At 64.0% G+C, this 56,551-nt stretch carries 57 protein-coding genes, 1 tRNA gene and 1 pseudogene (1 of these 59 cut by a window edge); 28 read left to right on the top strand and 31 right to left on the bottom strand.

Annotation, left to right across the window (positions count from 1 at the left end):
• A protein-coding gene (gene npdG, locus OXG30_11925; GenBank protein MCY4135601.1) for an NADPH-dependent F420 reductase crosses the window boundary here: on the bottom strand, positions 1 to 350 show its 5' portion. 316 nt of this gene lie to the left of the window's left edge; the window shows 350 of its 666 coding nt (coding positions 1–350); it begins with the start codon at positions 348 to 350; the stop codon falls past the left edge of the window.
• 116 nt (positions 351 to 466) lie between these two features.
• On the opposite strand from npdG, the gene fabI reads away from it, so the two are divergent.
• Complete coding sequence (fabI, locus tag OXG30_11920; protein MCY4135600.1) at positions 467 to 1,234, top strand: enoyl-ACP reductase FabI; 768 nt, start codon at positions 467 to 469, stop codon at positions 1,232 to 1,234.
• 12 nt (positions 1,235 to 1,246) lie between these two features.
• Here the strand turns inward: fabI and OXG30_11915 are convergent, their stop codons facing one another.
• Genes OXG30_11915 through OXG30_11905 form a run of 3 tightly spaced genes read right to left on the bottom strand, consistent with a single transcriptional unit; the run spans position 1,247 to position 4,555 of the window.
• Positions 1,247 to 2,155 (bottom strand): TIGR03619 family F420-dependent LLM class oxidoreductase, encoded by a 909-nt coding sequence (locus OXG30_11915; GenBank protein ID MCY4135599.1) that lies wholly within the window; start codon positions 2,153 to 2,155, stop codon positions 1,247 to 1,249.
• Positions 2,156 to 2,162: 7 nt separating this feature from the next.
• Complete coding sequence (locus OXG30_11910; protein MCY4135598.1) at positions 2,163 to 3,230, bottom strand: hemolysin family protein; 1,068 nt, start codon at positions 3,228 to 3,230, stop codon at positions 2,163 to 2,165.
• On the bottom strand, positions 3,227 to 4,555 hold the full coding sequence (locus OXG30_11905) for a hemolysin family protein (protein ID MCY4135597.1): 1,329 nt from the start codon (positions 4,553 to 4,555) through the stop codon (positions 3,227 to 3,229). Before OXG30_11905 ends, OXG30_11910 begins: the two co-directional genes overlap by 4 nt.
• 62 nt (positions 4,556 to 4,617) lie before the next feature.
• On the opposite strand from OXG30_11905, the gene OXG30_11900 reads away from it, so the two are divergent.
• The 5 genes from OXG30_11900 (at position 4,618) to OXG30_11880 (ending at position 10,132) form a co-directional block, all read left to right on the top strand.
• A complete protein-coding gene (locus tag OXG30_11900) occupies positions 4,618 to 5,073 on the top strand; it encodes a MarR family transcriptional regulator (protein ID MCY4135596.1) in 456 nt (151 codons plus the stop codon).
• Positions 5,074 to 5,104: 31 nt separating this feature from the next.
• Positions 5,105 to 7,045 carry an ABC transporter ATP-binding protein gene (locus OXG30_11895; GenBank protein MCY4135595.1) on the top strand — a complete coding sequence of 647 codons (1,941 nt, stop codon included), beginning with the start codon at positions 5,105 to 5,107 and terminating at the stop codon, positions 7,043 to 7,045.
• Complete coding sequence (locus OXG30_11890; protein MCY4135594.1) at positions 7,045 to 8,943, top strand: ABC transporter ATP-binding protein; 1,899 nt, start codon at positions 7,045 to 7,047, stop codon at positions 8,941 to 8,943. The genes OXG30_11895 and OXG30_11890 overlap by 1 nt, the downstream gene beginning before the upstream one ends.
• A 3-nt stretch (positions 8,944 to 8,946) precedes the next feature.
• Positions 8,947 to 9,744 (top strand): ATP-binding cassette domain-containing protein, encoded by a 798-nt coding sequence (locus OXG30_11885; protein MCY4135593.1) that lies wholly within the window; start codon positions 8,947 to 8,949, stop codon positions 9,742 to 9,744.
• A gap of 70 nt (positions 9,745 to 9,814) precedes the next feature.
• Positions 9,815 to 10,132 carry a hypothetical protein gene (locus OXG30_11880; protein MCY4135592.1) on the top strand — a complete coding sequence of 106 codons (318 nt, stop codon included), beginning with the start codon at positions 9,815 to 9,817 and terminating at the stop codon, positions 10,130 to 10,132.
• 9 nt (positions 10,133 to 10,141) lie between these two features.
• Here the strand turns inward: OXG30_11880 and OXG30_11875 are convergent, their stop codons facing one another.
• Positions 10,142 to 10,390 carry a DUF222 domain-containing protein gene (locus OXG30_11875; GenBank protein ID MCY4135591.1) on the bottom strand — a complete coding sequence of 83 codons (249 nt, stop codon included), beginning with the start codon at positions 10,388 to 10,390 and terminating at the stop codon, positions 10,142 to 10,144.
• 133 nt (positions 10,391 to 10,523) lie between these two features.
• Between OXG30_11875 and OXG30_11870 the strand changes: the two genes are divergently transcribed.
• Both OXG30_11870 and OXG30_11865 read left to right on the top strand, forming a co-directional pair.
• A complete protein-coding gene (locus OXG30_11870; GenBank protein MCY4135590.1) occupies positions 10,524 to 10,898 on the top strand; it encodes a hypothetical protein in 375 nt (124 codons plus the stop codon).
• A gap of 54 nt (positions 10,899 to 10,952) precedes the next feature.
• Positions 10,953 to 12,401, top strand: a complete 1,449-nt coding sequence (locus OXG30_11865) for a site-specific DNA-methyltransferase (protein ID MCY4135589.1) — start codon at positions 10,953 to 10,955, stop codon at positions 12,399 to 12,401.
• Between the two features lie 14 nt (positions 12,402 to 12,415).
• Here the strand turns inward: OXG30_11865 and OXG30_11860 are convergent, their stop codons facing one another.
• The 3 genes from OXG30_11860 to OXG30_11850 form a co-directional block, all read right to left on the bottom strand.
• On the bottom strand, positions 12,416 to 13,447 hold the full coding sequence (locus tag OXG30_11860) for an ABC transporter permease (GenBank protein MCY4135588.1): 1,032 nt from the start codon (positions 13,445 to 13,447) through the stop codon (positions 12,416 to 12,418).
• Positions 13,434 to 14,210 (bottom strand): ABC transporter ATP-binding protein, encoded by a 777-nt coding sequence (locus tag OXG30_11855; protein MCY4135587.1) that lies wholly within the window; start codon positions 14,208 to 14,210, stop codon positions 13,434 to 13,436. The genes OXG30_11860 and OXG30_11855 overlap by 14 nt, the downstream gene beginning before the upstream one ends.
• 81 nt (positions 14,211 to 14,291) lie before the next feature.
• Positions 14,292 to 16,457: an ABC transporter substrate-binding protein gene (locus OXG30_11850; protein MCY4135586.1), complete on the bottom strand. Its 2,166-nt coding sequence runs from the start codon at positions 16,455 to 16,457 to the stop codon at positions 14,292 to 14,294.
• 108 nt (positions 16,458 to 16,565) lie between these two features.
• Here OXG30_11850 and OXG30_11845 point away from each other — a divergent pair, with 108 nt between their 5' ends.
• Positions 16,566 to 18,050, top strand: a complete 1,485-nt coding sequence (locus OXG30_11845; GenBank protein MCY4135585.1) for a sulfatase-like hydrolase/transferase — start codon at positions 16,566 to 16,568, stop codon at positions 18,048 to 18,050.
• On the opposite strand, the gene OXG30_11840 is transcribed toward OXG30_11845, so the two are convergent.
• From OXG30_11840 to OXG30_11830, 3 genes are all read right to left on the bottom strand, one after another.
• Complete coding sequence (locus tag OXG30_11840) at positions 18,051 to 20,375, bottom strand: arylsulfatase (GenBank protein MCY4135584.1); 2,325 nt, start codon at positions 20,373 to 20,375, stop codon at positions 18,051 to 18,053.
• Between the two features lie 31 nt (positions 20,376 to 20,406).
• Positions 20,407 to 22,725 (bottom strand): arylsulfatase, encoded by a 2,319-nt coding sequence (locus tag OXG30_11835; GenBank protein ID MCY4135583.1) that lies wholly within the window; start codon positions 22,723 to 22,725, stop codon positions 20,407 to 20,409.
• Positions 22,726 to 22,799: 74 nt separating this feature from the next.
• Positions 22,800 to 24,185, bottom strand: coding sequence for an amidohydrolase family protein (locus OXG30_11830; GenBank protein ID MCY4135582.1), 1,386 nt, complete (start codon positions 24,183 to 24,185; stop codon positions 22,800 to 22,802).
• Positions 24,186 to 24,241: 56 nt separating this feature from the next.
• Here OXG30_11830 and OXG30_11825 point away from each other — a divergent pair, with 56 nt between their 5' ends.
• On the top strand, positions 24,242 to 25,252 hold the full coding sequence (locus OXG30_11825) for an NADP-dependent oxidoreductase (protein MCY4135581.1): 1,011 nt from the start codon (positions 24,242 to 24,244) through the stop codon (positions 25,250 to 25,252).
• A gap of 10 nt (positions 25,253 to 25,262) precedes the next feature.
• Positions 25,263 to 25,727 (top strand): nuclear transport factor 2 family protein, encoded by a 465-nt coding sequence (locus tag OXG30_11820; protein ID MCY4135580.1) that lies wholly within the window; start codon positions 25,263 to 25,265, stop codon positions 25,725 to 25,727.
• Between the two features lie 93 nt (positions 25,728 to 25,820).
• On the opposite strand, the gene OXG30_11815 is transcribed toward OXG30_11820, so the two are convergent.
• Genes OXG30_11815 through OXG30_11790 form a run of 6 tightly spaced genes read right to left on the bottom strand, consistent with a single transcriptional unit; the run spans position 25,821 to position 29,797 of the window.
• Positions 25,821 to 26,471 carry a thiamine diphosphokinase gene (locus OXG30_11815; protein ID MCY4135579.1) on the bottom strand — a complete coding sequence of 217 codons (651 nt, stop codon included), beginning with the start codon at positions 26,469 to 26,471 and terminating at the stop codon, positions 25,821 to 25,823.
• A complete protein-coding gene (locus tag OXG30_11810) occupies positions 26,471 to 27,517 on the bottom strand; it encodes a hypothetical protein (GenBank protein MCY4135578.1) in 1,047 nt (348 codons plus the stop codon). Before OXG30_11810 ends, OXG30_11815 begins: the two co-directional genes overlap by 1 nt.
• A complete protein-coding gene (locus tag OXG30_11805) occupies positions 27,518 to 27,724 on the bottom strand; it encodes a hypothetical protein (protein MCY4135577.1) in 207 nt (68 codons plus the stop codon).
• Between the two features lie 39 nt (positions 27,725 to 27,763).
• Positions 27,764 to 28,051 (bottom strand): hypothetical protein, encoded by a 288-nt coding sequence (locus OXG30_11800; protein MCY4135576.1) that lies wholly within the window; start codon positions 28,049 to 28,051, stop codon positions 27,764 to 27,766.
• 47 nt (positions 28,052 to 28,098) lie between these two features.
• Positions 28,099 to 28,908, bottom strand: coding sequence for an enoyl-CoA hydratase-related protein (locus OXG30_11795; GenBank protein ID MCY4135575.1), 810 nt, complete (start codon positions 28,906 to 28,908; stop codon positions 28,099 to 28,101).
• 22 nt (positions 28,909 to 28,930) lie between these two features.
• The gene (locus tag OXG30_11790; GenBank protein MCY4135574.1) at positions 28,931 to 29,797 is read right to left on the bottom strand and encodes a DM13 domain-containing protein; all 867 of its coding nucleotides are present in this window, start codon (positions 29,795 to 29,797) and stop codon (positions 28,931 to 28,933) included.
• A 93-nt stretch (positions 29,798 to 29,890) separates the two neighbouring features.
• Between OXG30_11790 and OXG30_11785 the strand changes: the two genes are divergently transcribed.
• Positions 29,891 to 30,694, top strand: coding sequence for an enoyl-CoA hydratase/isomerase family protein (locus OXG30_11785; GenBank protein ID MCY4135573.1), 804 nt, complete (start codon positions 29,891 to 29,893; stop codon positions 30,692 to 30,694).
• 17 nt (positions 30,695 to 30,711) lie between these two features.
• On the opposite strand, the gene OXG30_11780 is transcribed toward OXG30_11785, so the two are convergent.
• On the bottom strand, positions 30,712 to 31,935 hold the full coding sequence (locus tag OXG30_11780) for an ATP-binding protein (protein ID MCY4135572.1): 1,224 nt from the start codon (positions 31,933 to 31,935) through the stop codon (positions 30,712 to 30,714).
• A gap of 98 nt (positions 31,936 to 32,033) precedes the next feature.
• Here OXG30_11780 and OXG30_11775 point away from each other — a divergent pair, with 98 nt between their 5' ends.
• A complete protein-coding gene (locus OXG30_11775) occupies positions 32,034 to 32,831 on the top strand; it encodes an SDR family oxidoreductase (protein MCY4135571.1) in 798 nt (265 codons plus the stop codon).
• Positions 32,832 to 32,913: 82 nt separating this feature from the next.
• Here OXG30_11775 and OXG30_11770 read toward each other — a convergent pair whose 3' ends face one another.
• Both OXG30_11770 and OXG30_11765 read right to left on the bottom strand, forming a co-directional pair.
• On the bottom strand, positions 32,914 to 35,325 hold the full coding sequence (locus OXG30_11770) for a hypothetical protein (GenBank protein MCY4135570.1): 2,412 nt from the start codon (positions 35,323 to 35,325) through the stop codon (positions 32,914 to 32,916).
• 37 nt (positions 35,326 to 35,362) lie between these two features.
• Positions 35,363 to 36,607: a hypothetical protein gene (locus OXG30_11765; protein ID MCY4135569.1), complete on the bottom strand. Its 1,245-nt coding sequence runs from the start codon at positions 36,605 to 36,607 to the stop codon at positions 35,363 to 35,365.
• A 286-nt stretch (positions 36,608 to 36,893) separates the two neighbouring features.
• Between OXG30_11765 and OXG30_11760 the strand changes: the two genes are divergently transcribed.
• The 5 genes from OXG30_11760 (at position 36,894) to OXG30_11740 (ending at position 38,432) form a co-directional block, all read left to right on the top strand.
• Positions 36,894 to 37,220 carry a hypothetical protein gene (locus OXG30_11760; GenBank protein MCY4135568.1) on the top strand — a complete coding sequence of 109 codons (327 nt, stop codon included), beginning with the start codon at positions 36,894 to 36,896 and terminating at the stop codon, positions 37,218 to 37,220.
• 126 nt (positions 37,221 to 37,346) lie between these two features.
• Complete coding sequence (locus tag OXG30_11755) at positions 37,347 to 37,475, top strand: hypothetical protein (protein ID MCY4135567.1); 129 nt, start codon at positions 37,347 to 37,349, stop codon at positions 37,473 to 37,475.
• Between the two features lie 9 nt (positions 37,476 to 37,484).
• Entirely contained in the window at positions 37,485 to 37,724 is a 240-nt protein-coding gene (locus OXG30_11750; protein ID MCY4135566.1) for a hypothetical protein, read from the top strand.
• A gap of 210 nt (positions 37,725 to 37,934) precedes the next feature.
• Positions 37,935 to 38,072 carry a hypothetical protein gene (locus OXG30_11745; GenBank protein ID MCY4135565.1) on the top strand — a complete coding sequence of 46 codons (138 nt, stop codon included), beginning with the start codon at positions 37,935 to 37,937 and terminating at the stop codon, positions 38,070 to 38,072.
• Between the two features lie 183 nt (positions 38,073 to 38,255).
• Positions 38,256 to 38,432, top strand: coding sequence for a hypothetical protein (locus OXG30_11740; protein ID MCY4135564.1), 177 nt, complete (start codon positions 38,256 to 38,258; stop codon positions 38,430 to 38,432).
• A gap of 1,039 nt (positions 38,433 to 39,471) precedes the next feature.
• On the opposite strand, the gene OXG30_11735 is transcribed toward OXG30_11740, so the two are convergent.
• Positions 39,472 to 41,175, bottom strand: coding sequence for a glutamine--tRNA ligase/YqeY domain fusion protein (locus OXG30_11735; GenBank protein ID MCY4135563.1), 1,704 nt, complete (start codon positions 41,173 to 41,175; stop codon positions 39,472 to 39,474).
• 71 nt (positions 41,176 to 41,246) lie between these two features.
• Between OXG30_11735 and OXG30_11730 the strand changes: the two genes are divergently transcribed.
• Both OXG30_11730 and OXG30_11725 read left to right on the top strand, forming a co-directional pair.
• Entirely contained in the window at positions 41,247 to 42,389 is a 1,143-nt protein-coding gene (locus OXG30_11730; GenBank protein ID MCY4135562.1) for an amidohydrolase family protein, read from the top strand.
• Between the two features lie 26 nt (positions 42,390 to 42,415).
• Positions 42,416 to 43,852: an FAD-dependent oxidoreductase gene (locus tag OXG30_11725; protein MCY4135561.1), complete on the top strand. Its 1,437-nt coding sequence runs from the start codon at positions 42,416 to 42,418 to the stop codon at positions 43,850 to 43,852.
• A gap of 17 nt (positions 43,853 to 43,869) precedes the next feature.
• On the opposite strand, the gene OXG30_11720 is transcribed toward OXG30_11725, so the two are convergent.
• Entirely contained in the window at positions 43,870 to 44,274 is a 405-nt protein-coding gene (locus tag OXG30_11720) for a TIGR03668 family PPOX class F420-dependent oxidoreductase (GenBank protein MCY4135560.1), read from the bottom strand.
• Between the two features lie 93 nt (positions 44,275 to 44,367).
• On the opposite strand from OXG30_11720, the gene OXG30_11715 reads away from it, so the two are divergent.
• Genes OXG30_11715 through OXG30_11705 form a run of 3 tightly spaced genes read left to right on the top strand, consistent with a single transcriptional unit; the run spans position 44,368 to position 46,109 of the window.
• Positions 44,368 to 45,255, top strand: coding sequence for an EamA family transporter (locus tag OXG30_11715; GenBank protein ID MCY4135559.1), 888 nt, complete (start codon positions 44,368 to 44,370; stop codon positions 45,253 to 45,255).
• 58 nt (positions 45,256 to 45,313) lie between these two features.
• The gene (locus tag OXG30_11710; protein ID MCY4135558.1) at positions 45,314 to 45,733 is read left to right on the top strand and encodes a transglycosylase SLT domain-containing protein; all 420 of its coding nucleotides are present in this window, start codon (positions 45,314 to 45,316) and stop codon (positions 45,731 to 45,733) included.
• Between the two features lie 28 nt (positions 45,734 to 45,761).
• Positions 45,762 to 46,109: a hypothetical protein gene (locus OXG30_11705; protein MCY4135557.1), complete on the top strand. Its 348-nt coding sequence runs from the start codon at positions 45,762 to 45,764 to the stop codon at positions 46,107 to 46,109.
• Here the strand turns inward: OXG30_11705 and OXG30_11700 are convergent.
• From OXG30_11700 to OXG30_11685, 4 genes are all read right to left on the bottom strand, one after another.
• On the bottom strand, positions 46,102 to 47,277 hold the full coding sequence (locus OXG30_11700; protein MCY4135556.1) for a cytochrome P450: 1,176 nt from the start codon (positions 47,275 to 47,277) through the stop codon (positions 46,102 to 46,104). The two genes, OXG30_11705 and OXG30_11700, sit on opposite strands and share 8 nt — an antisense overlap.
• A 75-nt stretch (positions 47,278 to 47,352) precedes the next feature.
• On the bottom strand, positions 47,353 to 47,769 hold the full coding sequence (locus OXG30_11695; protein MCY4135555.1) for a PIN domain-containing protein: 417 nt from the start codon (positions 47,767 to 47,769) through the stop codon (positions 47,353 to 47,355).
• Positions 47,769 to 48,062, bottom strand: coding sequence for a type II toxin-antitoxin system prevent-host-death family antitoxin (locus tag OXG30_11690; GenBank protein MCY4135554.1), 294 nt, complete (start codon positions 48,060 to 48,062; stop codon positions 47,769 to 47,771). The genes OXG30_11695 and OXG30_11690 overlap by 1 nt, the downstream gene beginning before the upstream one ends.
• A 59-nt stretch (positions 48,063 to 48,121) precedes the next feature.
• Positions 48,122 to 49,930, bottom strand: coding sequence for an NAD(P)/FAD-dependent oxidoreductase (locus OXG30_11685; GenBank protein ID MCY4135553.1), 1,809 nt, complete (start codon positions 49,928 to 49,930; stop codon positions 48,122 to 48,124).
• Between the two features lie 20 nt (positions 49,931 to 49,950).
• Here OXG30_11685 and OXG30_11680 point away from each other — a divergent pair, with 20 nt between their 5' ends.
• The 3 genes and pseudogenes from OXG30_11680 (at position 49,951) to OXG30_11670 (ending at position 50,852) form a co-directional block, all read left to right on the top strand.
• Entirely contained in the window at positions 49,951 to 50,409 is a 459-nt protein-coding gene (locus OXG30_11680) for a hypothetical protein (GenBank protein ID MCY4135552.1), read from the top strand.
• A 112-nt stretch (positions 50,410 to 50,521) separates the two neighbouring features.
• Positions 50,522 to 50,671, top strand: a complete 150-nt coding sequence (locus OXG30_11675; protein ID MCY4135551.1) for a type II toxin-antitoxin system HicA family toxin — start codon at positions 50,522 to 50,524, stop codon at positions 50,669 to 50,671.
• Positions 50,661 to 50,852, top strand: a pseudogene (locus OXG30_11670) (type II toxin-antitoxin system HicB family antitoxin). The gene OXG30_11675 and the pseudogene OXG30_11670 overlap by 11 nt, the downstream one beginning before the upstream one ends.
• 130 nt (positions 50,853 to 50,982) lie before the next feature.
• Here the strand turns inward: OXG30_11670 and OXG30_11665 are convergent.
• From OXG30_11665 to OXG30_11645, 5 genes are all read right to left on the bottom strand, one after another.
• Positions 50,983 to 51,056 (bottom strand) — tRNA-Val (locus tag OXG30_11665).
• Positions 51,057 to 51,065: 9 nt separating this feature from the next.
• Positions 51,066 to 51,674, bottom strand: coding sequence for an amidase family protein (locus tag OXG30_11660; GenBank protein MCY4135550.1), 609 nt, complete (start codon positions 51,672 to 51,674; stop codon positions 51,066 to 51,068).
• A 21-nt stretch (positions 51,675 to 51,695) separates the two neighbouring features.
• On the bottom strand, positions 51,696 to 52,454 hold the full coding sequence (locus OXG30_11655; GenBank protein ID MCY4135549.1) for an amidase: 759 nt from the start codon (positions 52,452 to 52,454) through the stop codon (positions 51,696 to 51,698).
• Between the two features lie 39 nt (positions 52,455 to 52,493).
• Positions 52,494 to 53,798 (bottom strand): UDP-N-acetylmuramoyl-tripeptide--D-alanyl-D-alanine ligase, encoded by a 1,305-nt coding sequence (locus tag OXG30_11650; GenBank protein MCY4135548.1) that lies wholly within the window; start codon positions 53,796 to 53,798, stop codon positions 52,494 to 52,496.
• A gap of 290 nt (positions 53,799 to 54,088) precedes the next feature.
• Positions 54,089 to 54,361, bottom strand: a complete 273-nt coding sequence (locus OXG30_11645) for a hypothetical protein (protein ID MCY4135547.1) — start codon at positions 54,359 to 54,361, stop codon at positions 54,089 to 54,091.
• 70 nt (positions 54,362 to 54,431) lie between these two features.
• Between OXG30_11645 and OXG30_11640 the strand changes: the two genes are divergently transcribed.
• On the top strand, positions 54,432 to 55,472 hold the full coding sequence (locus tag OXG30_11640; protein ID MCY4135546.1) for a D-alanine--D-alanine ligase: 1,041 nt from the start codon (positions 54,432 to 54,434) through the stop codon (positions 55,470 to 55,472).
• Between the two features lie 341 nt (positions 55,473 to 55,813).
• A partial coding sequence (locus OXG30_11635; protein ID MCY4135545.1) for a hypothetical protein occupies positions 55,814 to 56,551 on the top strand: 738 nt, incomplete at its 3' end.

The following is a 56,551-nucleotide window of genomic DNA, read 5'->3' as shown; positions in this document are numbered from 1 at the left end:
GATCCTCGAGACGGCACCAGAGGCTGGAACTCCCGGCCCATCTTGGCCAGGGCGTTGGCCATGCTGATGACCACCTTGCCAGCCAATTCGTCGGCCACCGTGGCCGCGGTGGCCGCGGCGGCGTCCCACGGGGTGGCCACCACCACCACGTCGCAGGCCGCAGCGCCGGGATTGGCCGCGCCCGACAGAGGGAGTTCGTGGTCGGGCCATTCGGCTAGCAGGCCCTGGCAGATCTCGGCAGCCCTTTCGGCGGAGCGCGATCCCACCACAATGTCGAATCCCACCGATGCCAACCGTACGGCCAGGGCGCGCCCTGCCGGTCCAGTGCCTCCCAGAATCCCGATCCGCATCAACCTAACGGTATAGGAGGTACACTCCCGATCCCACATAGGGACGCTGTGAGAGGGTCTCCCGTGCCCCCATAGGACCGTGAAAGCCGGCGCGGGGCGAGTAGCCTCCAACGATCATGGGACTCCTCGATGGGAAACGGATTCTGGTCACCGGAGTGTTGACCGATGCTTCGATCGCCTTTGGAATCGCCTCGCTGGCCGCGGCCGAAGGCGCCGATCTGGTGCTGACCGGCGCAGGACGGGGCCTCAGCCTCACCGAGCGGACCGCTCGCAAGCTTCCAGGCTCCCCGCCGGTGCTGGCCTTCGACGTGACTGATCCCGACCATCCGGGTGCGCTGCGGGACGAACTGGCCAGCCAGTGGGGGTCGGTGGACGGCGCCGTACACGCCATCGGGTTCGCCCCCGAGGTGTGCCTGGGCGACGACTTCATGGCCGCCGGGTGGGACGACGTGAAGGTGGCCCTGGAGATCTCGTCCTATTCGCTCAAGACCCTGGCCGAGGTGGTGGTGCCCTTCATGGATGGTGGCGGCTCGATTGTGGGACTCGACTTCGATGCCACTGTGGCCTGGCCGTTCTACAACTGGATGGGGGTGGCCAAGGCGGCATTCGAGTCCACCGCCCGCTATCTGGCCCGGTCGCTGGGCGACCAGGGGATCCGGGTGAACTTGGTGGCGGCCGGCCCGGTGCGCACCATGGCCGCCCGCTCCATTCCCGGTTTCGAGGTGTTCGAGGACTCCTGGGCCGCTCGGGCCCCGCTGGGCTGGGACGTCAAAGACAGCTCGGCGGTGGCCAAAGCCGCGGTGGCACTGCTATCTGATTTGTTCCCGATGACCACCGGCGAGATGGTTCATGTGGACGGCGGCTACCACGCCATGGGCGCCTGAGCCCCGATTGGCCTAGCCGTCAGCCAGGGGAATAACGAAGTCGTCGGCGAAGCGGTTGATGGCATCCCGATAGGCCGATGCGTTCTCCAAAAGGCCTTCCCGGTTGTCGGTGCTGACTTCCTCGAGTTCTGCCCAGGGAAGGGCGTACAAACCGGTGATGCCCAACTCCTCTTCTGCTCGACGATAGAGGTCTAGCGAAGGCGGCTCGTAGAAGCCGGAGATGATCTCGAAGTGGTCGTCGGCCCGACCTTCTTCGGCCAACAGCGTCCGCAATCGGGCCACGATGCCGGCCAGCGTGTCCCAGTCGTAGGCATTGCCAACCCATCCGTCGGCGTGGCGGGCCGCTCGACGCAGCGCCGGTCCAGAGTGTCCCCCGGTGAATATAGGGATGGGCTGGTCGGGGGCCGGTCCCATCATCATGGGGGGGATGTCGTAGTACTCGCCGCGGAACTCCACCCAGCCGGGTTTCCACAACTCCCGCAGGGCCTCGATCATCTCGTTGGTGCGGGGGCCGCGGTTGTCGAAGTCCTGGCCCATCTGCTCGAACTCTTCGCGCATCCAGCCTGCGGCCATGCCCAACGCCACCCGGTTGCCGGAGATAACCGCGGCAGTCGAGACCTGCTTGGCCACGGCCAGTATGGGGCGGTTGGGAGCGATGTAGATGTTGTTGGAGAAATGCAGGCGCTCGGTGGCCCCGATCATGGCTCCGATGGTCACCCAGGTGTCGGGCCAAGACGTCTCCGGATCCCAGATGGGCCGACCGTCCTCGTAAGGCGAGTAGGGGTAAGGGCTCTCGAGGTCTTGGGGATAGAAGATGTGATCGGAGAGCACCATCCCGTGGTACCCGGCTTCATCCACCATTTGGGCAATGGGCACCAGCTCGGTGCTCTTCATGAACGCGGTAACGCACCAGAATTTCATGCCGACATTATGGCCCGGCTGAACCGGCAGAACTCATGGGGTCGGTCTCGTCGAACAGATCGCCCACCAGCACTTCCAGCACATCCTCGAGGGTGACCAATCCGACGGTGCGGCGCCCGCCTTGTCGGACGACGGCCAGATGGCGCCGGCTGCCCTGCATCAGCACCAGCGCACCTTCCAGCGAGGTCTCCTCTTCAATGGTCGGAACAATCCGTATCAACTCTTCGCCCAGAGGCTGTTCTGCCCCGGCGCCGGTGGTATCGAAGAGGTCCTTGGCGTGGACGAACCCGATCACCTGATCAGGCGAGCCGCTTTGGACCAACACCCGGGAGTGGCCGCTGGCGGTCATCACTTCGACCACCTCGGACACCGTGGCCTCCCGCTCCACCGCCACGATTTGGCCGCGGGGCACCATGACCGATCGAACCGGACGGCCGGCCAGCTCCAGCGCGCTGGACAACAGCGACCGGTCGAACTCATCCAAGAACCCCTCGGCCGCCGAGTGCTCCACCACTGCGGCAAACTCCTGGGCAGTATGGGTGGTAGACAGCTCGTCGATGGGCTCGACCCCGCAAAGGCGGACCAATCCCGCACTGAGGTGGTTCAGCAGGCCGATGAGGGGGCCGAAGACGATGGTATAGAGGCGATTGAAGGGGGCCAGCCACATCGCGGTGCGCTCTGCCCCGGCCAAAGCGATGTTCTTGGGGACCATCTCCCCCAGCACCATGTGCAGGTACACCACCAGGGCCAGCGACACCGCAAACGAGATGGTGTGCAGCACCCCGGAGGGCAGATGGACGAACGACTCCACCGCCCGCTCGATGAGGCGAGCCACCGCCGGCTCGGCCACGAACCCCAAGCCCAGCGACGCCATGGTGATGCCGAGCTGGGCACCGGCTAGCTGTCGGTTGATGTCGCCCATGGCGGCCAGCGCCATGCGGGCCCGGCGGTTGCCGGCTTCGGCCAGCGGCTCCAAGCGGGATCTGCGGGCCGCGATGAGGGCGAACTCCACCGCCACGAATCCGGCATTGGCCACCAGCAGCACCACCGCGACGGCGATGTACAGCGCGGTCACTGGCCCACCCCACTCTGACGGGCTGGGTGTCCAGAGGCCACCTGACGCAACCGGACGGCGTCAATCCGGTGCCGGTCGACCGATTCGATCTGAAACTCCCAGCCCTGGAATCGGAACACTTCGCCCGGCGCGGGGATTCGCTGAAGATGATCCAAGATGAAGCCGGCCAGGGTCTCGTAATCGCCATCGGGCACCCTGAGCCCGGTCATGTCCTCCAGTTCGTCGGGGTGGATTCCCGCCTGTATCACCAGCTCCCCAGCCTCTCGGGCCACCACAGGGGGCTCCGTTTCGTCGTGCTCGTCGGCGATCTCGCCCACGATCTCCTCCACCAGGTCTTCCTGGGTGACGATGCCCGCCGTGCCGCCGTGCTCGTCCATGACCACGGCCAAGGGGCTGCGCTGGGATCTCATGTCCAGCAGCAATGAGCGCAAGTCCCGGGTCTCAGGCACAATGAGCGGGGTCCGCATGATGTTGGAAACAGGGGTATCGACCCATCTCTCAAAGGGCACCTCGTACACGTTCTTGACCAGGGCCACGCCCACCACATCGTCGATGTCGGCACCGATGACCGGAAAGCGGGAGTACCCGGTCTGGTTTGAGAGCGCCACCAGTTCGGCCACCGACTGTTGACGCTCGATGGCACTGACCGACACCCGGGGAACCAGCACGTCGGCGGCGTCTCGCTCAGCAAAGCGGATCGCCCTGGTCAACAGGCGGGCTCTTGCCGGCCGCATCGAACCCTCTCGCCCCGAAGATCGGATCAACCAGGCCAGTTCGTCGCGGGAGCGGGCCTCGCTGAGTTCTTGGGCAGGCTCGATGCCCAATCGGGTCACAATCCAATTGGCCGAACCGTCCAAGAAGCGGATGAACGGCCCCGCCACGGTGGCGAAGCCCTTCATCGGAGCGGCTAGGCGCATAGATGTGGGCAGCGGCCGGGATATGGCCAAGGTCTTGGGAACCAGCTCCCCCAACACCATCTGAACCACCACGGCGATGATCAGGGCGGCGGCGATGGACAGGCCTTCGGCGGCACCGGAGGCTACGCGGTCGGCGGCAGGCTTCAACGCCGCCGCGATAGAGGGGCGGGCGATGAAACCCAACGCCAAAGACGTGACCGTGATGCCGAACTGCGCTCCGGAAAGCTGGAAGGACAGGGATTTGAGCAGCGACAGCGCGGTTCGGGCCGCTCTTCTGCCTTCGGCCGCCAACCGCTCGATGCGAATTCGATCTACCGCCACCAGGGCGAACTCGACGGCCACAAACAGCGCGTTGGCCGCGATCAACAGCGCGGCCGCCGCCAATCCCAGCGCCGTGGTCCAGCTCATCGGCGACCGTTATTCCTGGTCATGGCTTGGCAGTGGCCATATTCTTTAGAGAGACTAAACGTGTGAGTCTCAAACAATCGCCTTCCACTGTGGCGCTGGAAGCGGCTCGGGCGGCGACGCGCTTGGCTCGCCAAGTGGCGGTGGCGCTGGGAGACTTGGACTTGTCACCCTCCCAGTATCGCTTGCTGCTGTTCCTTTCGGAAGGAAACGCGGCCGCTTCGGCTGTGGCCGGGCGGTTGGCAGTGAGCAGGCCCAGTGTGACCGCGCTGGCCGACGGGTTGGAGAAACGGGGCCTGCTCCAGCGGAAGTCCGACCCGGACGACCGCCGCAAAGTTGCCCATGAGCTGACCGACGCCGGACGGGAGGCGCTGGCCGCAGCCGACGCCGCGGTGGCCGAGCGCATCACCGGAATCGCCGCCCACCTCGATGAGCACCAGTCCGATGAGGCCGTCGATGGGCTGGCCCTTTGGAATGAGGCGCTCAACCGGCACCGCGCCGCACTGGAGACACGGCAGTGACCGCCGTCGACGTCGGACCAGAGGCGAAACGATGACCGCGGTCGACGTCGGACCCGTCGGCACGCCTGATTTCGAGCCGGTCGCGATAGCGGCCCATTACGACCCGCCCCCGGCCGGCATCGATCCCGACCAGACCAAGGGTTGGATGAAGCGGCTCTGGCCGATGGTCCGAGCCTACCGCCGGACAATGCTGATCGGCGTAGTCACCGGCGTGGTGGCGCTGGCCATCCAGGCCGCAGTTCCGGCTTTGGGCCGATCGGCGGTGGACGCGGCCATCGAAGGCAACCGTGGAGCGTTGTGGCTGGTCTTCGGGCTCACCGCCGCCTTCGGCATCGGGCGGATGGTGTTCGGCGGGGTCTACCGCTACCAGTTGTTCAAGCTGGGCTGGAACGTGGAGACCGACCTGCGGGCCATCATGTACGAGCACCTGACCCGGCTGTCGTTCTCCTACTACGACCGCACCCAGTCGGGGGAGGTCATCTCCCGGGCCAACAGCGACATCCGCTCGCTGCAACTGCTGCTCGCATTCGGACCGCTCATCAGCATGAACGTGCTGATGTTCGTGATGGCCCTGGGGTTCATGGTGTACGTCCATCCCTGGCTGGCGCTGGTGGCGCTGGCCCCGCTGCCCGGTGTGTACTGGTTCGGCCTGAAGTTCCGCAATCAGGTGTTCCCGCTGTCGTGGGTGACCCAGGCCCGCATGGCCGATTTGGCCACCATCGTGGACGAGAACGTGAACGGCACCCGGGTGGTGAAATCGTTCGCGGCCGAAGAGCGCCAGATCGCCCTGCTGGGCCGGTCGGCCCAGCGCATCTATTGGACCAACGTGGAAATCGCCAACAGCCGGTCCCGCTGGAATCCCCTCATCGAGTCGCTGCCCCGACTGGGCACCGCCATGGTGGTGCTCTATGGCGGCTGGCTGGCTATCGAGGGAGTGGTGTCGATCGGAACACTGCTGGCCTTCAGCGCTTATGTGATCATGCTCCAGGTTCCCTTCCGCATGGCGGGGTTCTTGCTCATGCAGGGCCAGCGGGCCAGCGCCGCGGCCCAGCGGATCTATGAGATCCTCGACGAACCGCCCGAGATCGTCGACTCCCCCACTGCGGTGGACATCGTCGACCCCCGAGGTGAGGTGGACTTCGAAGATGTCAGCTTCGGCTACAACCCCGAGACCCCGGTGCTCGACGATTTCACCCTGCACATCGAACCCGGCGAGCGGGTGGCCATCGTGGGCAGCACGGGTTCCGGCAAGTCGACCGTGGCCCGGCTCTTGGACCGGTTCTACGACGTGGACGGCGGCTCGGTTCGCATCGACGGGCTCGACGTGAGGGAGGTGACTCTGCGAAGCCTGCGCCACACGGTTGGGCTGGTACTGGACGAGCCGTTCCTGTTCTCAGCCTCGGTCCACGACAACATCGCCTACGCCCGACCCAACGCCTCCCGCTCCGACGTTGTGACGGCTGCGACAGCCGCTCAGGCCCACGGTTTCATCTGCGAATTGGAAAACGGTTACGACTCGGTGGTCGGCGAGAGGGGCTACACCCTGTCGGGCGGCCAGCGCCAGCGCATCGCCATCGCCCGAACGCTGCTGGCCAACCCCAAGGTGCTGGTGCTCGACGACGCCACCAGCGCCATCGACGTGACCGTGGAAGAGGCCATCCACAAGGCCCTGCAAAAGCTGATGGCCAACCGCACCACCATCATCATCGCCCACCGCCTGTCCACGATCAGCCTGGCCGAGCGGGTGGTGGTGCTGGACCAGGGCCGGGTGGCCAACACGGGCACCCACGCCGAGCTGCTGGCCACCGATCCCCACTATGTGGAGATTCTGGCCCGCCATAGCGACGGCGAGCTGGACAGCGCTTCGGGCAACGGGGACGGCGACCGCACCAGAGGCAGCCGGTTCGACGACGAGATGCCCGGATTCCCCAAGAGCGGCGATGAGTCTTGGACCTTCGGGGGCGGCGGCTGATGGGCTGGGGTGGGTACTTCGGCGGGCCCCAGGCCCAGAGCGCGGCCCGCGACGCCGGGCTCCCCCATGCCGGCGTGCCCGGCAATCTTCGGGTTCAGGTCGAGGAGGTGCTGCGGAAGGAGCCCGAATATCCCCCGGTAGATGTCGACTTCAGCCACCGCCAACCGGCCGACCCGCCGCTCACTCTGCGCACGATGCTGTGGCCGTTCCGGCGCCAGCTGGCCGTGGCGCTGCTTTTGGTGGTGATCGAGTCGGCCATGATGCAGTCGGGCCCGTTGCTGGCCCAGATCGGCATCGACCACGGTGTCAGCTCAGGCAATCTACAGGTGCTCTTGGTGGTGGCCGCCGTGTTCTTGAGCACAGTGGTCGCCCATGCATTCAGCTCGTCTTTGCGCATTCGCTACACCGGCAAGTTGGGCGAGCGGCTTATGTACGCCCTGCGCATGCGAGTGTTCTCCCACTACCAGCGGCTGTCGCTGGACTTCTTCACCAGGGAGAAGGCGGGCGTGCTGATGACCCGCATGACCAGCGACATCGAAGCCCTGACCGTGCTGTTCCAAGAAGGCCTGGTGAACTTCGCAGTGCAATCCCTGGTGCTCTTGGTGATCACCGGCGTGCTGTTCTATCTGAACCCGCTGCTGGCGGTGCTGACCCTGGTGATCGTGGTGCCGGGCACGTTCCTGCTCAGCATCTGGTTCCGCAGAGTGTCCAACCTGTACTACGGGCTGGTTCGAGACCGCATTGCCGATGTGCTGGCCGATTTGCAGGAGAGCCTCGCCGGCATCCGGGTGATCACCGCCCACAACCGCCGACGCCACAACGTTGTCCGCCACAACAACGTGGTGGGGCGGCACAAGGATGCCAATTTGGCCGGTGTGCGGGCCGCGTCCATCTACGCCCCCGCCACTGAGGCCATTGTGATCATCGGCCAGGCCCTGTTGGTGGTGATCGGCGGGACCATGGTGATCAACGGGAGCCTCACCCCCGGTGAGCTCACCGCTTTCGTGCTGTATCTGACCTTCTTCTTCGCCCCCATCCAGCAGCTCGTGCAGCTCTACAACGGCTACCAGCAGGGGCAGGCCTCGGCCAAGAAACTGCGCGAGGTGCTGATGAACGAGCCCTCGGTCATGGAGGCTTCTGATGCCGTGGAACTGCCCCTCATCGAGGGAGAGATCACTCTCGACCAGGTGAGCTTCGGCTATGAGGACAACACCCCGGTGCTGCACGACGTGAGCTTGCGGCTGGCACCGGGCGAGAGCCTGGCGGTGGTGGGCCCCACTGGGGCGGGCAAGTCCACGGTGGCCAAGCTCATCGCCCGGTTCTACGACCCCCAGCAGGGAATGGTCTGCATCGACGGCCACGACCTGCGCACGGTGAAACTGGCTTCGCTGCGTCGGCAATTGGGCGTGGTGCCCCAGGAGCCGTTCTTGTTCTACGGCTCGATCCGCGACAACGTGGCCTTCGCCCGGCCTGAGGCATCGATGGCCGAGGTGCTGGAGGCCTGTCGGGCAGTTGGGTTGACCGAGCTCTTGGAGCGGCTGCCCGATGACGTGAACTCCCAAGTCCACGAGCGAGGGGCGTCGTTGTCGGCTGGTGAGCGGCAGCTCTTGGCGCTGGCCCGGGCGTTTCTGGCCCGGCCCCGGGTGCTGGTGTTGGACGAGGCCACCTCCAATCTGGACTTGCGATCGGAGTCGAAGATCGAGGCCGCTCTAGACGTGGTGTTGGAGGGGCGGACCGCCATCATCATCGCCCACCGACTGGCCACCGCCATGCGGGCCGATCGGATCGCGGTGGTGGAAGACGGGAGGATCACCGAGATCGGCACCCACGATGAGCTGGTGGCCCAAGGCGGTCACTATGCCGAGATGTACGCCACCTGGATGGCCCACGCCAACTGAGTGATGGGCAGCCAGGAGCCGACTTCCGCGCTGCGGTTGGCCGGGGTGGGCTTCACCCGCGACAAGCAGCCCATCCTCTGCGATGTGGACTGGGAGGTGGCGTGTGACCAGCGGTGGGTGGTGCTGGGGGCCAACGGCAGCGGCAAGACCTCGCTGCTGAGAATCGCCGCCCTGTACGAGCACCCCACAACCGGGACAGTTGAGGTGCTGGGCGAGCGGCTGGGCCAGGTGGATGTGCGCCAACTGCGGCACCGGGTGGGGTTCGTATCGCCCGCGTTGGCCCAGATGCTGCGGCCCCATTTGAAGGCGGTCGATGTGGTTATGACCGCTCGCCACGGCGCCCTGGAGCCGTGGTGGCACGACTACACCGACGCCGACCGAGAACGGGCCTTGCGGTTGTTGGATCAGGTGGGAGCGGGGGGGCTTGGCGACCGCACCATCGCCACCTTGTCGTCGGGCGAGCGCCAGCGAGTGCAGATCGCCCGCAGCCTGATGACCGACCCCGGCTTGGTGCTGCTGGACGAGCCCGCCTCCACCCTGGATTTGGGCGGCCGGGAGATGCTGGTGACCGACCTCGCCCGTCTGGCCGCCGACTCCTCCGCCCCTCCCCTAGTTATGGTCACCCACCGCACCGAGGAGATCCCCGCCGGGTTCACCCACGGGCTGATGCTGCGCGAGGGTCGAGTGCTGGCCCTGGGCCCGCTCGAGGATGTACTGACCTCCGAATCCCTCTCGGCCTGCTTCGGCCTGTCTCTAGAACTGGAACACCACAACGGCCGCTGGCACGCCCAAACTCGTTGATTCCGCTGGCACACTGCCGTTATATTGGACTCAAGCTTCCCCCATGTGCTGAGTCCTTTGAGGAGAACTCATGGAACAAGCAATACTCGCCATGCTGGGGATCACCATCACCCTGATGCTCTACCTGGACCGCGGCCGCCGTGCCGACGACGCTCAGATTCGGAGGGACATGAACGAGAACAATGCTCAACTCCGAAGAGACATGGAAGCCGGTTTCAAGGAATCCCGCTCCGAACTAAAGGGAGACATGGAAGCCGGTTTCAAGCGGATCGACAAGCGGTTGGACAAGCTCACCGACGTCGTAATGGATCTGTGTCGCAGAGTGGGTCGGCTAGAAGGCCGAATCGACGTCGCCGAGACACCTGACAACCCCGCCCAGCGGACATAGTTGAGTAGATCAAACGCGGCCTTTGGCGCCGTCGTTTTGCGACTCCAAAATCAACTCGACTAGCGCATCGGCCATTCGCTGCTGCGGTGTCCGTCGTTCAGCCGGACTTTCGTTTCGCCACAGTTCGCGCTCCTTGGCCGTCAGCGCCGCGGCGATCCGGGCACCAGTGTCGGGGTCTAATTTCCAGGTGAAGGCATACATCCCGTCGTCGCGGACCTCGCTGTCCGGCTGTGGCCACACCAATTCTGAATTGCTCATGACAAAAGCCTACGAACGCCGATGACACATTCCCCCCTCCCCAATCCTTGAACACCGCAACATCCAGAGACTCTCGCAGGGGGTATAGTGGACTCAAGCTTCCCCCATGTGCTGAGTCCTTTGAGGAGAACTCATGGAACAAGCAATTCTCGCCATGCAGGGGATCACCCTCACACTGATTGGGATCATCGTCACCCTGATGCTCTACCTCGACCGCGGCCGCCGCGCCGACATCGCGCTACTGCGCAACGATAATGCCCAACTTCGAAGAGACATGGAAACCGGTTTCAAGGAATCCCGCTCCGAATTCAAAAAAGACATGGAATCCGGTTTCGGGGAAGCGCGTGCCGAAAATGACAAGCTCCGAGACGACATGAACGGTGGGTTCAAACTCGTCCACAATCGTCTGGACAAGCTCACCGACGTCGTCATGGACCTGTGCCGCAGGGTGGGTCGGCTAGAAGGCCGAATCGAGGCATTGGATCCCAAGGCTGACACTTCTCAGTAACGACGGCCAACTGACCTCCGCCAAATTGTCACTGCCAAGATGTAACTTCGAGAGATGGAATCTGCCCGGCGACGGCAGGGGACGTCTACTTCCAAGTTCGGGGTTAGTCGGCGTGAGGGACATGATTCCTCCGCGTTCTACGACCGGTTCCCGGTGCCTGAGATTAGCGAAGACAACGAGATTTCCCCCCATGCCCGCCTAGACCGCCTTTGGGTGGGCGATGCCCGCGAGATGGACACCATTGGAGAAGTGGCCGACAGCTCGGTGGCGTTGGTCGTCACTTCTCCCCCGTATTTCGCAGGAAAGGAATACGAAGAGGCGGTCGGCCAGGGTCACATACCAGCCGACTACATCGCCTATTTGGAGATGCTTCACGATGTTTTTGAAGTGTGTGTTCAAAAGCTGGAGCCTGGTGGCCGCATTGCGGTGAATGTGGCCAACCTGGGGCGCCGTCCCTACCGCTCGCTCTCCGCTGATGTGATCGCCATACTCCAAGATCGCTTGGGACTGCTGCTGCGTGGCGAGGTGATCTGGTACAAGTCCAAAGGAGCGGGAGGAAGTTGCGCATGGGGCAGTTTCCAACGCCCGGGCAATCCGGTGCTGCGCGACCTCACGGAACGTGTGGTGATTGCTTCCAAAGGGCGCTTTGACCGAGCTCTTCCCGCGGTCGAACGAGCGGATCAGGAACTCCCATCGGAGGGCACCGCGTTTGTCGATGAGTTCATGGAAGCCACCACCGACGTGTGGGAAATACGCCCAGAGTCGGCCACTCGAGTTGGCCACCCCGCCCCTTTCCCGGTTGAGTTGCCCCAGCGGCTCATCGATCTCTACACCTACCGCGGCGATCTGATTCTTGACCCGTTCATGGGTGCTGGTTCCACTGCCGTAGCAGCGGTTCGCACCGGGCGCCATTTCATAGGCTTCGACACCGACGCCGACTACATCGAGTTAGCCGAGCAGCGCATCGCCGACGAGCGGGATCGGCTAGATCAGCACACAGAGAAGCAGCATTGGCGAGTCACCGTCACTCCATCGGCCAACAGTGCCGAACCAGAGTGGAGTGACGACTTCCAAGTTCGGGCCGGTCAACAAGGTCGCAAAGCCCAGGAGATGGCCCAAGTCATTCTTGAGCAGAGTGGATTCCGCAATATCCGTGAGAAGGTCAAGTTCTCCTGCGGAGTGGAAGTCAACTACGGGGCCGTCGACCAGCAAGGGGAGGCTTGGCTGTTCGACGTTTCCGGCGCGTTCAGCATCACCCAACGGCCAGGGCTTCGCCGCACCGACACGCTGTGGAAGGCGCTGGGAAAGGCGGCCGTGCTGCACTCAACTGAGCCGGAAGCCCGATTGGTGCTATTGACCACTGATCGTCCGGCCCCAAACAGCGCAGGACATCGAGCGCTCCAAGCAGTCACCGGGGACGGCAAGCCAGTCTACGACGTGGTCGAAATGCTGGATCCTGCCGACTTGGCCCGTCTTGCTGAATTGGCCCGCGGTCAAGCCTGAGCGGACCGCAACCTCTACAGCGAGATGACCTGGCCGCCTTGCTGGGTGGCTTGCCAGCGGAGGGCCTTGCGCTCGGCGAAGCCGATCACCCCGTTCATGATCAGCGCAATCAGGGCCAGGATGAACACGATGGCGAAGGTGTCGCCGTAGGAGAGCTGGTTGGCCGCGGTGATGAGCCGCTGGCCGAGGCCGCGGCGGGCCGAGAAGATCTCACCGAACACCACCGCCAGCACCGAGATCACTGCCGACAGCCGCAGCGCGCCGAACACCGCCGGGGTGATACCGGGCAGCGTGACTTTGGTGAACAGCTGGCGCTGGGATGCGCCCATGGTGCGGGCCACCAAGTCCAAGTCGGGATCTACCAGCGCCACCGCGGCCTGGGTGGGCACCTGCACGATGAAGAACACGATGATCACCGCCAAGACCACCTTGGAGGTCTCGCCCACGCCGTACACGATCAAGATCAGCGGCAAAAAGGCGATCTTGGGCATGGCGTTGATGATGACAATGAACGGACCCAACGTCTTGGCCGCTTGCCGGAAGCGCCCGAGAACGATGCCGACGAGGAGACCGAGAATTGAGCCGATGGCAAAGCCGAACAACGCTTCTTTCACCGTGACCCAGAGGTCCTGCCAAAACAGCTTCTCGTGGTAGATCTGTGTGAAGTACTCCCAGGTCTCGCCAGGGCTGGCCCGGAAAGTCTCCTGCACATAGGGAAGCGGTTGAATTCCGAAGAATGAGGCATCCCAGTTGAACCACGTCATGCTCCAGCCGAACCAGCCGAACACTTCCACCCTGTCCCAGCCGAAGAACGAAATCGAAGTCAAACCATCCCAGACAACGTCGTAGTGCCATAGAGCCCAGATGGCGAACAGGATCGCGATCCTCAATAGCTGCACTGGGATGTCGAGGCGGCGAAGCCGATACGCCCAGATGGATTCGTGGGGGATCAGTGCATCCACTTCCTCTTGGCTGAGCGCATCGGCCAATCCAACGTGATCGGCCATGTCGGCTTCCCGAGGCTCGTCAACGTCAGACGATCTCACCGCGCAACTCCTCCCAAATCTTGTGCTCGGTCTCCCGGAACACCGGGTCGAAGCGAAGCTCGTCGATCACCCGGGGCCGAGCCAGATCGACGATGGTGTCCGACTTGATGCGGCCGGGACGAGCGGTCATAACCACCACTCGGTCGGCCAACAGCACGGCCTCTTCCAGGTCGTGGGTCACGAAGATGACGGTCTTGTGGGTCTCGTACCAGAGGTCCAGGAACTCGGCCTGCACGGTGAGGCGGGTCTGGGCGTCGAGGGCGCCGAAGGGCTCGTCCATGAGCCACAAGTCGGGGTCTATGGCCAGCGTGCGGGCGATGGCCACTCGCTGGCGCATGCCCTGGCTGAGCTGGGATGGGAACGAGTCGGCGAAGCCCTCCAAGCGCAACTTGACCAGCAGCTCCATGGCCCGCTCACGCCGGTCTCCTCGTGGTACCCCCCGGAACTCCAGTCCGAGCTCGACGTTGCGGCGAGCGGTGCGCCACGGGCTCAACCCCGAGCGAGCCAGCATGTAGCCGATGTCGTCGCTCGGCCCGTCGATTTCTTCGCCGTGGCGCATCACCGATCCCCGGGTGGCGCCGATGATCCCAGCCAGCATGTTCAAGATGGTGGTCTTGCCGCAGCCACTCGGGCCGACCACAGCCACGAACTGGCCGGCGGGAATGGCGAGATCGATGTCTTGGACGGCGAGCACCGGCTCGTCTTTGGGGTGGTCGCCCCCGAAGATGAGGGTGACGCCCTTAAGCTCGACCGCTGGATTCACAACGCCACCATTCAGACACCTTAGTCAGCCCCTCCGGTCGGACGGCCTGATCACAGGCCGCCCAACCAGAAGAGGGGTTTGCTATGGAGAAACCGTGAATTCGTCGAAGTCTTGAGCCTCTTCGAGGATGCCCCGGCCCACGGCGTAATCCACGTTGTTCTGGAGACGGGCAGGCTGGAGAGCACCGTTGAGCGACAAGCTCCCGATGTTGGAATTGAGGACGGTCTCGGCCACTGCGCCTTCCAAGCTGAGGAAGTCTCGCATGTACGCCAAGACCGCTTCACGGTTGGCCGGATTGCGCATGAAGTCCATGGCTTGGCGGGATGCCCTGGCGAAAATGGCCACCGTGTTGGGGTTCTCCTCGGCGAACTGCCGGGAAGTGGTGTTGACCAACGACGGCCAGTCGAGCTCGGTCGGACCTTCCCCGGCTCGCAGGGCGAACGGGGCATATCCGATGTCGTCGACCGCGGCTTGGCTCAAACCGGGCTCAAACGTGATGGCCCAGTCCACCTCGCCGGACGACAGAGCGGCCAATGTGGTGCCCGACAAGCCGGTAGCGATGTAAGTGGCACCGTCGGGATCAAGACCGGCGGAGTCGACCAGCTGACGGGCGATCTGTTCGGCCGCCGCGCCGCGGGCCACCACGCCGACGTTGGTGCCCTCAAGCTCCTGCATGGCGCACTGCCAGTCGCCCTGTTCGCAATCGATCGGCCCGAAGTTGTTGGACACCACGATGTCGAAGAAGTGCTTATCCACCAACTGCTGGAACATCACCACGTCGAAGCCGGCGTTGCGGATGCCAAGCATGTTGTCGGGCGTATTGCCCACGAACTGGACCTCACCGGCAATCAGCGCGGCGGCATTGGCCGGGCCGGAGTGGCACTGGACGAATTCGCCGGTGACTCCGCGGTCGGAGAGGAATCCCTCCTCAACCGCGATATGGGCGATCATGCCGTTGAACGAGGGCGCCTGACAGATGTTGACGGTTGTCGTCTCGGGCACCAGCGCTGCCGGCAAGATCACGTCGATGCCTGGGCCCACTGCGAATTCGCCGAATTCCTGGGCTTCTTTGAGTATGCCCCGGCCCACGGCGTAGTTCACGTTGTTCTGGATCCGGACCGGATCGAGTTCGGCGGTCACCGTCATCGAGCCGATGTTCCGGTCGAAGATGTACTCGGCGACGGCTGGCTCGAGACCCAAGTGAGCGTCCAGTTCCTCCAAGACCGCGTCGCGGTTGGCCGGATCGCGCAACCACTCCATGGATTCGAGTATCGCCGCTCGGTAATTCAACACGGTGTTGGGATTGGCATCCCAGTATGAGCGGGCGGTGATGATTACCGCAGAGGGCCAGTCCAGTTCGGTCGGCCCATCGCCGGCCCGCAGCCGGAATGGGGCGTAGCCGATGTCATCGAGTTCGGCTCGGCTCAAACCGGGCTCAAAGGTGATGGCCCAGTCCACCTCATCGGAATCAAGCGCGGCCAGCGTGGTACCGGCCAGGCCGGTGGCGATGTAGGTGGTGTCGTCGGGGTCGAATCCGGCGGAGTCCAAGAGTTGCCGGGCGATCTGCTCGGCGGCGGCACCCCGGGCCACCACACCCACCCGGGTGCCGTTCAGAGCCGCCATGGCGCACTCCCAGTCGCCCTGCGGGCAGTCGATCTCACCGAAGTTGTTGGACACCACGATGTCGAAGAAGTGGTTGTCGACGGCCTGAGCAAACATCACCACGTCGAAGTCGGCGTTGCGGATACCCAGCATGTTGTCGGGGGTGTTCAGCGCGATATCAACCTGGCCGGATACCAACGCTGCGGCCTGCGCCGGACCGGAGTGGCAGGCCACGAAGTCGATCTCGAAGCCCCGGTTTTCGGCAAAGCCCCGGTTGGCCATCACCTTGGCGTATATCTGCGTGAATGAAGGCGCATCGCAGATGGTGACCACCGTGTCCTCAGGTGGCCCGATTTCCTCCATGACGACGGCGTCTTCCGCCGGGCCATCGCCAGCATCGTCCGCGGCTCCATCGCCGGAGTCGTCGGCCATGTCGTCGCCAGCATCGTCCGCGGCTCCGTCGCCGGAGTCGTCGGCCATGTCGTCGCCAGCATCGTCCGCGGCTCCGTCATCGGAGTCGCCCGAAGGAGCCGACGGGGTATCACCCGCCCCCGGGTCGTCATCGTCATTGCCGCATGCCGTGGCAACAAGCGAAAACGCCAGCAATATGGCGAAAAGTGAATACAGCCAAGAACGTGCTTTCATTGATCCCCCTCGGGTCCGCGCGAATAGACGCCGTTCAGGGCGATAGTTCAGCACTAATAATTAGGAGGCGCAAGAAATAGAGAACTAATCGCCGCTACGCTCCCGGCAGTGTCCGAGAGCAAACCGCCCAACATTCTGCTGTTGGTATCCGACCAGGAACGCCAGCGGGATTGGCTGCCACCAGATGTGCCGCTGCCCGCCCGCCAGCGCTTGCTGGACCAGTCACTGGAGTTCCGTCGCCACTACACCCACACGTCGCCGTGCTCGCCGTCGCGGGCCACGCTGTTCACCGGGTTGCACATGGACCAGCACGGGGTGGCCGAGAACTCCAGCTACCCCAACAACACCCAGCTCTCCACCGGCATCCCCACCCTGGGCCATCGGCTGCGGGAAGCCGGCTACCGCACCGCCTACAAGGGCAAATGGCACCTCGAGGCTGCGGCCGAACCCGACATGGAGGCCTACGGCTTCTCTGATTGGACCGGCAACGACATGGCCTTTTGGGGGTTGCCGGGCAGCGGCACCGAGTTCGACGAGCCCATCGCCGCCGACTCGGCTGCCTGGCTCCGCGACCAGCGCGACACCACCCAGCCGTGGTTTTTGACCGTGGGCTTGGTGAATCCCCACGACATCATGTGGTTCCCGCTCGACCAGCCCTGGTTCTGGGAGCAGGAGCCCGACTACGTGGCCCAGAGCCGGGAGAAGCTGGACCGGCGCAAGTGGGGCCGGGCCACCAACCTGCCGGCCTTCGCCCCCGAGATCGAGCGCTGGTGTACCGAGCTGCCCGAGAACTTCGACGACGACCTGCATACCAAGCCCGAGGTACACCGCCGGTGGCTGCTGGAGATGGAGCGCAACAGCACCCCGGGGCCGATGGACCCCGGCGACCGCGACCTGTGGCTGCGCCAGCTCGACTACTACGTGAAGCTCCACCAGCTCAGCGACCAGTGCCTCGGAGTGGTTCTCGACGCCTTAGACGACATTGGCCAGTGGGATAACACCGTGGTGGTGTTCACCTCCGACCACGGCGATCAATGCGGCTCGCACGGGCTGCGGTCCAAGGGACCGTGGAATTACGAGGAGACCATGCGGATCCCGCTTTATCTCTCGGCGCCGAGTCTGACTGCTGCGGGCACCGCCACCGAGTCGCTCACCTGTCACACCGACCTGGCCGCCACCATCCTGGAGTTGGCCGGTGTGGACGCCTCCGATCTGCCTGGTGAAAACCTCACCCCCCTGTTCGGCGACCAGTCGGCACAGGTCCGCGACCACATCCTGTTCGCCCAGCGGTGGCCGTGGTACTTGGGGGTGGAGAAGGTGCGGTACGCCTCCTCCGGCGTGTTCGACGGCCGCCACAAGTACTGCCGCTACTACGGCATCGGCGGCGGGGTGAGCAACCTCGGCGTGTCGCTGGGCGACTCAATGCTGTTCGGCCCCGATGCCGACTTCGACGACCACGATCACGAGTGGTACGACCACGACGACGATCCCCACGAACTAGTGAACCTGGCCAACGACCGCACTCGGCGCGGTGAACTGCGGGAGCGATTTGAACTGCTGCGTGAGCTGGAGGCGGCAAAGTACGGCGGTTAGCTACTCCAGGGCCATGCCGATTTCGCGGTATTCGGCGAGGCGGACTTCGTCGGTGTCGGGGGCGGGGGGGCCGGGGGTGTAGGTGACATGGTGGAGGGTGCCGGTGTAGGGGAAGGCGCCGTGGCGCTGGTAGAGCTGCCATGACACTGGGGATCGGCGGTTGATGCCGGCGTCGATGCCCTGCCAGGGCAGGAATCCGAACATCTGGGGGATGTCTGTGAGGGTCATCCCCTCCTTCCCGTCGGCGCTCACCGTGACATTCCAGATGCGGCCGCCGGGGGCTTGCACGTCTGCTTCGATCTGTCGGCACTCCCCCGGCAGGTCCATGGGGTCGGCGATCAGATAGTGGCCCCCGCTGTTCACCTCAAAGTGCAGGGCGTTGTCTTCGATGTAGAGCACATAGCCCGCGGCCTGGCTGCCATGGGCCACCAAAACGCCTTGGTCGTCAGGGCTGTGGTGCAGGTCGACGGTGATGGTGAAGTTGCCGTTGGCAATGATGCGGGCTGACCGAACCCGCTCCACGGTGGGCGAACCAGGCAGAATCCGAAGCACCCGGGTGAGCTTCTCGTGTTCGGGCGGCTTGACGATTCGGAACAGCCCGGCGTGGTCGTCGAGGGGAAAGACCTGGTTGCGCCACGCTGCCTCCTCCCAGCCTTCAACCATCTCGGCCAGCTTTTCGGGCTCGGCATCGGCCAGGTCGAACCGCTCGTTGAAGTCCTCTTCGAGGTTGAACAGCTCCCAGCGGTCGGCGCTGAACGGAGTCTGGAACTCGTGGAACACCGCCGTCGACCAGCCGTCCCGGTAGAAGCCCCGGTGGCCGATGCACTCGATGTACTGCTCGGTGTGGTCAGAGGGTGCATCGGGATCGTCCAGCGAGTCAGCAAACGACACCCCGTTGAGATCGGCTGAGTCCTGCCCGTTGCGCTGGGTGGGCACCTCAAGGTCGAGCATCTCGGCCAGGGTGGGCAGCAGGTCGGTGATATGGGTGTACTGGTGGCGCAGCTCTCCGCCGATCCCCGAGAGGCGGGCGGGCCACGAGACCACGAACGGCACCGAGTGGCCGCCCCGGTGTGCGGTGATCTTGTAGAGCCGAAAGGGGGTATTGCAGGCCATGGCCCAACCCCGGGGATAGTGGGGCCAAGTGGTGGGACCACCGATCTCGTCGGCCTCAAGGGCCTCTATCTCGAACTCACTCACGTCGGGAGAAGGCTTGGCGCCGGTTCCGCTGTGGGAGAAGTACGAGGTGCTTCCCTGGGCCCGCCCCTCGCGGGATGCACCGTTGTCGCTGGTGAAGATGAAGATGGTGTTGTCGAGCTGGCCCAGGGCCTCGAGCTCAGCGCTAATGCGGGCCACGCTCTCGTCTACGGACTCCACCATGGCGGCGTACACCTCCATATAGCGGGCCATGACCCTGCGGTCGGGCTCGGCGTAGCTGTCCCAGGCCCGCACCTCCTCGTTGGGCTCGGGGTTGCGGGGCGGCAGCTCGGCATCGGAGGGAACCACGCCCAGTTCCTTCTGGCGGGCGAGCCGCTCTTCTCTCAATTGATCCCAGCCCTTGTCGTAGTTGCCCCGATGGCGGGCGATGTCCTCGGCCTTGGCGTGCAGCGGGGCGTGGACCGCCCCGTGGGCGTAGTACAAGAAGAGCGGCTTGTCGGGGTCGGTGGTCTTGACCTCGCGGATCATGCGGCAGGCCCGGTCGGTGAGGTCGTCGGTGAGGTAGTAGCCCTCGGGATACTGGTCGATATGGACGGGGTTGTTGCCCTCGAATAGTTGGTGGGGGAAGTGGAAATCGGTGAGGGCCTCCAAGAACCCGTAGAACTGGTCGAAGCCCCGCTGGAGCGGCCACGAATGGGTGTCGCCGGCAATCGACAAGTCGGCCTCCCGACACAGGTGCCACTTGCCCACCGCCATGGTGGCGTAGCCGTGGGCGCTCAAAATCTCGGCCAAAGACGACTGGTTGCGAGGCAGCTCGCTGGCGTAGCCGGGAAAGCCGGGGTCGGTGTTGGCGGTGAAGCCCATGCCGGCGGCGTGGGCGTTGAGCCCGGTCAACAGGGCGGCGCGGGTGGGCGAGCACAGCGGGGTCACGTGGAAGTTGGTGTAGCGGACTCCTCTGTCGGCCAGTGCGTCGATGGCCGGAGTGGCGATCTCCGAGCCGTAGCAGCCCAGATCGGAATAGCCCAGGTCGTCGGCCAGCACGATTACGATGTTGGGGGCCTCGGGAGCGGGCGTGGGGCGGGGCGGCCACCACGACTCCGAGGTGGAGATGATCTTTCCGATCTTGCCCCCGAACCCGGGATAGTGCTCCTGCTGGCGATGATCAGTCATCTGTCCTCCTGAGTCGGCTGGGAGGTTAGTGCTATTCCAAGCCCATTCCGATTTCGCGGAGTTCGGCGAGGCGGACTTCTTCGGTGTCGGGGGCGGGGGGGCCGGGGACGTAGGTCACTTGGTGGATGGTGCCGGTGTAGGGGAAGGAACCGTGGCGCTGGTGGAGCCGCCATGACACCGGGGATCGGCGGTCGACACCCACGTCTATGCCCTCCCAGGGGATGAAGCCGTAGATCTGGGGGATGTCTGTGGCGGTTATCCCGGTACGGCCGTCGGTGCTCACCGTTATGTTCCAGATACGGCCGCCGGGGGCCCTTACGTCCAGAACGATCTGCCGGCACTTCCCCGGCAGCGCCATGGGTTCGAACACCATGGGCTGGCCGCCGCTGTTCACCTCGAAGTGCAGAGCTCCGTCCTCGATGTACAGCACGTAGCCCGACGCCTGTCCGCCGTGGGACACCAGCACGCCCTGGTCGCCGGGACGGTGGTCGAGCTCGACGGTGACGGTGAAGTTGCCCCCCGAGATGACCCGGGAGGCCCGGTAGCGCTCCACGGTGGGGGTTCCGGGCAAAATCGTGAGCGACCGGGTAAGCAGCTCGTGCTCAGCGGGACGGAGCAGGCGGTACAGGCCGGTGCCCTCGTCGAGGGGGTACACCCGGTTGCGCCAGGCGGCCTCCTCCCAGGCCTCCACCAGCTCGGCCAGCTTCTCGGGCTCGGCCTCAGCCAAGTCGATGCGTTCGTTGATGTCCTCGGCCAGATTGAACAGCTCCCACCGGTCGGTGCTGAACGGGGTCATGAACTCGTGGAACGCGGCCGCGGCCCAGCCGTCCCGGTAGTAGGCCCGGTGGCCGATGCACTCGTAGTACTGCTCAGTGCGCTCGGACGCGACGTCGGGATTGTGCAGCGAGGCCGCGAACGACACCCCGTCGGGGTTCTCCGACGCCAGCCCGTTGCGCTCGGTGGGGATGCCCACACCCACCAGCTCCGACAGAGTGGGCAGCAGGTCGATGATGTGGGCGTACTGGTGGCGCAGCTCCCCTCCCACCGCCGCGGTGCGGGCCGGCCACGACAGCACGAACGGCACCGAGTGGCCGCCCCGGTAAGAGGTGATCTTGTAGAGCCGGAAGGGGGTATTGCAGGCCATGGCCCAGCCCCGGGGGTAATGGGGCCAGGTGGTGGGGCCGCCGATTGCCTCAAGAGCGTCCATCTCCTCGTCGCCCACTGCCGCCGACGACATCGCTCCGGGGTTGCTGTAGGTGAAATAGGAGATGGTTCCCTGGGCCCGTCCCTCTCGGGACGCCCCGTTGTCGCTGGTAAACACGAAGATGGTGTTGTCGAGCTGGCCGATGGCCTCCAGCTCGGCCCGGATGCGGGCCACGCTGTCGTCGATCGACTCCACCATGGCGGCGTACACCTCCATGTAGCGGGCCATCACCCGGCGCTCACCCTCCGGGTAGCTGTCCCACGCGGCCACGTCCTCGTCGGGCTCGAAGTTCCGGGGGGGCAGCTCGGTTCCCGGTGGCACCACCCCGAGGTCGATCTGGCGGGCCAGGCGCTCTTCTCGGAGCTGGTCCCAACCCCTGTCGTAGTTACCTCGGTGGCGGGCAATGTCCTCCGGCTTGGCGTGCAACGGGGCGTGGACTGCGCCATGGGCGTAATAGAGGAAGAACGGCTTTTGGGGGTCGGTGGCTTTGACCTCGCGGATCATGCGGCAGGCCCGGTCGGTGAGGTCGTCGGTGAGGTAGTACCCCTCGGGGTATTCGGCGATGTCGATAGGGCTGTTGCCCTCGTACATCAGGTGGGGGTGATGGAAGTTGGTGAGTGCCTCCAGGAATCCATAGAACTGGTCGAAGCCCCGCTGGAGCGGCCACGAATGGGTGTCGCCGGCGATCGACAAGTCGGTTTCCTTGCACAGGTGCCACTTGCCCACCGCCATGGTGGCGTAGCCGCTGGCCTTGAGCATCTCAGCCAGCGTGCTCTGGTTGTGGGGCAGCTCGCTGGCATAGCCGGGAAAGCCGGGATCGGCGTTGGCCACGAACCCCACCCCAACGTGATGGGAGTTGAGCCCAGTCAACAGCGCGGCCCGGGTGGGTGAGCACAGCGGGGTGACATGGAAGTTGGTATAGCGGACACCGGTGGCGGCCAATTCGTCGATAGCCGGGGTGGCGATCTCCGAGCCGTAGCAGCTCACATCGGAGTAGCCCAGGTCATCGGCCAGCACGACCACGATGTTGGGGGCGCCGGCCGGCGGAGTCGGGCGGGGCGGCCACCAGGACTCGGAGGTGGCCATGATCTTCCCTACCGTGCCCTCAAACCCCGGATAGTGCTCCTGCTGGCGCTGATCGGTCATGAATCCTCCCAGTGATCCGCCGACACAATACGGCACTTGCTGCGAGGCGCCGCTCTTCCTCGACGGGGTGGAGCTCAGCCCGGCTGGTAGTCCTCGAGGATCGTGCCCTTGAAGAAGCCGGGGTCGGCGCCGGTGCAGAGCCGCACTGCGTTGTCGCACATGAAGGCCCGGAACTGCTCCTTGTCGAGCCATCCGTTCTCCACCTGCTCATAGGCCTCAGGCATCACGTCGACCATGTTGGCGACATCCCAGTGGGCGATATCGGAGCTGAAGACAGCGTTCAGGGGTACGCCCCCCGGGAGCTCCGGGTCGAAGGCCAGCCGGGTGAGGGGGTCGTCGGCCTCACACCCGAACCAACAGGTGGTCGAGATCTGGCGGATCACATCGTCGGGCCCGGTGATCCCGGCGGCCTCGAAGTCGTTCACCACATCAGGAGTGCGGAAGAAGTCGGCGAACTGGGACCCGAAGCCGGGCTCGGGATTGAGCCGTCCGGCGTGCTCGGCCAGCAGCTTGTCGAAGCGGTCGGGTTCGAAGGCGTCGGGGTCGTAGGCGGGGAGACCCTCAGGGCCGCGCTTGTGGTAGTGGCCGATCATGTCGTGAACCAACTGCACCGCCCAGGTTGTGCCCCCTTCCAAGAAGTTGAGCCGCAGGTCGGGAAATCGATGGAGCACGCCGCCGAACAGGAGCGACTTGAGGGTGGCCTCGCTGGCCCCGGCGAAGTTGCCCATGTGGTTGTAGGAGAAGTTGGTGATGGAGCGCCGACCGCTCCACCCCATCGACCCGGAGTGGAAGCCGGCCACCACGCCAAGCTCCACTAGCCGCTGCCAAAGCGGGTCGTAGTCGTAGGCGCTGTCGAGGCCCAGCGAGTCGATCCAGGTGCCTCCGCTGTCGAGATCTCGCACCGCAAAGCCGCCCAGCATCACCACCTTGAAGCCCAAGTCGACCACGGCGTGGTCCAATTCGGCCACCGCTTCTTGAGGGGTCGCGGTGGGAATGGTGGCCACCGGCACCAGCCGGTCGCCGAAGCCGTCATACACGTCGGCGGTGTAGCGATTCCAGGCCCGGCACAGCCCCCGGCGGATCTCATTGTTGCGCTGGCTGGGAACCACCAGGCCCCACGTCGGATAGCAGACGGCCAGGTCCAAGCCCAGCTCGTCGAGGCGGCGATACATAAGCGATGGGGCCATGGCCGCGGCCAAGTCGTCGGTGTTGGCGAACGGGACGCCCCACCACGTCTGGCGAAATGGCCGCACTCGGGGGCGTTCTTCAGGGACCACCCCGGCCCAGTGGGGGCTCCCATCGAATGTTCCCGTGGCCCACAGCGCGTTCAAACCCTCGCTGATGCCCTCGTCTCGCACATAACGGTCCAAGTCGGGCCAGTGCTCCCAATAGTGGCCGTCGCTGTCCACCACTGGGTGGTCGATCCGCTCCCTGACCTCGGCGGGTGACATCTCGCTCATGGGCTGAGGCTAGTGATAAGACCGTAGGGTGTGCCGGTGACCACAGGGGAAGCGACATGAGCGGCGAGCGAAACCGGCGGTGGATTCTGCGGGCTCGACCGCAGGGCGACATCACTGCTGACGACCTGGAGTTGACCGAGCTGGCGGTGCACAATCCGGGTGAAGGCCAGTTGCTGGTGCGGAACCAGTTCCTGTCGATGGACCCCACCCATCGGATCTGGATGAGCGACATCGACGCCTACATGCCCCCCATTGAGGTGGGTGAGCCCATGCGGGGTCGGACGTGGGGCACGGTGATCGAGTCCCACCATCCAGAGTTCCAACCGGGCGATGTGGTCACCGGTGGGCTGATCTGGGAGGAGTACTCGGTGCTAGACCGGGCCGAGCGCATCCCAATGGAGTTGGGGCTGCCGCTGGAGGCGTTCACCAGTGTTCTCGGCCCTACCGGCATGACTGCCTACTGGAGCCTGCTGGACCTGGGCGAGCCCCGCCCGGGCGAGACATTGGTGGTATCGGCCGCGGCCGGGGCCACCGGCTCGGTGGCGGGCCAGATCGGCAAGATCATGGGCTGCCGGGTGGTGGGGGTGGCCGGCGGGCCGGAGAAGTGCCGGTTCGTGACCGAGGAACTGGGCTTCGACGCTTGCGTGGACCATCGTGCCGGCAACCTGGAGGAGCAGTTCCGGGCGGCGTGCCCTGACGGGATCGACGTGGACTTCGAGAATGTGGGCGGCGAGGTGATGGACGCCGTTCTGGGCCAGGTGAACAACCATGCCCGGGTGGTGCTGTGCGGATTGATCTCCACCTACAACGCCGAGGGCGACTGGTGGTCGCCCCGTTTGTTCCGCAATATCTTGTTCCGGCGGTTGAAGGTGCAGGGCGTGATCATCACCGACTACTTCCACCGTTTCGGGGAGGCCCTCCCCATCCTGGCCCAGTGGGTACGCGACGGTCGTATCCGCTACCGAGTGGACGTGGTGGACGGCATCGAGAACGTGCCCCAAGCCCTGGCTCGGCTCTTCGAGGGCAAGAACATCGGCAAGCAGCTCGCGCGAGTTTCAGCCGACTAGCGTGCCAGCCATGACTCCTGAGGATTTGGTGGAAATCGAGGCCATTCGCCAGCTCAAGGCCCGCTACTTCCGGTTGATGGACCAGAAGCGGTGGGACGAGTGGGAAGACGTATTCTGTGACGACGTGGTGATCTCCACCCCCGACGACACCGGCGAGGACTCCGACATCACCGGCAACAAGGCCTTCCGGGTGTACTTGGAGCCCATCTTGGCCCCGATCATCACCACCCACCACGGGCACATGAGCGAGATCAGCATCGACGGGCCTGATACTGCTTCTGCTGTGTGGTCGATGGAGGACCACTTGGACTGGCCGCCGGAGAGTGGTGTGGGGCAGATGTGGGGTACGGGGTGGTACGAGGAGACCTATCGCAAGGGCGACGATGGGCAGTGGCGGATTGCCACGCTGCGGTTGCGGCGGCAGCGGATCGCAGTCGAGGGCAACCGGGTGTTCCCGAAAGAGCGGCCGGGCTGATTGTCCAACCGGCGGGGCGGCGGGTCCTGTCACCGGAAGCGGCCTGGCCGACGGTGCGGCCAGGTCCGCCACCGGCGCCACCCCCCACCCCGCCTACCCGTGAGGGATTATCGCTACAACCACGCCTTCGGAAACTGAGAGTTGGGGTAAGGGTTCGGTGACGAGGTTGCTTACTCCTCGGCTGGTGAGGGGGTCCAAGATTTCGTCGTGCAGCGGCCAGTTCAGCCCGGTGGTCGTTACTCGGGCGGGGCTGCCTAGGGCGAATAGGGAGACGGTGGCACCGGGTTCGACGTCGAGCGTGCGGTGGCCGTGGACGACGACGGCCTGAGCGTTGCCTAGCCAGGCTTCGATGTTGACTCCGGACCATTGGGGGGAGGCCAGCACGGCCAGGTTGCCGATGAGGTGGTCTAGGCGACCGCCACCGGCGCCGATGACAATGACCCGGTCGGCCAGGCGGGCAGCCAACTCGAGGGCTAACTCCAAGTCGGTCTGGTCTTTGTCGGGGGGGTGGCGCTCTATGCGGGTTCCGGCCTCCTCGGCAGCGGCCAGTGCTTCGGTTGATACCGAGTCCATGTCGCCGACCGCTACGGCCACCGTCAGCCCGGCGGCCAAGGCGTGATCCAGGCCGGCGTCGGCGGCCACAACTACTGGGTCGGCGGGGAGACGGGCAATCTCCTCAGGCGTCGGGTGGTCGCCTCCGGCCACCACGACCACGGTGACCGCTATGGACTCGGACTCAGGCATCAGAACGGCCGAGTGATGGCCCGGGTGGGGCCGAAGTTGTGGAGGCCGCCAGCGTGGAGGTTGCCCAGGCCGCCGGCGCACATCACGATCACATCGGAGGGCTGCTCCACGATGTAGGCGGTGCCGTCGGGGCTGATCCGGTCGCGCTCAGCCAACCACCTCTTATGGGTCTCGGGAAAGTCGTCCACCCGATGGCAGGCATTGGACCACAGGGCCTCTTGCACGTCTTCGATGGTCGGATAGGCGGCGGCCAGCATGTCCGCCCACGGCGGGGGCACCACCACCATGACCTCGGCCCCCCAGTGGGAGATGTAGGCGTTGGTGCCCACATAGGCCAGCGATTGGCCGATGACCCAGGCCAGGGAACGGCCGTCGTCGGCCGCGATGTCTGCGATGTCCATGGTTCCGATGGTGCCGTACACGGTCACCGCGTCACCGCTCACCCCCCGGCGCTCGGCCAGCGGCGGCCACGGGGAACGCTCCTCCCACTCCCCCATCACCAGACCCACCACCCGGGCCGGCTGGCCCAAAACACACTTGGAGGTCTCACCGGCCACTTGGCCGCCCACGTTGCGCATGACCAGCCGGATGGCCCGGCCGATGGCCGGTCCGGCCCCGGCGGCGCCGCCGAAACAGCCGGCTTGATAGGGCAGGTCCAGGCGGTCGCGGGCCGGGCCGTTCACAAACAGGCAGGGCACCACTGAGCTGGTGGTGGTGTTGAGGGCGAACAGGTCGAACGGTCGCTCGGCCATGGCCTCCAGCGCGGCCATCATCAGCGGCATGGCCTCGGGGGCGGCCCCGGCCATGCAGGCATTGATTGCCAATTTCTCCACCGTGCACCAGGCATTGGCCGGCGGCACTTCCAACAGCACCGAGTCGGCTGGGCGACCGGCGGCGGCAGTGAACCGAGCTACCCCCTCGGGGGTGGGCGGGATCAACGGCAGGCCGTCGCCCCAGCCTTGGGCCGTCGCCCAGGCCATGAACTCCGTCGGGTCGTCTGGGGCCTCGACCTGCCCGTCGGGAACGGCGCCGCCGTCAGACGCCATTTACGTGGGCACTCCCAGTGAATCCAACAGCGGCTGCCAGAAATCTAGGGCGATCTGGCGCACCTCTGGTTCGGGACGGGTGTCCAGCGGATAGGGCAGCACGCACAGCCGCAGGCCCGGCCGCTCCATGTTGCGGGCCATGATCTCGGCCAGCGGCACGAACTCTTCGGTTACGACGGCGACCGCCGTCTTGCCCTGGGCCGCCACCGCAACTGCGTCGTGGACGGTCCAGGACGTGCAGCTTCCTCAATTGCCCAAGCCGACAATGGCGATGTCGACGTCGGTGGCAAAGCTCTCCAGTTCTTCCAGCACCGCGCCCTCGAGCTTGACGTCCTGGCGAGACTCCGAGCACCACGGCACCACCTCGGCTCCGGCTGCCTCCAGCTTCCGGGCCCACTCATCGGTGGTCCACAAGAATGAGCGCCAGGTGAGGTCGTAGCGGATGCCCACCCGCTTGCCGGTCAGCGGACCGGCGTCGGGGCCCCGATCAGGGTCAACCGCCGGCGGAGATGCTGTCGGATCCAATACCAACATGCCCGCAGGTTACCTAACGGTATCCCAAAAGCCGGTTTGAGAATGAACTACCGGCCGGTGAAGCCGGGGGGGCGACCCTCTTCGCGAGACGCGGCCCACTCCCGGAAGTCGGCTGAGCGGGACGATAGCTCCATGGCAAACGCCTCGTCGCCCAAGTGAGCTTCCAGACTGCGTCCTGAGCTCCGGTGGATGAGCATTTTGGCCAACCCGACGGCCACAGTGGCCGAGTTGGCCAGTCGGCCAGCCAAAGCGGCGGCCTCGGCGTCAACCCTGCCGGGTGAAGTCGCCTGGTGGATCAACCCCCAAGCAGCGGCCTCGGCCCCGGACACCTCCTCGCCCAGCATGAGCATCTGCTTGGCCCGGGCCACACCGGCCAGCCGGGGCAGCAGCCAGGATGTCCCGCTGTCGGGGGTGATGCCCATGGCGGTGAACGGCGCCCGCAATCGGGCGTCGTCAGCCGCTACCGCGAAATCGGAGGCCAGCGCCAGGCTGAGGCCCAGGCCCACCGCCCATCCCCGCACCGCGCACACAATGGGCACCTGCACTTCCAGCATCGCCGGGATGAGCCGGTTCACCAGATACGGCATGCGCCGGGAGATGCTGCTCGGCCGGGGCCGGTTTCCGTCGCCCGCCCGTCCGGCCAAGTCGAAGCCGCTGCAAAAGTTGTCGCCGGTGGCGTTGAGCAGAACCGCCCTGATCTCCTCATCGGCGCTGGCCGCTTCCAACGTGTCGATCAGAGCCAGAACGATGTCGTCGGTCAGCGCATTGCGGCGCTGAGGCCGGTCGAGTGTCAGAGTCAATATCAGTGGCGCCGAGACCACTTGCAGCCCCTCGGGCGGCGTTGGATAGGGCTTCATGCCCGGACCAGGCTAGCCAGAATCAGTTAGGTACAAGCTCGGCGGCCCCGAATATCACTGAGAACCTCACGCACCAGATCACCACGGTGGAGTAGAGGTCGAGATCGAGGTCGCGGGGGATCTCGTAGTTCTGCGAGCCGACGTTCCCCTTCAGATCGCCGAGGTCGACATACACGTCGGTAAACTGGCCGACCGGGGCGTCGGGGGGAGCCGCGCTCAGATAGACGTTCAAGTCGGGGCCGTTGTCGGTCCTGAAGTCCTCGAACCGCAAGAATCGCTGGCCAGTGCCGTCGCCCAACACCTCAACCGTTCCACGGGTGGGGTGGCTGCGGCTGATGAACTCACCGGATGCCTCCACCCTTACCTGGGGCATTGGAGGCATGGTCTCCTCGACCGGTTGCTCCTCGGGCATGCCCATCTCTTCCATCGCATCGTCCATCTCGGCGATGAGCTCCTCCGACAACTCGTCGCCCGGCATGGGACCCGTGGCGGGTGCCAGGGCGCCAGTATCGGTCTCGACTGCATCGGTCTCGGAGGCCGCGGCTGTCGCGGCGGGCGCCGGAGCTGTCGTGGCGGGTACCGCAGCTGTCGCCTCTGCGGCCGGAGTGCCGGGATCGCCAGCCGTGAGATCGGGAGCGGCTGGTTCGGGGACATCTGACTCGGGGGCGGCCGGTTCGACTGCCGGGGTTCCAACCACCACGCCGCTGTCGAATACCGGTCCGGCCTCATCAACCTTGTCGTCGATGAAATAGGTCTGGAAGGCGAACCAGAAGAACACCAGCCAGATCAGCACGCCTAGCAGGGCGGCCAACACCACGGCGATGAGCACCTTGGCTCGGGTCGACAGTGCCTTCAACCAGCCCCACAAGCGGGATATCAGCCGTTTCATACCCCCAAATGTACGGGGAGAAATTCCAAATCGCAGATGATGGACCTCCCCAACGACGGGGCATCGGTGGGAGTACCGCGACAGACTGGCGAGATGGGCTACGAAACGCTGATCGTGGAGCGCGAGGGCCGGGTGGGATGGCTGATAAACAACCGCCCCGATCAGCTCAATGCCATGAACTCCCAGATGCGAGAGGAGTTCGCCGAGGCGTGGCTGGAGCTGGATCGAGACTCCGAGGTGCGGGTGATCGTCCACACCGGGGAGGGTCGGGCCTTCCAGACCGGGGTGGACGTGGTGGAACTAGCCACCGACGGCCAAGGCATGGAGCGCTATCGCGAGTCGGTGGAGAAATTCGACCTGCACTTCACCTCTTGGCACCAGAAGGTGCGCAAGCCGGTGATCACCGCGGTGAACGGTATCTGCTGCGGGGGCGGCTTCCATTGGGTGGCCGACGCCGACATCGTGATCGCGGCCTCCGACGCCCAGTTCTTCGACCCCCACGTGTCGGTGGGACAGGTTGTGGCACTGGAGGCCATCGCGCTATTGAAGAAGATGCCCGCCGAAACAGTCATGCGCATGGCGTTGATGGGTGCCCACGAGCGAATGAGCGCCCAGCGGGCCTACGAGCTGGGCATGATCAGCGAAATCGTCGGTCCGCCCGAGCGCCTGCGAAAGCGGGCTGGCGAGATCGCCGAAGCCATCGCCCGCAACTCCCCCTCAGCCATGGCCGCCACCAAGAAGGCCCTATGGGATGCCATGGAACACGGGCTCACCGAGGCCAGCAAGACCGGCGCCTTCCACATGACCGGCATATGGGGCCACCCCGACCAGATCGAGGGCCCCGCCGCCTTCGCCGAAAAACGCGAGCCCCAATGGGAACCCCTAGACCCCGCTTAGAACTAGGGCTCAGCGGGTCACATCACCTTCCACCAGGGGGCGGCAAGCACGTTGGGAGTGAGCCATTCCATGGTTGATCCGGTATGGAGGAGCAAGCCGGGGCCGGACCGGTCGCCATATTCGGTTCGGAACGCTCGCAGGTGGGCGGCGTCGCCGAGGCGAGGGCGTTCGGTGGCTTTGATCTCTATGGGAATCAGGCGGTCGGCGACCTCGATCACCAAATCCACCTCCTCCCCCGTCCTCGTTCGCCAATAGAACACATCGGCCTGGTTGATTCGTGCGTCGCGCCAAGCCAGCACGTCGCAGAGCACCAAGTTTTCCAGGTGGGCGCCTTCGGGCTCGGATGTCTGGGCCAGATGAAGCGCCAATCCGATATCTCCCCAATAGAGCTTGGGCGACTTGACGAGCCGCTTGGTTCGGTTCACCGCAAATGCCGGAAGCCGTACCAACAAGTATGAAGTCTCCAGCAGATTGAGATACCGGTGAGCCGTCGACTGAGACAGTGCGACGTCGCGGCCCAATTCCACCTGATTGAGAATCTGGCCCACACGGTGGCAGGCGGCCCGCATCAACCGTCGGAAGTCGGGGAGCGACGATATCGAGGAGAGGTCTCTCAAGTCGCGCTCCAGGTAGGTCCTGACGTAGCCGTCAAACCAGATGGCCCGCTCCTCAGCAGTTTCCAGATGCACCGCCGGCTGGGGAAATCCGCCCCGTCGGCAAAGGGCGCGCCAATCCTCGCGGCTACCGGGTTGAGCAACCACCAGATCAAGCCATTCCTCACCCGGGGTGCTGAACAACTCCTCCCAAACGCCACCTCGACCCAGGCCCATTTGCTCCCGGCGGGTCATCGGCCCCAGCGTCAGATAGCTGGCCCTTCCGGCCAATGACTCTGATACCTGGCTCATCAACAACAGGTTGGCTGAGCCGGTCAATAGGAATTGTCCCGGCTTGCGGTCGCGATCGATGGCTTTCTTGATCTCATGAAGCAGTTCGGGTGCCCGTTGCACCTCATCGATGGCCGTCGGCTGGTTACCGCCTACCAGAGCGGCGGGATCGCTGCGGATCACATCGATCACATCGAGGTCGTCAAGGGTGAAATAGCGTCGAGTGCCAGGGATAAGTTCCTGGACAAGAGTGCTCTTTCCCGATTGGCGTGCGCCGGTAACTACCACCGCTGGCATGACCTCCAGCCGGTCGACCAGGCTCGAAGCGGCGAGACGGGGCAGAGCGATTCCGTCCATGGGTTAAATCATATCTATTCATCTTATGAATACAATTTATTCACAAGGAAAATGAGAATATGGAAGGTACCGCAGGAGCCTGCTAAGGATAAGTGCCCATGGGAACGATTGTCATCACCGGATCAGCAGGCGGAATCGGCCAAGCCACTAGGGAGCGGCTTGCCCGCGACGGCCATGAGGTGATCGGGGTGGACATACGGGATGCCGAGGTCATCGCCGATCTGTCCACTCCTGAGGGGCGCACCGAGATGATCGGCGCGGTGGCCGCAGCCAGCGGAGGCCGGATCGACGGACTGGTGGCCGGAGCGGGGATCACAGGGCCCGATCCTCAGCAAGTGGTTTCGATCAACTACTTCGGTGCGCTGGCCACCGTGGAGGGACTGCGCCCCTTGTTGGCCCAGGGCACCGACTCTTCGGCAGTGGCCATCAGCTCCAACTCCAGTACCACTTTGGTCGCCCTGCCCGATGGGCTGGTCGAGGCCTGCCTCAACGACGACGAGACCCAAGCCAGAGAGCTGGCCGGCTCCGATCCGGGAACGGCTTACGCCACCAGCAAACTGGCCCTGGCCCGGTGGGTCCGCCGCACCGCCATCGGCGCCGATTGGATCGGTTCGGGCATCCGGTTGAACGCAGTAGCCCCCGGGCTCATCGACACCCCGTTGGTGGCCGACAACATCGACATGATCATGAACCTGGGCGATGTCTACCCCATCCCTCAGAACCGTCCCGGACGCCCTGCCGAGGTGGCCAACCTTCTGGCCTTCCTGCTGTCGCCTGACGCCAGCTTTTTCTGCGGCTCGGTGGTGTTCATGGACGGTGGCAGCGACGCCGCCCTCAACGCCGACGCCTGGCCCGCCCCCAACACCACCGCCGAACGCTGGCCCATTAGGGACTGATCCCAATCGCTTCCACCCGATCCATTACGTGACCATCCCATACCTCGGGATGTGTGCCGTCAAGACAACTAACCGAGCAAGGCTAGGACGTTCCGCCAATCCACACCTGGCTGGAATAATAGGTCTCAGTGTCCTCTTCACTTTCCATGGGGGAGACCAAGAGCATCTGTACGGTTTTAGGAGTCCAGCCATTTGGCGTGGGGACAACGTTGACTGGCATGAGGCGACGATTGATAGGAGCGTTCGAAGAATAGACGGATGTGAATGGTATCAACTCGTAAACTTCAACGACCTCCATATTTGAATTGAAGATGGCACGATATGCCTTCAATTCATCAATGACTTGCGTATCGATCTTACCGTCCAAACTTGGATGTGAGTCAGCGCGCACAACGCTAGCATATATCTCCGAATATTCGAATTTTGCGACATCGGAATCAAGATCAGGAGTCAGGACATCCAGGTATATTTTTTCAAACTCATCCCAAAGAAGATAGTTTCGATTCTGACCTAACCAGACATTATAATCCCTATAGTTACCAGGGTATGAGTTTTGGTACTTTTCCCTATTGTATAATTCCCTGGCATCCTCTTTATACACATAGCCAAAGTTATTAGATCTTTCCACACGAAATGCGCGGCTGATATCAACCTGCTCTGAAAACGACGCTGACACTTGGAAAGAAAATGCCTCCGGATCAGAGACACCGTTCCAGCCTATAATTTCGAAGGGAGCCCGTTCACCGGGTTGCAGAGTCAGTGGCCACTGCCAGCTTGCGCTATCTTCGCTGCCATCCTTTGGTACCGCAGTCACGGTCACACCCCGAGCAAACTTGTCGGCAGAAAGATTGTGTACCAAACCTCGAATAACACCATCGATTATTGCAATCGTTTCATCTTCAACGATGACATCGTCGATCGCCTCTTGAGATGGTTCGAACGCGTCAAATGTTCCAAAATATCCCAACGGGATATTGAACACCTGGCCTGCGATTCCACTATTGCTTTGAATCATAAAATCTTGTACAGCCAATCCACCTGGCAAGTCGCATGTGCCGCGCGGAATATCTCTTCCTTGTCTACCAGAACTCAATACTTGCGAGACATCTTTTGAATCTGCAAATGGATCTCCTTGGCCAGCAATCCCAATCCAGACCTTTCCTTCGTAGTCCCAATTGTCACCTGGTGGATTATCGATCCGATCTGGAGTGGTAACTCGAACATAAACTGGTATAGCGGTGCCTGAATCATAGTTTACAAGTTCGGAAATTGGAGTCATAGTGCGATCCACAATTCTTCCTTCCGGGCTTATTTCCTCTACAACTGTGTGAAGTATGAGCTCTCTCACGTCTAGAACTCCACCTGGTCCAAGAATAGCTTGATATACTTTGACGTCTTTCGCGGTCTGATCATTTATCGGATCATAAAACTTCTGATATGGAATCTCGGGGGTTTGATATCGAATGGTTGGAGGTGAAATTTCTGGGGTATAGTAAATGTCGGTAAAGTCATACGGTTGGAACTCAGATAAGATGGGGTCGAGGTCGTTACTTATGACGAGATAGTTTGGGTAAACTAACTCAAATTTATGGCGATGCAGGAGCCTGACACCGCGGCCTCCCCTGTATCGAAATTCGTACCAATCTTCACTCTCAAATACTCGATCATCGTAAACCAAATAGTTCTGAAATGATTGGAACAGATTATAGTCTTCGGTCCCATCTGCATTCCACGAGAAAGAGCGAGACACGTCTGGCTTTTCAGAAAAGGTCGCTGTGACGGTGTGCCATATACTGCTCCAGGAACTCTGCGCCAGATCATACGGCTCCATCCATTGAGAATTACTCGGAGTAGTTGCAGCGAGTTCGTTGCGCGACCAATTTATATTGATTTCAAAAGGTGCCCGCTCGTCTGGCAGCATCATAAGCGGCCAATGCCAACTGGCTTTCTTGCTCCTATCTGGAGATTCAATAATCAACACAACATCTCTAGCAAACAGGCTGTCCGACTGGTTGTGCAACATTCCCCGCATCACGCATTCTTTCACATTGAAAGATTCGATTACTACTACATCTTCAGCTTGTGGCGGGAAGTCCGGATCGGACGCTAGCGGCGTATCGTCAGGGGCATTCTCTTCATCCGAAACGTCGTGCTCTAGAAGCTCCGGAGGCTCCGAATCCCCAACCGCTCCAGTCGTGGATGAGTCGTCGTCATCCAAAGTTGCTTCTACCGTCGGCGTGGTAGAAGGCGCGGCGACCGGCGATTCCCTTTCCAACTTATCTTGGTCCCAAGACGGCTCCCCGGCAACAATTGGCAGTTCTGTAGCAGCAGGCTCTTCTGCCACAGCTACCTTCGTGTCCGTTGGTGTGGGTGCCGACGCCGATATCGGCTCCGCCATAGTTCGACCAGCCGTTTCGCTACCGCACCCGACAACAGTAAGCCCTCCTGCCGCGATCACCACAGCAACCCGTCGAACAATCACCAACGCGCTCAATCCCATCCTTCCACCTCTCTCGACACGTGAAGGGCTTCTAGACATCTACCCACCTGCAGTAGACAACGCTTTGTCCAGCTATTACTCTCGCTTCGCAGGTTTGGACCTGGAGATTGCGCCTGTCCGCAGCAGTACCGCCATTGCGGAAGGGCACTGAGTCGTCGTACCAACCCTCTACGATTCTATTTCCACCGGAAAAGTCTTCGTTGGCGATCGCATCCCCGAACGGCTTATAGGTTCCTTCCGCACAATCATTTACGGTTTCTGGCGTTGAATCGCGGCCGGGGCTACACCGGACTTCCTCGTTTTGTTTGACGGCTCTATAAATGGTCTTATCTGTGGCCACTACATCTGTGGGCCAATCCACATAAGCCGATGACCGCGGCCACTGTTTGGGCCACGCCGCATATCTAGTTCCCGTTTCAGGATCGGTGAGGGATACGAATGCCTTTGCCAATGGAGTTCGCGCACTATTCTGACCGGTTTTGTCTTCTCCTTTTATCTTCCCTTGAGGTGCGTCAGCATCATAAAGGAAGCACGGCATTTCTTCCTCATTTGAAATCCATCGACATGTGCGCTCCTTGACGCCGCCATCAATATCTCCATGGGTTTGTGCAACGCCTATGTTGAGTTTGCCGTTCTCGTAGAGCTTGAGCGGGCCGCTATTGTAGGCGTTGTAGCACCTGTGGGTTGTGCTTGTTTCCTCATAGCAAGCGACCCACCTCCTCAAGGCAGTCTTGAGTCCCGCATCTCCAGCGGTGTTACGGCAATAACCGTTGAGCAGCCACTTTGCAACCTCGACACCGCCCTTTGTGGTGTTTGCGCGCTCGGCATGGTTCATGTTCAAGACAGTGTTGTTAAGTTGGTCAAGTTGCCATAGGCCAACGCCGGGACTCCAGTGAGCCCTAAGATACCCTGCCGTGTCCATATGCGAATACAGCCTCTTGTTCAAACTCTCGGTCATTCTCGCATGCGTCTGCTCTTGCTGGCTGGGGTTGTCCCATCTACTCAGCACCATGGGAGATGTGGCTGCATTGGCGTTAGTCGGAGATTCAATTTCGTAGATTGGTATCGACAACATGATCGCGGCGAGTTGATTTATTGCCATACTGCCGCCGTTGCCGCAAGTGATCTGAGTGACTGTGCTGGTTGAAGTGCTCCTGTCGTTTATGGCCTTTCCTGCAGAGTAGAGGACTCCCTTGACCGTTCCTTTGGTGAAATAGTACTTCGTACCGCTCGTAGTAGTAAGCGTTCCTGTGGGTATGGCCGGGAGAGTTGTCAATTGGCAGGTGCTGCCGGTGCTCCATCCCGAAGGGTTCCAGGCTTGGAGTTGGACGGCATAGGTGGTGCCTTCGGCAAGACCGGTGAAGGTATAGGAGTTGGCGTTGGTGGTAATCCAGTTGGGGTTGGTTGCCGTGCCTTGGCTGGTGATCCGATAGGAGGAGGCGCCGTTAGGCGTCCATCGAACCGTGCCGGAGGAATCCGCGGTTTGCGGGCACTGGTCGATCACCGGATTGCTGGGGCTGGTATGGCAATGAGGGAAGCGAGTGTAGGGCTGCCACTGGTCAGTGGTCTCTGTGCGCCGCCACACGCCGAACCAGTACTTCGTGCCGGGTTGGAGGCCGGTGTACGTCGCCTCGGTAGCACCGCCCTTGGTAAACGTTTTGGTGTCGGTGTACTGGTTTATTCCCGTTATCCGCCTGGTCTGCCAGTGGTACTGGTCAGCGGTGTCGTCCCAAGAGATCGTGACGCTCGTCGTGGTGCTCGCTGCGCAAGTGGTTGGGGACATCGTAAGGGAAAAGGAGGGGACCGCACTCCAGCGCCGGGGGATTCCGATCCCGGCCCGGATCTCCACCGTGTACTCGGTGCCGGGACTCAGGCCAGTGACGGTATGAAACTCACCCGTCGACACCACTGTCCGCCAATCGTTGGTCCCGGACGCCCCCGAGGCGCCAGCCGACTGACTTGGCCTGTACCTCACCTGATACACCTCGGCACCGTCTACCGGGTTCCACTCGATGGTGAGCGTGTTGCCCCCCGTGGTGTGGGCCGTCAAGACCGGGGCGGCCACCGGAGTTGTCTCGCAGACCGGCGAAGGGGTCACTTCGTTCCACCGGCTGCTGCCCCACCACCAGAGGCGAAGCACATAGGAGGTGTCCTTGGACAAACCGGTGAACCTCGTCGACAGCTCTCCATCGAGCATCCTGCCGTCGGTGAAGTCGCCGGGCACTGAGCGGGCGGCGTACCACCACCTCACCCCGGGCCTAGCCTCCCAGTTCAACACCACACTGGAAATGGTCGCCGTCCCGCAACTCAACCCAGCCGCCATCGTCACGCAGGTCGCTGTGCCGGCCCGGCCCCAACCCGCAGTGCTGCCTGACTGGACGGTAATGGTGTAGGCCGTGCCCGACGACAAGCCCGAGAACACATGCGACGTCTCTGTCAGGTCAGAGGTCCAGCTATCACTGCCCCGCTTGGCCCGGTACTTCGTGGCCCCTGTAATCGCCGTCCAAGACGCCATAATGGTGGTCGATGTGACCATACATGAGACGACGGGCGCAGCGATGTCGGCCAGGGTCGTGCAATACACGCCCGCAGACAGCTGAGGCGTGCTGCTCTTGACCGCATGCACGCCCACCCAATACCTCGTGGCCGGCTCCAAGCTGTCGAACACCACCGATGTCGATGTCGCACTCTTCGATGTCTGCGGGCTGCCCGCCACTGCGAGCTGGATCTTCGCCATATAGCTGTCGGCACCCGCGACCGAGTTCCAAGAGAACGAGATCGACGTGGGTGTCGCCGAGCACGCTAGACCGGTGGGCGCCGGGAGAACCGACGTCGCAGTTGTACAGCTCGCCGTCCCGACGGCGCCCCAGCCAGCCGTGTTGCCGCCTTGGACTCTCACGGTATAGGCAGTCGACTCCTCCAGGTTGGAGAACACATGGCTCCGCCCAGAGGCAGTGGCCCACCCAGCGCCCCTGGAAACCCGATACCGGGCCGCCCCCGCAACCGACCCCCACGTGGCAGTGATACTGCTTGCCGTAGTCGTGCAGGAAACTGAGGGTGCCGACGGCGGCGCTGTCGTGGTACACGACCTGCTGGGATGAACCTGATGCCACGTTCCCCCAGGCGATAGCCGGTACCAGAAGTAGAATGTGTACGACACATTCCTGGCCAAGCCGGTGAATGTCGTCGTCAGCGTGGACCCCAGAGCAGACCGCCCGTCAACATAGTTACCCGGTGTGGTCCTTCGGCCCACATACCAGCTGTTGACCCGGGAATCAGCCCGCCAATTCAACCGCACCGAACTCGCCGAAACCGTCCCGCAGGCCGGCGGTCCCACCGGGGTTGTGCAATAGATGCCCGAAAAGTACTGGGCCGCGCCATCCACATTGGCATGAACACCCAGGTAGTACCTCGTTGACGACAACAATTCGGTGAATGTCACCGAAGTCGAAGATGTGGTCTTCGGGGTTTGAGGACTGTTGGGCACTGCCAACTGGAGCTTCGCCGTATAGTCGTCCGCACCCGCAACCGCATTTCATGAGAACGCAATCGACGACGCCGTCGCCGAACAAGACAAACCTGTCGGCGGCGGCAGAATGCTTGCCTGCCCGCACACATAGCCCTCGCCGCAAGGCGGCAACCCCTCAAAACCCTCGGGCGCAGGCCCGAACTCTCCAACAACCGGAACCGGCCCTGATTCAGAACCGTTATCCACCGCAACCGGATCCGGTGTTGGCTCCGGGGGCGGTTCCGACGCACCATCTGCCCCCTCAGCAGGAGTGCCGTCATCTAGCCCAGCCGCATCGTCCGAAAGCGGCCCATCAGCAGGCGGCACACCGGGCACTGCCGGAACTGGAACGAAAACCTCCGAACCCTCCGCCCCAACAGCACCGCCCCCTTCTACCAATCCCGCAACCGACCTCGTCGCAGTCGAAGCTGGAGGTCCAGGCGGAACTGTAGCTCCATCCTCAAACTGCCCCCCAGCAGGCACCGCCAAGCCCGCTGTCACCACACAGAACACGACCGCCAAAGCCACATACCGCTTCACCAAAAGCCTCCCCACTCAGAGCGCCGTGTTACATAATACAGAACGCTTAGAACCCCTTAGTGGGTTTCACGGCATGGCGGCAGCCTGCGTGACTACTTGTTGCCCTGGCGCTTTTGGATGCGGGCCCACTCGTCTCTTAGGCCGACGGTGCGGTGGAACAGATCGGGGGTTTCGGGGTCTCGGGCGAAGTAGCCGAGGCGCTCGAACTGGACCACTTGGCCGGGGGCGATGTCGACCATGGCGGGCTCGAAGCGGGCGCCCTCGATGAGCTGGGCCGAGTCGGGGTCGAGCGAGTCCATGGGATCGGTGCCGTCAGCGCCGGGGTGGGGGTCGGTGAACAGGCGCTCGTAGAGCACAGCCCGACCGTCGAGGGCGTGGGCGGCCGACACCCAGTGGAGGGTGGCCTTTACCTTGCGGCCGTCGGGGGCCTGGCCAGAGCCGGTCTCGGGGTCGTAGGTGCAGCGGACCTCGGTGACGTTGCCGTCAGCGTCGGTGTCCACCCCGGTGCAGGTCACGAAGTAGCCCGAGCGCAGTCTTACCTCCCGGCCCGGTGACAGCCGGAAGAACTTGGGGGGCGGGTCGAGCATGAAGTCGTCCCGTTCAATGTAGAGCTCCCTGGAGAACGGCACCTGCCGAGTGCCGTCCGAAGGATCCTCGGGGTTGTTGCCCGCCTCTCGCATCTCCACTTGGCCCTCGGGATAGTTCTCGATCACCAGGCGCAGCGGGTTGAGCACCGCCATCCGGCGCAGCGCGGTGGCGTTCATCTCTCGGCGGACGAACGACTCCAGCAGCTCCACCTCCACAGTGCCGTCCACCCGGGCCACGCCGACGTGGCGGCAGAACTCCCTGATGGCCTGGGGCGGGAAGCCGCGGCGGCGAAGGCCCCGCAAGGTGGGCATGCGGGGATCGTCCCAGCCGTCCACATGGCCATCGCCCACCAACTGCAACAGCCGGCGCTTGGACAACACCGCGTGGGTCACGTTCAAGCGGGCGAACTCCGTCTGGCGGGGGCGGTCGCCGGGCAAATCGAGATGGTCCAAGAACCAGTCGTACAGCGGACGGTGGGCGTCAAATTCCAGGGTGCAGATGGAGTTGGTCACGCCTTCCACCGCGTCGCTCTGGCCGTGGGCCCAGTCGTAGGTGGGGTAGATGCACCACCGGTCGCCGGTGCGATGGTGGGTGTGATGGCGGATGCGGTACAGCACCGGGTCGCGCATGAGCATGTTCTCGTGGGCCATGTCGATGCGGGCCCGCAGCACCCGCTCGCCGTCGGCGAACTCCCCGGCTGTCATCCGCCGGAACAGGTCGAGGTTCTCTTCGGGGGTGCGGTTGCGCCACGGGCTTTCGGTGCCCGCCTCGGTGAAGCTGCCCCGGTTCTCCGATATGGCCTCGGCGTCCTGGTCGTCCACATAGGCCAACCCGGCCGCAATCAGGTCCTCGGCCCACTGGTAGAGCTGCTCGAAGTAGTCGGAGGCGTACAGGGTGCCCCGGTCGGACTGATAGCCCAGCCAGGCGATGTCCTCCTCGATGGCAGCCACAAAGTCGGCCCGCTCCGTCTCGGGGTTGGTGTCGTCGAACCGGAGGTTGCAGGTGCCGCCGAATTCCGTAGCCAAATCGAAGTTCAAGCAGATCGACTTGGCGTGGCCGATGTGGAGATAGCCGTTGGGTTCGGGAGGGAATCGGGTCTGCACCCGACCGCCGTAAGTGCCATCGGCGATGTCCTGGCGGATCAGGCTGCGGATGAAGTCGCTGCGCTCGCCGGGCTCATCGCCTCCCGGACTGCCAGCGCTGCTCATGCCCCTAATCCTTGACCGATCCGAAGTCCGCCGCCAATGCATTAATGGCTTGAACGGCGCGAGACTGGTGCATGGCCTATTCGATCATCGATGTCGACACCCACATCACCGAGCCGGCCGACACTTGGACCAGCCGGGTGTCCGCCCGCCACCGCGACCTTGTTCCCCGGGTGGAGGTGGCCGAGGGCCGGGAGGTGTGGCTGCTGGGCGACGAGCGCATCGGCGCGGTGGGCCCGACGGCCCCCGCGGGGTGGAAGAAGCCCATGCCCGACTCCCCTGCCGGCTATGACGAGGTGCATCCGGCGGCTTACGACGCCCAGGCCCGCTTAGAGCTCATGGACCAGCGGGGGGTGTGGGCCGAGGTGCTGTATCCCAACGTTGGCGGGTTCGGCGCCCAGAAGTTCTTGTCCATCGAGGACGCCAAGCTGAAATACGAGTGCGTCCGGGCTTACAACGACTTCCTCTCCGAGTGGTGCAGCGCCGATGACCGGCGCCTCATTCCATCGATGGCCACCCCGTTTTGGGACGTGGACAGCGCGGTGGCCGAAGTACAGCGGTGTGCGGCAAAGGGCTACCGATCGGTGAACTTCACCGGCGAGCCCCAGGTGTTCGGCCTGCCCTATCTGGGCGAGTCCCACTGGGACCCGTTCTGGTCGGCAATATGCGACTGCGACATGGTGGTGTCGTTCCACATCGGCAGCGGCGAGTTCAACTGGGACCGCACCCGAGTGGAGCGCCGGGGCTTCGTGGAGGCCTACGCCCTCCAATCCATAGACCTGTTCACCAAGAACGGGATCCAGGTGTGCGACTTGCTGCTGTCGGGCGTGCTGCCCCGGTTCCCGAAGCTACGAGTGGTGTCGGTGGAGTCGGGCATCGGCTGGTTGCCGTTCATGCTCGAGGCGCTCGACCACCAATTCGTCGAGGGCGGTGGCAGGCAGGAGCGGCCTGAGTTCGAAAAGCTGCCCAGCGAGTACTTCTACGATCAGGTGTACACCACATTCTGGTTTGAAGAATCAGCACCCCAGGATGTGCTGGGCGACCGGATCCCGCTGGACAACGTGCTGTTCGAGACCGACTTCCCCCACCCCACCTGCCTCTACGACAACGTGGAGGAGAAGATCGCCGCCAGCCTGGGCCACTTCTCCCCCGAAGCCCGCCACCAGCTCCTGTGGGGCAACGCCGAAGAGCTGTACCGGGTGGAGTCGCCCGCCTAATCAATAGACCCACTACATTCCCAGCCATGAGCAATGGATGGGACCGGGAAGCTGACGTTGTAGTTCTGGGGATGGGAGCGGCGGGGTGTGCCGCCGCTATTTCGGCGGCCGATGCGGGGGCGTCGGTGATCTTGCTGGAGAAAATGCCCGAGGGCCGCGAGGGCGGCAACACCCGCATCTCGGGAGGCATTTGGTACAACAGCCTCGATCGCGACGGGATGGCCACATACCTGCGGTCGCTGTGCGGCCCCTACACCTTGCCCGAGGAGATCATCGAGGTCTGGGCTGACGAGACCTACAAGAACACCGAGTGGCTGGAGAGCCTGGGGGTTACCCCCGGTGTCCATGCCGACTACAAGCCCGAATATCCCGAACTGCCTGGGGCAGAGTTCTACGGCGGCTACCTGGGGGTCAACGGGGAGATGGGCCAACAGCTTTTATGGAAAGTCCTGTCGGCTGTGGTGCGGGACCGGGGGGTCGAGGTGGCGCTGGACACGCCGGCCAAGGAGCTGGTGACCGACGACGACGGCTCGGTGGTCGGTGTGGTGGCGTCTTCGGGCGGCCAGCCGCTCCGAGTGGGCGCTCGTCGGGGCGTTGTGCTGGCCACTGGCGGCTTCGAGAACAACCCGGAGATGGTGCGGGACTACTTGCAACTGCCCGGCTCGCCGGTGTGGGGTTCACCGGCCGGAACCGGCGATGGCATCAAGATGGCTCAGAAGGTGGGCGCCGATCTGTGGCACATGGACAACATGATGGCCGCCCTCGGTTTTGCCGCCGACGGGTTCGAGGCGGGGATGTACGTGATGTTCATCTACTCCATGGGATTCATATGCGTGGGCAACGACGGCCGACGGTCCCACAATGAGATCCCACCCCAAGGCCATGGTCACGGCCTCATCGACGGCGACTACGAGCTGTTCCAACGGCGGCCTGTGCATGTGATCTTCGACGAGGCCACCCGGAAGGCCGGGCCCATCTCGCCGCCCAGAGAGATTCTGCCGGTGGGGTGGAACCTGCTTATGGAGGGCTACGAGTGGAGCGCCGACAATTCAGCCGAGATCGAAAAGGGGTGGATCCAACAGGCCGACACTCCCGCCGAACTGGCCGAGGTCTTGGGGATCGACCCCGACGGATTGGAGGCTGCGGTGGGCTCGTGGAACGACGCCTGTGCCGCCGGGCACGACCCGTTGGGCCGCCCAGCGGCCACCCTCGCCCCGCTGGCCACTCCCCCCTACTACGGGTTCACCTCCGCTCCCCTGTTGGGCTGGACCAACGGCGGCCCCCGCCGCAACGAGAAGGCCCAAGTGCTCGACCCCTTCGGCGAGACCATCGGCCGCCTCTACGCCGCCGGCACCGTCAGCTCCACCTACAGCCGGTGCAAAGACGGCGGCTTCCACATCGGCGACGCCTTAGCCTTTGGCCGAGTAGCCGGCCGCAACGCCGCGGCGGAAGCACCTCAATAGGCCCAGCCGACACACCGCTAGGGCCAGGCGCGCCAGTCGGTGATGTCAATAGCGATAACCGGGCCGGGCGGGCGGGTTTCCTGGTACTGGTGATACTTGGCAGCCAGCAAGTCGAGGGCGTGGTCGCGCTCGTCGCCGTCGGTCAACACTCGAGCGGTTCCATCCACCCGGATCCACCAGAGCTGCGACCAGTCGTCGTCGTAGCGGTCCACCAGCAGGCAAGCCGCCGGGTTGGCGGCCAGGTTGTCCAGTCGGCGCAGCACCAATGTGGACTTGGGCTTGGCGTCCACCGCCGAATACAACACGTCGTCGGTCAACACGAAGCAGCACGGCACTGCGTGGGGCCGACCCTCCACGGTGACAGTGCCGAGCACCCCGGTGCGGGCCTCCTCCACCCGCTCCCGCATGTCGCCGCTGTCCATTCCTGCACTCTACGAACCCCTACAAGGCTGCGGTGGCTGAGATACCACATGAATTTGCTGCATAGAGGAGACCGGGACGGGTAGAACACGGAGGTGGTCCGCCTGCACCGATCGGATTCAGTCGCCCCCGAACCGCTGTTTGTGGTGGGGGCGGTATCCCAGTACCTAGGGGCGGCAGTGGCCGTTCACCTGTTCGACGAGATGGCCCCGGCGGGCGTGGCATTGGTGAGGGTGCTCGGGGCGGCGTTGATGATCATCCTGCTGCGGCGCTCCTGGCAACGCCGGTGGAAGGCCAGCGACCTGGCATGGGCGTCGGCCTTCGGGATGACGCTGGCCGCCATGAACCTGTCGATTTATCTGTCCATCGACGAGCTGCCACTGGGCAATGCGGTGGCCATCGAATTCACCGGCCCGATCCTCGTGGCCGCTGCCTTCACCCGCACCTTGCGCTCGGGGGCTGCACTGCTGATGGCCGCGGGAGGCGTGGTAGTGCTGGCCGGGGTGGAGGCCGAAGGCACCATGCGGGGGGTGGGTTTCGCCCTCTTGGCCGGAATGTTCTGGGCCGGCTACATCGTGCTGGGCCACCGAGTGGCCCGCGGCCCGGCGGCGGTCGACGGCCTGGGCCTGGGAATGCTGGCCGGTGCGGCGGCCATCAGTGGATTCGGCGCCCCTGAGCTGGGGCCGGCGCTGGATTCGCCGGTAGTTCTGCTGTTGGCCCTGGTCACCGGCCTGTTGTCCAACGTCATTCCCTACTGGATCGATCAGCTGGTGATGAAGCGCATCACCCAGCACCGCTTCGCCCTCTTGCAGGCACTGCTCCCCGCCACCGCGGTGCTGGTGGGCTTGGCCGTGCTCATCCAGGTGCCCAGTGTTAGGGAATTGCTTGGCATTGCCTTGGTTATCGCCGCTATCTTGCTCAGCCGCTCCGTAAAGGGGCCCGGCGGCAGTGCCGCTGAGGCGGGCATACGGGCAGCGGATTAATCGAGATTGACCGTCATTTCAATCTCCCCAATCAATCTGGACACCCAAGAGCCCCAATATGCGCCCACTACGCCTGTTTGCCTTTCTCGCCCTGTCCGCTTTCGTTCTGGTTGCCGGCGGAAGCCGGATCGACAGCTACGACCACTTCGGCGTCGAGCAGTGGCGTCCGTTGGTGGAGGAGTTCTTCCCGGCCGACGAAGTGGACGATGTGCTCTCGGTAATGGCTTGCGAGTCTCACGGCAATCCGAACACCCGCTACATGGAGGAGTGGGGGGTGGAATCGGTGGGCCTCATGCAGATCAACGAGGGCTGGCTCACCGGCTGGAGTCGCCCGGAGTGGTCGATCCGCTCCCACAACGGGCAACCCGTCGACCTCACCGATCCGGCCACGAACCTGCAAGCGGCCAAGTTCGTCCGGTTCTTCGAAGATGCCACCGGCCTCGATCCCTGGTCGCAGTGGGCCTGCCAGCCCCAGTAAACGGGGATTTTGGCCGATACGCTTAAGCGTGTCTCTCGTGGGGATATACGACGCCAACGGAGGCCTCAGCGGCGAACTGCGATATGCCATGGGGAAGGTCTTGGGCCGGGGGAAGTGCGCGCTGTGCGACATCACCCACGGGTGGAACCCGATGGGGTCCCGGAGCTGGAAGCAGGCCTGCGAAGTCTCCGACGTTGAGCTGGACCTGGTCCACCGCAACGAGGCCACTGCTGAACAGCTGGCTGCTGCTACTGGGTTGCCTTCCATTGTTCGCCACCACGACGGGCAGTGGAGCGAATTGCTGACAAGGGCCGAGATCGCCCAATACGTGGGCGCTCCCACCCAGTTCCTCGAGCGCCTCGGCGAACTCAGTTAGTGGAGAACGGCAGGTACTCGTAGCGGCGAGTCGACCAGCCGGAGGCGAAGCGGGCGGTGTCCTCATCGACTGAGTAGTCGGGGAAGCGCGCTAACAGCTCTTCGAGGGCGACTCTGCACTGGAGCCGGGCCACCGACGCGCCGAGGCAGTGATGGGCGCCGTAGCCGAGGGCCACAATCTTGTCGATCTTGCGCTTCACATCGAGCTCCCCGGCGGTGGGGCCGAACTCTCGCTCGTCCCGGTTGGCCGACGCGAACAGCAGCAACGCCTTCTTGCCCTCGGGCATGGTGACGCCGTGCAGGGTCACGTCTCGGGTCAACGTGCGGGCCAGGTTCTGCACCGGGGAGGTCAGTCGCAGCAGCTCCTCCACCGCATTGGGAATGGCCGACGGGTCGTCGATCAACAGCTGGCGCTGATCCCGGTGGCGGTCGAGCAGCACTGCCGAGCTGCTAAGCATCCCAGTGACGGTGTCGTTGCCGCCGGTGATCATGGTGAAGATGAACCCCACGATCCACATGGCCGAGGCGACGTCTTCGCCCTCTGCGACCAGGCCGGTCACCAGGTCGTCTCCGGGTTCGGCCTTGCGGCGCTCGATCAGCCCGGTGGCGTACTCGAACAGCTCGAGAAACGCGCTTTGGTTCTGGCCATAGGCGGCGGTTGACTCGGCCGTGGCCTGCACGATGCGCTCGGTCCAGCGGTCGAACAGCACCCGGTCTTCGGGCGGGACGCCCAGATAGTGCGCCACCAGATAGCTGGGCAGCGGCTTGAACAGCGCTTGGACGATGTCGACGTCCCCAGCGTCGGCCACTTCGTCGAGCTTGTCGGCGACGAAGGCCCGAACCTGGTCCTCCACCGGAGCCACCTGGCGAGGGGTCATGGGCCGGCTCACCAGTCGGCGCATGGCGGTGTGCTCGGGCGGGTCCATCATCACGATGGGCCGGGCCTCGTCACCGAAGCTGGCCATGTCGTCGGGAGCGGTGGTCAGTCCGTTGGCCGACGAGTAGGTGGCGGTGTCCCGGGCGGCGGCGAATACGTCGTCGAATCGGGACAGCACCCAGAACTCGCCGTCGCCCACCTCGTGCACCGGATCCTCGTCGCGCAGCACCCGATAGTCGTCCCAGGGATCGGCCCAGGTCTCGCCGCTGCGATAGGCGAATTTGACCGCCATGTCCTCAAACTAGTCATCGGCGTCAGCCAATGGCGGACAAACCCCTCACCTGCCGGGGCGGATTGGCCCCATTGCTCATCGACGGGGGTCAACCAATTGCAGTTCCGGATTGCTCTCTGCCCACGAGATGATGTCCTCGTCAAAGGTGGCGAGTTCGTGACCGCACACAATGGCCGTGGCTGCGATCACCTGATCCATTGGGTCGGGATGAAAGCCCCTGTCGGCCAACAGCACTGCTTCGGCAGCAATGCGGTAATCGACGGGAATGTCCACAACACCGGTGCCCAACAGATTCCGACACCACACCAGTGGGTGCATCCCCATTGAGATCACTCCGTCCCTGTTGAGCCTCACCATCTCCAGCACCACTGCCGAGGACACCGCCAGCCTGCGCTCGGTGACTAGACTTTCTGCTTCAGCCCTGAAGAGAGAGCCAACCCGGCCGTCATCAAGGGTGATGCCGATGAGCACGTTGGTGTCCAGCGTGAGCATCATCCCTTTCTCGACATGGGGTTGACCACCTGCTCGGGGTTGGAGAAGACCTCCCACTCATCTAGGGAGAAGGCAGGCTTGTCGATATTGCCGGAGACCGTCATCACACCTTTGAACAGGCCGACGATACCTCCGGGTGCAGGCATCGGCACGAGCTTCGCCACTGGCTTGCGGTGCTTGGTGACTATCACCTCTTGGCCGGTCTCGGCCACCTCGTCCATCACCCGCAGGCAGTGGGTCTTGAACTCATTGGCCGGCATAGTCCTGGCAGTCTCCGCAGCGACTTTTTCCATAGCCCTAAATTATAGTCGGAAATTCCGGTCACCAAACACGATGATCTGGCCATCATTTGTCAACTGCGGAGTTCCAGGCCTTCTAGGGACCCCTCGTCGCGCCACGCCTTGAGAAGCTTGAAGAACTCCTGGGCGCCGCCGCCGTAGGTGCCCCCGAACCAGCCGGGGCCATCATCGGGCTTGCCCTCGTTGTTGTAGTAACCGGGCGTACACGACTCGAGGAAGCCGGCCCGCCGATAGGCCGACTCGAAGATGGTACGCACCCACTCGGCCTCGGCCTCCTCGGTGGGCTCGATCACGGTTGCCCCCGACGACAGCCCCTGCTCGACGATGTAGGCCACGTGCTGGCTCTGCTCGTTGTAGAGCTCGGTGAAGTTGGGCGATACCCCCGACTGGATGCCGCCCATGTGCAACAGGTTGGGGTACCCCCGGCTGACCACACCGTGGAAGGTGGACATGCCGTCCTTCCACCGCTCGCTCAGTGTCACCCCGCCCCGGCCGTAGATCTCGCAGTTGGCCCGGTGGGAATAGTCGGTGCCCACCTCGAACCCGGTGGCGAAGATCAAGCAGTCCAGCTCGTACTCCTGGCCGCCGGCCACCACGCCCCGAGGGGTGATGCGCTCCACGCCCTGGCCGTCGGTGTCGACGAGGGTGACGTTGTCGCGGTTGAAGGTGGGCAGATAGTCGTCGTGGAAACAGGGCCGCTTGCAGAACTGCCGGTAATAGGGCTTCAGCGCATCGGCGACGTTCGGGTCGGCGATCAACTCGTCGACCCGGCTGCGGATCTGTTCCATTTTCTGGAAGTCGGCCATCTCCATGGCCTCAGCGATCTCCTCGGGGGTGCCCAGTCGTGCGCCCTCCCCCAGCGCGGTGAGGTTGCGGAGGATATCGGTCCAGCCGTCGCTGACCAGGTCTTCCTCCTGCATGCTGCCGGCCACGATGTTGCCGAAGTTCTCGATTCGGTGCTGCTGCCAGCCGGGCTCCAGCGACTCGACCCATTCTTGGTCGGTGGGGCGGTTGCCTCGCACGTCAATGGACGACGGGGTCCGCTGGAACACGTACAGGTGCTTGGCTGCCTCGCCCACATGGGGGATGCACTGCACCGCGGTGGCGCCGGTGCCGATCACCCCGACCACCTTGTCGGAGAGCTTGGTCAGGCCGCCGTTGGTGTCGCCGCCGGTGTAGTCGTAGTCCCACCGGCTGGTGTGGAACGAGTGGCCCTCGAAGGTGTCGATGCCAGCGATGCCGGGCAGCTTGGGCCGGCTGAGCGGCCCGATGGCCATGATCACAAACCGGGCCCGCATCCGGTCGTCGTGGTTGGTGTGCAGCACCCAGCGATCATCGGTGTCGTCCCAGTGCATCTCATGCACCCGGGTGCCGAAACAGACGTCCCGGTACAGATCGAAATGGCGGCCCAGCGCCCGGCAGTGCTCCAGGATCTCGGGGCCATAGGAGTACTTCTCCTTGGGCATGTACTCCATTTCCTCGAGGAGGGGCAGATAGATGTACGACTCGATGTCGCACTGCACGCCGGGGTACTGGTTCCAGTACCAGGTGCCGCCGAACTCGGCCCCGGTCTCGATCATACGGATGCTCTCCACCCCGAACTGCCGCAGCCGAGCCCCGGCCAGCAACCCGCTGAAACCGGTGCCGATGATGGCCACGTCCACCTCGTCGGTCAGGGGCTCGCGGACGATGCCAGCCTGGGCCGGATCATCCAGGTAGCGGGAAAACTCCCCATCCATGGCGATGTACTGATCGTTTCCATCGGACCGCAGGCGCTTGTCGCGCTCCTGGCGGTATTTCTCCCGGAGAGCGTCGGGGTCGAAGTCCAGTCCGGTGGCGTCCGAAGAGAGGGTGTCGGTCATAGCTCACTACGATACGGCTCATGACCTTTGAGGCTCGATTCGATCTAGACGACTTGGACTGGACCCACATGGAGGGCGGTCCAGAGTTCGACTATCTGGTCGATTTCGACTTGGCCGTGCTCGGCTCGCAGCCCGAGAACGGCACGCTCGACCTGTTGGTGCGCTTCGCCCCCAACTCCCACTGCCACTTCCACCGCCACGTGGCTGCCACCCGCACCCTGGTGCTCCAAGGTGAGCACCACGTATTCGACATCGAGCCCAACGGCGAGACCGTCCACAAAATCAAACCGGCTGGCACTTACAGCCAGAGCCCCGGCGGAGAAGTCCACATGGAGAGGGGCGGCCCCGAGGGCGCCATCGTGCTGTTCAATCTCCACTCCCCCACCGGCGTGCTGTTCGAGTCGCTCGACGCCGACCACAATGTGATCGCCTCCTCCACCATCGAGTCGATGTCTGAGAATCCCTCGTTGGGGGCTTAGCGCCAGCGTTTCAGCGGACCGTACTGACTTGAACCAGTGACCTCTCGCGTGTGAGGCGAGCGCTCTGGCCGTCTGAAAGCGAGTAGGCGGGAATATATTGAAATAGCTAAACATATACTTATGGAGCCACCGCCAGTACCACCATCCGACCAAGCCCGGTACAGTAACCATTGCGGGCAAGCCCAGTGACGACTTGGCGCCGTGGGTATTGTCGAGCATCTTGAAGCAAGCCGGTCTCAAAGGGAGCCGCAATGACGCTTGAGTTCGCCGTGGTCTGTGCGAAGGGCCCAAGAAACTATTCGGCCTACGTGCCGGATCTTCCCGGCTGTGTATTCACTGCGAGCACCTGGGAAGAACTGCAGGAAACTGCCGCCCGAGCCATTGAATTCCACATTGAGGGGATGCTCGAAAACGGCGACCCTGTGCCAGAAACACCGATGACGCACGAAGAAGCCCTCGATCACCACATTCGCGTGCTTGAAAAACTCGACGATCCTGCTCACAAGTCTCCGACCACCGTGAGCACCGTTTCGGTCAGGTCAGCGGCGCGGAGCACATGATCAGCTGGAGCGGTGGACCGTACTGGACTTGAACCAGTGACCTCTCGCGTGTGAGGCGAGCGCTCTGGCCATCTGAGCTAACGGTCCGGGGGTCGTTCAGGATAGCGCAGGCCACATCGGGGGCGCGAACAGTTGTTCGCAGTAGGCCATGGCCTGGAGCACCCGCACATCGCCGAGCTGGCGGCCCACCAACTGGAGTCCCACCGGCATGCCGTCGGCGGCGAAACCGGCTCGAACGCTGCCCGCCGGCAGCCGGGTCAGGTTGTAGGGGTAGGTGTGGCGTATCCAGTTGTCGACCAGCTCGCCGTTGACCAGCCCCTGGCCCCCGCACTCGGGAAAGTGGCCGGCCACTGTGGGGGTGAGCAGCAGGTCGGCGTCGGCTAGCACACCGTTGAGCGTCTCGGACATGTCGTAGAAGATGTCGAGCGCCCGGTTGAAGTCGGCTACTTGGGGGGCGGTGGAAAGCCCGAAGTAGTAGCGCAGGCCGGGGGTGATCCTCTCCATCTGCTCGTCGGACAGCTCGCCCAGCTCGCCCGACACCGCGTTGGCCGACAACAGCACGTACTCCCAGATCGGGTCATTGAACAGGCCCTCTTCTTGCACCTCCACCGCTACGCCGGCCGCTTCCAACTGGGCCACCGCGGCCTCGCACACCGCCACCACTTCGGCGTCGGACGGCTTGCCATCGGGGGCCGGGCACCACACTGCTTTCTGGGGCCGCCAATCTTAGTCCAGCGCCTGGCGCCATGACTGGTGGGGCCGGGGCAGCGAGTCGAGGTCGCGGGGCGACGGCCCCATCACCAGGTCTTGCACGAAGGCGATATCGGCCACCCGCAGCGCCATCGGACCGTGAACCGACAGGGGCCACAGCCGGTACGTCCCTTCTACCGGCACTCGGCCCAGGCTGGCCTTGAAGCCGCTGAACCCGCAGGCCGCAGCAGGGATGCGGATCGACCCGCCCACGTCAGAGCCGGTACACAGCGGCACCAGTCCCGCGGTCAGCGCGGCGGCGGTGCCGCCCGATGACCCGCCCGGCGAGCGCTTCAGGTTCCACGGGTTGCCGGTGGCCCCGAACACGGGGTTGTAGGTGTCGCCGGTCCAACCGAACTCCGGGGTGTTGGTCTTGCCCATCACCACACAGCCCGCCGCTCTCAGCCGCTCCACCAGAATGCTGTCGGCTTCTGCCGGCGGATCATCGGCGTGCAGGAACGACCCCTGGGTGGTCACATAACCGGCGGCATCCTCAAGGTCTTTGACCCCGAAAGGAATGCCAGCCAGCGGTCCGACCTCGTCGCCGGAGGCCAGCCGGGTGTCAATCTCGTCGGCCTCGGCCAGCGACCGCTCCGGGTCGGTGGCCACGAAGGCGTTCAATTCCTCTTGAGCCTCGATGGCCGCCAGCGAAGCCTCGACCATCTCCCGGGCCGACACCTCCCGATCCCGCACCGCCGCGGCCCACTCCTGCACCGACCGCTCTCGAAAGTCCATTTTAAGCTCCTTCACCCCGAAGCCCCGACAGTACCGCCCTTAGAGCCCGGAAAGGGCAGTGGCGACAGCTTCCAGGCGGGCGGCTCGGCTGGCCTTGACCAATACCGCGGTGTCGCCTTCCACCGCCCCGAGGGCTGCTACCGCGGCGGCGGCGTCCGCAACTGGCGTCAGCCCGTAGTCGGCGGTGGCCACCGGGATGACCTCGATGCCCAGTTCGTGGGCCAATTCGCCGATGGCGGCGTGTTCGGCCGCAGCCCGGTCCCCTAGCTCGGCCATGACCCCAAGTACCGCCACCCGGCGGGGTCGGTCCACGGCGGCCAGCGAGCGCAGACCGGCCGCCATCGACATGGGGTTGGCGTTGTAGGCATCGTTGATGATCACCGCCCCGGAGGACAGCTCAGTCACCTCCATGCGCCACGGCGATAGTTGGGCCGACCCCAGTCCGGCGGCGATTTCTTCCACCCCCACCCCGACGGCCAACGCGGCGGCTGCGGCGGCCAAGGCGTTGTCAACCATGTGCTCGCCGCATACCGCCAAAGCCACATCGGCCAGCCCATTGGGTGTCTCCAGCCGGAATCGAGGGCACAGCCCATCGTCCAAGCTCACCCCAGAAGCACGAATATCACCCGCAGTACGGCCGAAAGTCAGTACCGCGGCTTCGGTCCGCCCGGCCATGGCCGCCACCAGGAGCTGGTCGGCGTTGAGCACCGCGACACCTGACCGGTTCAAAGACTCCACTAACTCGCCCTTGGCCTCGGCCACGGCCTCCACGGTCCCGAACAGCTCGGTGTGGGCCGCCCCGACGGAGGTCACCACGCCCACGGTGGGTCGGGCCAGCGAGCAGAGCCAGGCGATGTGACCCCTGCCCCGTGCCCCCATCTCAACCACCACCGCCTCGGCATCCTCCGGGCAGTTGGCCAAGGTGAGCGGCACCCCCAACTCGTTGTTGAACGACAGCGGACTGGCGTGGGTCGGTCGGTCAGCTCCAATGGCTGCGGCAGCCATGTCCTTCACCGAGGTCTTGCCCACCGACCCGGTGATGCCAACCACCGGGCCGTCGAACTTGCTACGGGCGAAGCGGCCCAGTTCGGCTAAGGCGGCGGCGGGGTCGTCTACCTCCACCGCCGTGGCTCCCCGGGATGGCATTGCAGTCAAATAGGCGGCTGCTCCTGCGGCCAGGGCGTCATCAATGAAGTCGTGGCCGTCTCGCTCGGCCACCACCGGCACGAACAACTCCCCTTGGGCCACTGTCCTCGAGTCGATGGAGATTCCAGACACTTCGACATCGGGACCCACCAGCCAGCCGCTGGCCACCTGAGCCACTTCCGATGCCATCAGTCGCACCCACTTAGCCTCCCACTCAAGGCACACCACTAGATGTTGAAGTCGCGCAAGCCATCCAGATCAAAGCAGCCTGATTGCTCGTACACGCGTACGTATACGACGGTCGACCCGATCACCGTCCAACGGATCATTGGCGAAAAACCCTGCCGCCGCAGACCTGGCAACTCCGTCAAAGGGCGATCTGCCAACTCGGCAAGGCCATCCAACAATCGAATCCCCTCTTGGGCGCTTTTCCCTTCAGCCCAAGAGTCGAAGCATCTCTGAGGGGCTTCCATGCGCCATGCCACGCCTCAGGTCTTCCGCAGAGTGGTTATCTGCTCTCCGCGACGCGCACGGTCGGCCAATTCTCGTAAGTCTTCAACGCCCAAGGCGTCTGCCCAGTCCCTTTCAGCCATGCGACTCATTGCCTCAGCCTCGGCCTGCTCGTGCCGTTGCGCATCCTCGGCCAGCGTTTCTTCGTCGAGCACATCCTCGGGTTCGATGTCGTAGCGCAGCAACGACTCCTTCGCCGCGTCCGCCTGCCGCTCACGGCGCAACAACGAGGGCTTTGGAGCTGTTCCCACTCGATCTCCCTTCGAGAGACAACGTAGTGAGTGTACCGCGCTGCGACTCGGCGTGGGGTACCGTCGGCCCGTGGGAACCCGCACCCGCTTGGTGCTGCTCTTCGGCGGCCGATCAGCCGAGCACGATGTGTCGTGTGTCTCGGCCCGCCATGTGGCCGCTGCTTCCGACAAGGACCGATTCGAGGTGGTGGCGCTGGGCATCACCCGAGCGGGGCAGTGGCGGCTGGCCGAGCTGTCCGATCCCCTTCCCGACCAGCTGGACACCGACGGACTCGCCGTGGCCCCGGCTGAGATATTCGCCGAGCCCGACACGGTGGTGTTCCCCCTGGTTCACGGCCCCATGGGCGAAGACGGCACCATTCAGGGCCTGCTGGAAGTGGCGGACGTACCCTACGTGGGATCGGGTGTGCTGGCCTCGGCGGTGTGCATGGACAAATCCATGGCCAAACTGGTGTGCGCCCGGCACGGGCTTCCCCAGTGCCGCTACCGGACGGCATCGGCCGACGATCCCCCCGAGGCGGTGGCCAAACAGGCCATCGCGGAGTTGGGGCTGCCGCTGTTCGTGAAGCCAGCCAACATGGGCTCGTCGGTGGGGGTGAGCCGGGCCACCACCGAATTCGAGACGGTCAAAGCGCTCGAGGCCGCCGCCCAGTACGACGAGACGCTGATCATCGAGGAGGCCGTCACCGGCCAGGAGATCGAGGTATCAGTGCTGGGAAACCGCGACCCCAGGGCATCGGTTCCCGGTGAGATCGTGCCCGGCGCCGATTTCTACGACTACGCCGACAAATACCTCACCGACGCCGCCAGGCTGCTGGTGCCCGCCCAGATCCCCGAGGCTGCCGCCCAGGAGGCCCAGCGCCTCGCAGTCTCCGCCTACCGAGCCCTGCGGTGCGAGGGCATGGCCCGAGTGGACTTCCTGTATGAATCCGATGGACGGGGAATGCTGCTCAGCGAGATCAACACCATTCCCGGCTTCACCCCTATCAGCATGTACCCCAAGCTGTGGCAGGCGTCGGGCCTCGCCTACCCGCAGCTCATCGAGATGCTGGTCGACCTGGCCGTCGAGCGCTATGAGCACCGCCGCCAACACCGCCGCACCGATCGCTGAGACGATGGCCTGCGACCGCGGCAAACGACCGCTGTTAAACCCGAGTCGCTGTCGCGCTGAATGCGAACTGGGCCGTGATCTGCTGGTATGTTGGCGGTTGTTGTTGTGTTTGGCGTTGGCGGGAGTGTTCGGGGCGTGACTGGTGGTTCTGTTTCTGCGGCTGGTTTTGCTGGTGTGGTGAGGTGGTGCGGGGGCGGGCGCGCTGCGGCTGGTGATGTCCCCCCCCCCCCCCCGATTGGGGGTCGTGTCGGTCTGATTGTCTGAGGCGGGGGCGCGGCGGGGGGCGCTTCGGGTTTCTGGGCGGCGGGCGGCGGTGGGCGGCGTTTGTCGTTGCTGCTGGGTTGCTGGCTGGCTCAGCGCTGGTTGCGGGCGGGCAGGGGGCCTCGGCGCAGACGGCGGCGCCGGCGGTTCCGGATGCCGATGCGCATGTGGTGCCGGGGGACTGGGCGCTCAAGCCGTCCGGCTTGGGGGCCGGCGACCGTTTCCGGCTGATGTTCCGCACCACGTCGCGGTGGGCGGCCACCGCCACCGACATCGCCACCTACGACGGCTACGTGCAGAGCGAGCTCACCAAGAGCGCCAACACGCTGGCCGCGATCAAGCCCTATGCGCCGGGATTCAAAGCGGTCGGGTCCACCCAGACGGTGGACGTGCGCGACCACCTCGCCATGCACGACGGCACGGCCTTCCGCGACGGCGTGCCCGTCTACTGGATGGACTCGGCCGGCGGCGGCAAGCTGGTGGCCGACGACTACCAGGACTTCTGCAACCGCGAGGGAAACAGCAGCAACCCGGAGGTGTGGTGGCAGAACGACCTGCTAACCGACCAGCGCGACGAGAACGGCCAAGCATTCAACAACGACAACAACTGGCCCTGGACCGGCAGCTCCAGCAACTGCACCAAACGGGCCAACCGCTGGCTCGGCCACAACACCGACGTGGAAATCGGCGCCCACCGCGACGGGCGCACCTGGGGGCCGCTCAGCAACGGCCGCCAAGCCCCCACCAACACCAACAGCCTGTACGCCATGTCGCCCGAGTTTATCGTGGCGGGGCCGATCCACGTGTCGCTGTCCGCC

It is taken from the genome of bacterium (genome assembly GCA_026708015.1).
In the GTDB taxonomy this organism is placed as follows: Bacteria; Actinomycetota; Acidimicrobiia; order Acidimicrobiales; family Bin134; genus Poriferisocius.
The sequence above is the reverse complement of the archived record's forward strand: the minus strand, read 5'-3'. Positions and strand labels throughout refer to the sequence as shown.

What these genes read in the sequence shown, in the direction of transcription:
- fabI (MCY4135600.1), top strand. Translation starts at nt 467, where the DNA reads ATGGGACTCCTCGATGGGAAACGGATTCTGGTCACCGGAGTGTTGACC.
- OXG30_11915 (MCY4135599.1), bottom strand. Translation starts at nt 2,155, where the DNA reads ATGAAATTCTGGTGCGTTACCGCGTTCATGAAGAGCACCGAGCTGGTG.
- OXG30_11905 (MCY4135597.1), bottom strand. Translation starts at nt 4,555, where the DNA reads ATGAGCTGGACCACGGCGCTGGGATTGGCGGCGGCCGCGCTGTTGATC.
- OXG30_11895 (MCY4135595.1), top strand. Translation starts at nt 5,105, where the DNA reads ATGACCGCGGTCGACGTCGGACCCGTCGGCACGCCTGATTTCGAGCCG.
- OXG30_11890 (MCY4135594.1), top strand. Translation starts at nt 7,045, where the DNA reads ATGGGCTGGGGTGGGTACTTCGGCGGGCCCCAGGCCCAGAGCGCGGCC.
- OXG30_11885 (MCY4135593.1), top strand. Translation starts at nt 8,947, where the DNA reads ATGGGCAGCCAGGAGCCGACTTCCGCGCTGCGGTTGGCCGGGGTGGGC.
- OXG30_11880 (MCY4135592.1), top strand. Translation starts at nt 9,815, where the DNA reads ATGGAACAAGCAATACTCGCCATGCTGGGGATCACCATCACCCTGATG.
- OXG30_11875 (MCY4135591.1), bottom strand. Translation starts at nt 10,390, where the DNA reads ATGAGCAATTCAGAATTGGTGTGGCCACAGCCGGACAGCGAGGTCCGC.
- OXG30_11870 (MCY4135590.1), top strand. Translation starts at nt 10,524, where the DNA reads ATGGAACAAGCAATTCTCGCCATGCAGGGGATCACCCTCACACTGATT.
- OXG30_11865 (MCY4135589.1), top strand. Translation starts at nt 10,953, where the DNA reads ATGGAATCTGCCCGGCGACGGCAGGGGACGTCTACTTCCAAGTTCGGG.
- OXG30_11850 (MCY4135586.1), bottom strand. Translation starts at nt 16,457, where the DNA reads ATGAAAGCACGTTCTTGGCTGTATTCACTTTTCGCCATATTGCTGGCG.
- OXG30_11840 (MCY4135584.1), bottom strand. Translation starts at nt 20,375, where the DNA reads ATGACTGATCATCGCCAGCAGGAGCACTATCCCGGGTTCGGGGGCAAG.
- OXG30_11835 (MCY4135583.1), bottom strand. Translation starts at nt 22,725, where the DNA reads ATGACCGATCAGCGCCAGCAGGAGCACTATCCGGGGTTTGAGGGCACG.
- OXG30_11830 (MCY4135582.1), bottom strand. Translation starts at nt 24,185, where the DNA reads ATGAGCGAGATGTCACCCGCCGAGGTCAGGGAGCGGATCGACCACCCA.
- OXG30_11825 (MCY4135581.1), top strand. Translation starts at nt 24,242, where the DNA reads ATGAGCGGCGAGCGAAACCGGCGGTGGATTCTGCGGGCTCGACCGCAG.
- OXG30_11820 (MCY4135580.1), top strand. Translation starts at nt 25,263, where the DNA reads ATGACTCCTGAGGATTTGGTGGAAATCGAGGCCATTCGCCAGCTCAAG.
- OXG30_11815 (MCY4135579.1), bottom strand. Translation starts at nt 26,471, where the DNA reads ATGCCTGAGTCCGAGTCCATAGCGGTCACCGTGGTCGTGGTGGCCGGA.
- OXG30_11810 (MCY4135578.1), bottom strand. Translation starts at nt 27,517, where the DNA reads ATGGCGTCTGACGGCGGCGCCGTTCCCGACGGGCAGGTCGAGGCCCCA.
- OXG30_11800 (MCY4135576.1), bottom strand. Translation starts at nt 28,051, where the DNA reads ATGTTGGTATTGGATCCGACAGCATCTCCGCCGGCGGTTGACCCTGAT.
- OXG30_11795 (MCY4135575.1), bottom strand. Translation starts at nt 28,908, where the DNA reads ATGAAGCCCTATCCAACGCCGCCCGAGGGGCTGCAAGTGGTCTCGGCG.
- OXG30_11790 (MCY4135574.1), bottom strand. Translation starts at nt 29,797, where the DNA reads ATGAAACGGCTGATATCCCGCTTGTGGGGCTGGTTGAAGGCACTGTCG.
- OXG30_11785 (MCY4135573.1), top strand. Translation starts at nt 29,891, where the DNA reads ATGGGCTACGAAACGCTGATCGTGGAGCGCGAGGGCCGGGTGGGATGG.
- OXG30_11780 (MCY4135572.1), bottom strand. Translation starts at nt 31,935, where the DNA reads ATGGACGGAATCGCTCTGCCCCGTCTCGCCGCTTCGAGCCTGGTCGAC.
- OXG30_11775 (MCY4135571.1), top strand. Translation starts at nt 32,034, where the DNA reads ATGGGAACGATTGTCATCACCGGATCAGCAGGCGGAATCGGCCAAGCC.
- OXG30_11735 (MCY4135563.1), bottom strand. Translation starts at nt 41,175, where the DNA reads ATGAGCAGCGCTGGCAGTCCGGGAGGCGATGAGCCCGGCGAGCGCAGC.
- OXG30_11730 (MCY4135562.1), top strand. Translation starts at nt 41,247, where the DNA reads ATGGCCTATTCGATCATCGATGTCGACACCCACATCACCGAGCCGGCC.
- OXG30_11725 (MCY4135561.1), top strand. Translation starts at nt 42,416, where the DNA reads ATGAGCAATGGATGGGACCGGGAAGCTGACGTTGTAGTTCTGGGGATG.
- OXG30_11720 (MCY4135560.1), bottom strand. Translation starts at nt 44,274, where the DNA reads ATGGACAGCGGCGACATGCGGGAGCGGGTGGAGGAGGCCCGCACCGGG.
- OXG30_11710 (MCY4135558.1), top strand. Translation starts at nt 45,314, where the DNA reads ATGCGCCCACTACGCCTGTTTGCCTTTCTCGCCCTGTCCGCTTTCGTT.
- OXG30_11700 (MCY4135556.1), bottom strand. Translation starts at nt 47,277, where the DNA reads ATGGCGGTCAAATTCGCCTATCGCAGCGGCGAGACCTGGGCCGATCCC.
- OXG30_11695 (MCY4135555.1), bottom strand. Translation starts at nt 47,769, where the DNA reads ATGCTCACGCTGGACACCAACGTGCTCATCGGCATCACCCTTGATGAC.
- OXG30_11690 (MCY4135554.1), bottom strand. Translation starts at nt 48,062, where the DNA reads ATGGAAAAAGTCGCTGCGGAGACTGCCAGGACTATGCCGGCCAATGAG.
- OXG30_11685 (MCY4135553.1), bottom strand. Translation starts at nt 49,930, where the DNA reads ATGACCGACACCCTCTCTTCGGACGCCACCGGACTGGACTTCGACCCC.
- OXG30_11680 (MCY4135552.1), top strand. Translation starts at nt 49,951, where the DNA reads ATGACCTTTGAGGCTCGATTCGATCTAGACGACTTGGACTGGACCCAC.
- OXG30_11655 (MCY4135549.1), bottom strand. Translation starts at nt 52,454, where the DNA reads ATGGACTTTCGAGAGCGGTCGGTGCAGGAGTGGGCCGCGGCGGTGCGG.